The sequence below is a fragment of the Nostoc flagelliforme FACHB-838 genome (genome assembly GCF_014698065.1).
GTDB lineage: Bacteria > Cyanobacteriota > Cyanobacteriia > Cyanobacteriales > Nostocaceae > Nostoc > Nostoc flagelliforme_B.
The window spans coordinates 1-47747 of record NZ_JACJSI010000053.1 but is presented as its reverse complement, the minus strand read 5'-3'; the positions used below and the strand labels follow the sequence as shown (position 1 = coordinate 47747).

The window sequence follows — 47747 nt, the reverse complement described above, 5'->3', positions numbered from 1 at the left end:
GCTCTAAACTATCAGTAACTATCTCAAAGCTTTATGATTACGTTTTCACGAAGATATCAAAGCTTGCTCTCAAAGCTTTGAACAGTCTGGCTTTGGAGTTTTCGGACAAGTCTTATGCAGGCTGAAAAAACAGTTTATGTCAGCTAGAGATAACTTTCACAATGTGGCGCATTAGGTTTTTGTCCCACTGCTTGGCAATGTCGCACAATATACAGGGTTTTCTGCATCAAGTTTATGTATAGAAAACTCAACATGAGGCAGCAGATGAGAAAGTTAGTTTCCTCCTGCTACCTCTGCATTATTTTAACTACTCAACGCTTTTAAGAACCGTTGCAAACTCTTAAACACATTAGGCTTTTTCGCAGATGTCGCGTCTGTTGTTGTTTGCGGTTGCCCTTTTAAAAGGATGAGATCCAACTCATCACCCGATGGTTTGGTGGGTAATTCGGCAATTCTTTGATATTCGCCGTTGGTTTCCAGCCAAACTTCCCATTGTCCAGGATAGCAGCGATATAGGGCACTTTCATCATCTATAGGGCGGAGGTAATAGGCGGATTCAATGGTACTGATAAAGCGATCGCGGACTTTTCTCGCTGTATAACCAATGCCCACAGTTCCAGCATCTTCTAAGCGGGGATTTAAGAAGACTAAAGGGCGATCGCTTATTATTTCACATAACTTTTCCAACTGCGGTACTTCCACGCAAGTGGGCGCAATAAACAAGAAAATTTCATCCTCTGGCTGAATTTTTTCTTGTAAAGAAGCAGCCCTTCCCGTCCCGATATCCAAAATTTGAAATGGTGCATCAACCCAATTGCGGCGGGCTAAAGCCGCAGCACCCGCGTCAGCAAAGAAAATCTTCAAACGAGAATCATATTCTGTAAACAGTGGCAAAAATTGTTCCGCTACTGGCATAAACTTGAGTTCTGGGAACAAGAACTCAACTTGTATCCGAGTAAGACCATCTTTAAGGGCAGCTTGCACGGCTGTTCGAGATTGGGCGATCGCATCTTCAAGACTATTTGGAAGTTGACTCATAATCTGCATGGCGCTGTAGTGTCTACTCCTATTGTTTCAGTATTGGCTCTTAATTAGAACTTACGCAGAGGAGATTGCCCAACTGCTTGTTAAAGCAGGGCCATTCCATTCGGTCGAGTAAGGATTCTGTCAACACCATGAGTAAGAAAGTGTAGGCGATCGTCGCAACTAATTAAAAAATATTTTATACCAGTATCCAGTATAATATTTCAGGTTGTTTATAACTTTAGTTATATTTCTATTGGTTATCAATAGTGTTCAATTTGAGTATTTGCCTAATCAAATATGAATTATAAATCATCAAATCTCTCCATTGACCTCAGTCGCCAGTAGGATGAAACTTAGCACAACATTTTTTATACTTATAAATAAACCCTATACACAACTTAGGAACAGCGTATGCCTATTAACAAGCTTGAACTTTTTGACCCAAATTATCGAGAAACCCTTGGTGGAGACGACGTTAAAGCGCTAGATGTTTACACTGAGGGAAGAGATAAAGTTGGTTCAGTAGCCGATATTTTAGTTGATGACGATGGTCATTTCCGGTATTTAATTATTGATGTAAGGTTAGATTCTGTTGGCAAAAAAATATTACTACCAATTGGTCTTTCCCGGATCGATTATGCACAAAGACGCGTCTATGTTGATGGTTTAAGCAGACAGCAAATAGAAAACTTACCGGATCACAAAGAAGACGCGATCGTTGATAGTGATTATGAAGAAAGTGTACGTAGTGTATTTCGTTCTCCAACCAGCGGTGTAACTTATGACCGCGATACATATAATTACCAGACAGAACCAACTTTATACGGGTTAAACGATCAATCTCATCAAACTTTTAGACTCTATGAAGAACGATTAATTGCCAACAAAAACCGCATCAAAACTGGAGAAGTAACAGTTGGTAAGCACATTGAAACAGAAACTGCACACGTTACAGTACCTATTCAAAAAGAACGAGTTCTGATTGAGCGAGTTGTGCCTACAGAAGCAGGTAGAGTTGTAGATGCCAATGAACTTAAGTTTCAAGAAGGAGAAGTAGCACGCATAGAAGTGTACGAAGAAACGCCTGAGATACATAAAGAAGCCTTTGTGCGTGAAGAAGTCCGGATCAAGAAAGTAGTAGAACGTGACTCTGTAGAAACACAAGAAACTATCCGTCGAGAAGAATTAGATGTTGATACTACGGGTAATTTACATGTGCAAGAAAATGGTATCAGTGAACATGGAGCTATTTAATTAGCTGGCTCATAAATTTGTTTAGTAGATTTATCTGGAATAATTATGCAGGCAAAGTTAAATTGTATCTCTGCCTGTGTTTTTTTATCCGTAAAAGAATATTCCCAATTTATTAGACAAGTTGGAAATTGGAACATTCAAAAAATTCCCATATTAATAAAGCACATAGATATGCAAGATTTTGCGGTAATAAATAATCGATAATGAATCTGGCAATTCCATGCACAAAAACTAAACATACTTCTATGAAAAAAGCTAAACAATTGGGAGCATACCAAAAGTGTAAAAACATAGGCTGTTATTATGCTCACAATAACAATCTATTATCTTGATAATTTGCAGAATTGGGATGCTCCTAAATCCTTATAATTTTGTGTCTTTAGTCAATCATGTTGATAAATATTAATGAAAATATCTATAACTTTCGATATTTAACTCTGTAAATAATTCATTCGGCAGAAGGAGGTATAAAAGTCAATAAATGTCTAGTTTAGTTATTAAGAGATGAAAAAAATATTTGAGGTTACAACATAATGGTTCTTTACAAACTACAAGATTTCGAACCTAACTATCATGAAAGTTTTGATGGTCATGACATTAAAGGGCTTGGTGTCTATACCCAAGGAACTGACGAGAAGATTGGTACTGTCAGCGATATTTTAGTGGACGAAGAAGGCCATTTCCGCTATTTAGTCATTGACTTAGGCTTCTGGATTTTTGGTAAGAAAGTATTATTACCACTTGGTCGTGCCCGTATCGACTACAGCGTTGACCGGGTATACACAGTTGGCTTGACTAGAGAACAAGCTGAAGATTTACCTGAGTTCAGTGAACGGCAAGCTCTTGATTATGACTATGAAGAACGGGTGCGTGGAGTATATCGTCAACCCACAGGGAACACCCTTCCTGTAGAAGCATCAACACCAGTAGAAGCAACAATCCCTGTAGATACAAATTATCAAGGAGCGACAGCTACCCCAACTTACAATCGTGATAGCTACAATTACGAACATGAGCCTTCTTTATACGGGTTGAATGAGCAAGATCATCAAACTCTGAGATTGTATGAAGAACGGCTGATTGCTAGTAAACGACGCCAAAAAACTGGAGAAGTAGCAATTGGCAAGCATGTTGAGACTGATACAGCACGGGTTGCAGTACCAGTGGAAAGAGAACGAGTTGTAATTGAGCGTGTAACTCCAGCAGATGCAGGTACTACCGTTTCTGGGCGCGAAGCAGATTTCCGTGAAGGCGAAGTTGCTCGTATCGAAATCCACGAAGAAACTGCTGATGTTCGCAAAGAAGCTTTTTTGCGTGAAGAAGTTAGAGTTAGAAAAGTAGTCGATCAAGAAACAGTTGAAACTCAAGAAACCGTGCGTCGTGAAGAGTTAGATGTGAATTCTGGTAATCTTCCCATTGAAGAACGCTAACTAAATATAGTCATTAGTTGCTGGCTAATGACTAATAATTAATTCGATACAGTACAGGTAAGGTTGTTGAATAAGCTTTACCTGTGTTCCTAATAGCTGATACCACTTTAGATTGACGATTGCGAATATTCCTCTCGATATGGGTCATGTAAATATCTTGTTCGCAAAGATTTTCTAAATGGGATTCAGATGATTAATACATTTAATTTAGCTAATTAGAAAACAGTTCGTAAACTTTGCAAATAAATAGCCAACCTATGGCAAAAAATATTGTACAAACAAACAGTAACTCTAGCACTACCTCCTCGCTGGCAGATTTAAGACAGAAGGTGAACAATTTTTCTGTATTCGATCAGCAAGGTCAGCTAGTAGGAGTAGTTCATGATTTAATTGTCGATGCTAATCGTCGCCTAAATTTAGTTATATCTAACCAGGCAAATCAACAAACTGGAGAACATGGGCAGCAGTTAGCTGATAAACGCCCCTCTTTGTTTCGATTGCAAAGCCAGAGAATAAAAAAAATCGACAAACCGACTAAATCTGTTTTCATAGACTTAAAAAAATCAGAAATCGAGTATATGCCTGAATATTTAGAAGCAGAAACACCAGGCGATAACTACGACGGTCTACGCCTACGCGACTCAACTGAGCAACTAGCCAATAATCAAAGTATAAATAGCCCAGTTGAGCCAGTAGACTCAGAACAGGTTAGTGAAGAACAGATTATTCGTCTACTAGAAGAACGACTATTTGTTGAAAGCAGTAAGCGTAAAGTCGGTGAGGTAATTGTTCGCAAAGTAATCGAAACCCGGATGGTACAGGTTCCTGTCCATCGGGAAAAGTTGATTGTCGAGCAAATCAGCCCAGAACACAAACAACTCGCAGAAATTGATTTAGGGCAAGGAGAAATTGCTGGTCTTGACTTGACCGAAGTAGAAAGACTTGAATTTGCAGGATTTGACAGTAGTTTAACTGTAAGCGGCGAATTTAGCTCACCTAAAATTGCTAGTTTATTATTGAATGCGATCGCACAAGAGCGAGATCACGGATGCAAGCAAGTGCGTGTTACTGTCGCTGTTGAAGATGAGTCACAGCAGCAAAAATACCAGGAGTGGTTTGACCGCTGTTCTAAAGGTGAATTGCTAAAACCGGAAAAATAAGTTTCTAGCAGATAAATTAGTAGGGTGGGCATTGCACACCCTATTTTTTTGCTGATTTAAGAAAAAAAAGGTCAAATTTACCTTCCCTTGCAGGTAAATTAAATTAAAAATTAGAGATTCAGATCCCAACCAAATTTTAAAATAATTTTTTTCTCATCCCCAATCCCCATATCTCTAGCTGAAAATCGGCAATGCTAAACGCGACTCGGTGAATGTCTCTAAAGCAACTTAATTTACAATACTAAGCAGTTGCCGTTCTTTTGGCTACTTGCGATGAAACTTAGACTAAAGAGATTTTCACGGAAGCAACGACAGCATCTGATCCCACCGATTCAGATTAAAGTTCGAGATGGAAAATTTGAAATTATCGGTATGGGTGCATGGCATTCCTACTGGCGCGATCCTTATCATCTGCTGCTAACGATTCCCTGGCCTGGCTTTCTAATCCTGATTTGCACTTTCTATGTAACTATTAATGCTCTATTTGCAATAGCTTACTTAATGGGAGGAGATTGTATTGTCAATGCCCGACCTGGTTCTTTTTTAGATATGTTTTTCTTTAGCGTGCAAACTCTAGCATCCATCGGCTATGGGGCAATGTATCCTAAAACAACTTACGCCAATATTGTTGTCACCATTGAAGCAATGATTGGTTTGGTGGGAATTGCTGTGATGACGGGACTAGCGTTTGCTCGATTCTCTCGGCCTACAGCCCGTGTGCTATTTAGCCGTGTAGCAGTGATTACACCTCATAATGCGATGCCGACTCTCATATTTCGCACGGCTAACCAGCGTCGCAATATGATTCTGGAGGCGCAGATGCGAGTTTACTTAATGCGCGACGATGTAACCTTAGAAGGGCAGTTTATACGTCGGTTATACGATCTCAAACTGCTGAGGAACCAAACACCTAGCTTCACCTTAAGCTGGTCTGTGATGCATGTTATTGATGAGTTTAGTCCTCTATATGGGATGACAGCAGAATCGCTAACACAGACAAATACTATGCTGATCATCTCTTTGAGTGGGATTGATGAAACAGTTACACAGGTCGTCCATGCCCGTCATAGTTATGCTGCTAATGAGATTTTGTGGAACAATCAATTTGTCGATATCTTCCACCACACATCTGATGGACATCGCTACATTGATTACAACCGCTTCCACGATGTTTTACCTTTAGATGAAATGAGTTGAAGTGGCTGAAACTTACTCGGAAGTCTGATTGAGTTGTGGTTGTAATGGTTTAACCACAACCCGACCATTTTCAACAACAGTACAACTTTTAACCATGCTCTTGCTGTCGTTAACTGGCACATCCTGGCACTGGTTTTGGTGGGAGATATTCTGCTCCTGTTGTTGATTGAGGATGACAACACAAGAGGGGCAGGAGGTGAAAGACATATAAAATATTTTGATCTCTATATCTATTATCACTCTGCTGTTGCTGTTTGGCTGAAAAATTTGCTACCTCTGTATTTTGATAATTCAGGAGAATAATTAGGGTTGTACAGTTGTGCGCTCTTGGGGACTTGCAAAAAATAACTCATCCCAAATAATTTGTAGATTTATAAGGGCGCAAACGCCTTGCGCCCCTCCGTACCCTGTGGGACGCTTACGCGAACGCGGAGCGTCCCCCAAGGATGGGATATTTTTTAACTGGAAGTCCCTCAGCATCCTAAAATTTAATTCAACGGATCGCACCCTTTCCTTGCCAAACTTTTTTACGAGACGCTACGCGAACAGATCAAGCTTGTTGGGGAAGAATGTTAGCTCTGAGACTGGGGACTGGGGACTGGGAAAGAGTATTTTTCCCAATTTGGTTAGAGTTTGAATCCCCATCAAAATTGTCCAGTCCCGAATCCCCAATTCAATCCTAATTATTCTGTATATGCGAAACTATCGATGTAAGTACTTGCTTTCTTGTGCTTTGAGTCTGTGTAAACAGGAAAGCGGTAATAGATCCCGCCTCGCTTTCCTCTCTGTTGAAACTTGTTTGGCAGGATTAGACAGTGGGTTTTTCTTATGAAAAAATTTTTGAGATACCTGGGTTTAGGTGTGCTATCTACGTTTTTGACTGCTACTCCTGGATTAGGAGCTGAACGCATTAGCTTTTTTTACCCTCCCTTTGGCGAATTCTCTCTATCTGTGAACTCGCTAGAAACTTTTGCGAAAGAAGGCAAAATCGATGATGAACTTTCCTTTTATGCTAGCCGCGCTACTCCCCAGCAACTCGCTCAACTACGGGAGCTACTTCAGCAACGCTTCAATATCAGCCCTACGCTGGTATCTCAAGTTACCTACTCACCTATAGGCGAACAGGTAGTGCAACGGCTTGGAGAATTACTTCTCACTGAGGCTCGAAATAACGGCTTCTATGCCATACGTGCGTCTTTGATTTTGGCTGCTACTGATCAAGAGGGTTTAACTGTTGTGAATCTATTGCGGAAATTTCCCAGCAATACTATGCGGGTGAATTTCACAGGAGGGTTAAAAATAGTCGATGACTTGTCACAATTGCTCAAAAAAAAGGATGAAGTTTTTGCCTCTCTTCAAAAAGAAGCGATCGCTCAAGCAGCCATTTCAACTGTTGACTTCTCTCAACAAGCAGATTTGCGATCGCCAGGAAAATTCCGCTGGCAGAAAAAAACCTTTGAGCTAAATGACATTTCTCGTTCACGCCGTCTACCAGTAGATGTCTATTTACCTACAACTCAAAACTCAGAACTCACAACTCAGAACTCTCTAACCTTTCCTTTTCCCCTAATTGTAATTTCTCATGGTTTGGCCTCAGACCGCTCTACCTTTGTCTACCTGGCTGAACATTTAGCATCTTATGGTTTTGCTGTTGCTGTACTAGAACACCCTGGTAGTAATGCCGAACGCATTCAACAATATTTTGCAGGTTTGGCCGGGCCGCCAGATGCAACAGAATTTATCAACCGACCTTTAGATATCAAATATCTCCTCAATGAACTCCAGCGTTTAGAAAAATCTGATCCCACCCTCCAAGGAAAACTCAATTTTCAGCAAGTTGGGGCGATCGGTCAGTCTTTTGGTGGTTACACTGTTTTGGCTCTAGCAGGGGCCAATATTAACTTTAGCCAACTCAGGGAAGATTGTAATCCTAATAATTCATCCTTTAATTTGTCGCTGTTTTTGCAATGTCAAGCAACTGACTTAACCCCAAAGAATTACGAACTCAAAGACGATCGCATCAAGGTCATCATGGCGATTAATCCGATTAATAGCTCAATTTTGGGCGAAGGCGGAGTCAGTCAAATTAAAATTCCGGTAATGCTGGTAGCAGGTAGTCAAGATATTTTCGCCCCACCCGTATCTGAGCAAATTCGCCCCTTTACCTGGCTTTCTGATACCAATAAGTACTTGGCTTTAATTGAAAATGCCACCCACTTTTCAGCGATCGCTGAACCGACTTCTGAAAACGATATCTTACCTGTGCCACCTGCTTTGCTGGGCCCTGATCGTGCTGCTGTTTATTCTTATCTCAACGCGCTCAGCGTGGCTTTTTTAGAAACCCATCTCCTTAATCGCTCTGAATACCGCTTGTATTTGCAACCTTCTTATGCCACCTTCATCAGTAAAGAGCCGCTTAATCTCAGTCTTTTACAGTCATTGTCGGTAAATCAATTCAATCAAATTTGGAGTGGGTCAACTCCCCAAGCAAGCAAACCATCAAATCCTCAACCTACTCCTACACCCCGTTAGCTTGGGAAAACACAATAAATAATTTCCGCTTATATCTATTATTGTTTCAAGCAAGTCGATTTAACTGTGGAGTAATAATTACTAATTACGTAAATGCACGGAGTACGAGTTTAGGCAGAATCATCAATTAGGAATGATATTGACTTACAGTTCAGATCCCCCAATTCTCTAAAATTCGGGGATCTTATTGTTCACGAATGATTGAAGTTTACTCTAGACCAAGTAAGTCTCAAGCATTCCTTTAAGAAACTCAAAGCTAAAGCTAAACAAATTGCTATTTATCCTAAAGTTTTGCCAGATAATTCTAAACAATGCTCCCGCCCTTGTTGATTATTTTCAATCAATAAAAGCCATCCATCTCTATTTTTTTTAACAGTAAATATACTGATGTAATTTTATGGGTTTTTTTGGAACTCTAACTATTGCAACCATAAGCAAAAACTCTATATGTCTTTTTTGTTTCTAAGCTATGAATTAGATATAGCAATTTACCCAAACATGGCTTATTTGTCAGGAAATTGAGATATTTATACTTAGGGATTCATAAAAACTTATTTAATAAAATATTTGATATATATATGTTTGCCATTAAGAACTATTAAGAAATTCTGATTAAAGAATGTTGCAATAGCTTGATTTAATTGCTAACGTGTGTATGAAACGATGCTGATAAACGCTCGGATCTAGGAGAAATAAAATCTATGAGCTATACCCATTCAGCCAAGTATGTTAGGCTTTGACGGGTTAAAAACGAGAAATTTCTGCCTCGTATAGACAACTATGAGGGATTGCAGATTAACCAAGAAATATATCGTTGCCAAAGGCTTAGTTTGGGTTTGATTTCAGTTGCAATTGATTATTTGTCTTACCTTGTGCCGACAAGCGAGTGGCTCTTGATTGTGTGTATCGGCAATAACGAAGAGTTTGGTAGGACTTAAATTTTGGAGGATAAAACCAATGGAGATTCAAGGTAAAGTAGCACTAGTTACAGGGGCTTCGCGTGGGATTGGACGAGCGATCGCTCTTGAACTAGCGCAACAAGGCATCAAGCGGCTGATATTGGTAGCACGCGATCGCCAAAAGTTAGTCGAAGTAGCAAAGGAAATTGAGACGATGGGCACAGAAGCTGCAATCGTCGCCTTAGATTTGACTCAAACAATTGAAGTAAATATCGCTGTTGCCCAACTATGGCGCAATTACGGGCAGATTCACCTGCTGGTTAATTGTGCGGGAGTCGCATACCAAAGTTCGTTTTTGCAATCCAAAATGCCTCAAGTTCAAGAAGAACTCTCTGTAAACTTGTTAGGGATGTACAACCTTACTAGTCTGATTGCTCGACGCATGGCTAGCCAAAGACAAGGAGCAATTGTCAATGTATCGAGTCTGATGGGGAAGGTGGCTGCACCGACGATGGCGACTTACTCAGCAACTAAGTTTGCCATCTTAGGATTTACCCAAGCCTTACGCCAAGAATTAGCTGAACACAATATCCGCGTCATCGCATTACTGCCATCTCTGACAGACACAGACATGGTGCGCGACTTAAAATTATTTCGCTGGGTGATCCCTATGACTCCCCAGCAAGTGGCTAAAGCACTCGTCACCGGAATGCAAAATGATTCATCAGAAATTTTAGTCGGATGGCAAAGTCATTTAGCCGTGTTGTGTCAACGCCTTGCCCCTTGGCTGTTAGAGCTAATTTTACGAATAGCAACACCGCCAGCACCAAGCAGACAACGGCTGATTGAAAAACTTATCCCTTCGCGTAGCGTCTCGTAGAGAAGGGGAAATACCGAGGGCGATCGCTAACTCAACACTCAGCATTCCCGAACAAACTTGTCCGAAATCTTCAGTCTTTGGGGATTTCCAGAAATTACATTATTCAATTTTGGGAGCGAAGATGATCGTTAAATTCTTCCTCCCCTACCTCCCCTACTTCCCCTGCTCACCAAAGCGATGGGATTATTTTTTTCGTTGGAAGTTTCTTGGCTTTACCCTTGTGCAACAAAGTAAGGCTCACAGTGCCAAGAAATGCTAATAAGCTGAAAGTAGAAGTAGATTCAGGAACAGATTTGGGATTCTCAATTTTGATAACTTGTCCAAGTCCAGGGCGATCGCCTCGGTTTGTCACGTAAATAGCACCATCAGCACCAATAGTCAAAGCAGTCGGAGACTCTAATCCATTACCACTAAGAATAGTTGTGCGAGTCCCATCGCTTGCTATTTTAATTACAGAACCATCTAGATTACCTTTCCAAAGTGACTGATTAGCGTACTGCAAAGCATATAAATTACCCTCTGCATCAAAATCTAAGTCAGTAAGTTGGGTAAAGCCATCTGTATAAACTGTTGGTTGACCATCAGCACCAATTCGATAGATTTTTGCTTCACCTTCTGGAAAAGGAAAACCAGTTAATTCGCTAATATAATAAGCGCCATCTGAACCTTTGGTGATATTTGTTGGTACTGCTTGGATTTCAAATGGCGATGATGATGCGCCAGAGGGAAAAATTGGATTAGTTAATGTCTGCCGGGGAATTGTGGCGATCGCCTTTAAATTACTTCCATCAGTACCTACACTGAGTAACTCATTAGCACCAGCATCAACTGCAACAATATTATTTCCATCTATAAGAAGAGAGAAGGGATTGCTAATTAGATCGCCTTGGTCGGGATTATTTGCAAGTTCATAATTAGCTAAATCAGCAACACTAGTCCAGGAATTTGTATTGAAATTAGCAGTGATAATTTTTCCTAAGTCAGTGTTACCTAACGTGGCGCGAAATGTGGGATTTGAACCATACCCAATTGCAATATAAGGCTTGCCAGTAGCATCAAATTTAATATCTTGAGGCCCAGAAGTATCAGTACCATCTGGTAATGCTAAAGAAGGAAGTCCTGTAAGTATACGTTCTTGCGTACCATTTTTAATTTTGGTGACTGCACCAGTTGTGCCATAACATAAAGATTGGTTTGCAACGCTCGGTGAAGGAACACAAGCTCCACCGCCGCCTATTCCTGCTTCTGTGACGTAAAGACTCCCATCATTACGGAAAGTTAGACCTCGTGGACTATTAAGACCATCGGCAATTACTGAAAATGATGCCGCCTCTGCTGTTTTCATTCCCGAAAAAGCAGCAATAGAAACACTCAAAAATGTAATTCCAAATTGTTTTAGTTTCATGAGACTCCTCCTAAAATTAAATTTGCCTAAAGCATAGAATGGGAAATTTTAACTTGATAAAAAATAATATTTAATGTTTATAGTTTCTGTGGATTTTAGAGCTTATTAAAAAAAGGGAAACAGATTCAAATCTAGAAATTCAGATTTCATCTGAATTTCTGAATTTTGAGTTGTATCATACCATTTCCGAAAATCTTTGCAACATAATGAATCGGCTATAGGGGCGTACAGATGTACGCCTCTAGCAACAAAATTAAATAGAATTACTGTATATTTTCTAATAATTTTATACAAGTGTGATATCTAAACTGTTGAACTACACAGATATTACAGGACTACAAGACGGTCGCACTTTACATCAATACATAAAGTTGCAGATCAGAAATTGCTGGGCGATCGCATAATTAGACATACCTTGTTTCGGAGCAATCAGAAATGCTTTCCTTCCCCACAACTCTTAGTAATTTGCCCGAAATCATTGATGGCCTGCCGAATATATCTGGTTGGGAAACAGAGGTTCTCTCTGTAGTTAACCACGATCAGCCAGTATTTTTACCAACAACAAACATCCGCTTAGAAGATGTAAATGCTGTGTTTGCGATCGCCTTACACATGCACCAACCAACTATACCTGCTGGAAATGGCGGTACACTCATCAGCAATCTGCAATATATGTTTGAACATCCTCATGAAGGGGATAATCACAATGCAGATCCTTTTGCTCATTGTTACAGCCGCATGGGAGACTTGATCCCCGAACTCGTCAATCAAGGTTGCAATCCGCGTGTAATGTTGGATTACTCTGGTAATCTCCTTTGGGGACTGCGGCAAATGGGACGCGGTGATGTTCTCGATAATCTTAAACGCATCACTTGCGATCGCACCTACCAACCTTATGTAGAATGGCTCGGTACAATGTGGGGGCATGCAGTTATTCCTTCCACACCTATAGCAGATATTAAATTGCATATCATTGCATGGCAACATCACTTTGCCGCAATTTTTGGCTGGGAAGCACTAGCGCGAGTCAAAGGATTTTCGCCCCCAGAAATGCACCTACCAAATCACCCTGATGCTCTCTATGAATTTGTGAAAGCGCTAAAAGAATGTGGATATCGCTGGCTACTGGTTCAAGAACATTCTGTAGAAACTCTTACTGGTCAATCTCTCACTCATAAACATTTACCACATCGTTTGGTTGCCCGCAATTCTCAAGGTGAAACAATTAGTATTACAGCCTTAATTAAAACCCAAGGTTCGGATACTAAATTAGTTGCTCAGATGCAGCCTTATTATGAAGCAAAAACCTTATCCAAACAACAAATTGACAGTGTTTTTGTACCACCCATAGTTAGTCAAATTGGCGATGGTGAAAATGGCGGCGTGATGATGAATGAATTTCCTAGCGCTTTTAAACAAGCTTGGTGGGATATGGTAAATAATGGCGGAGGAAAATCAGGTGTAGTTGGGATCTGTGGGACAGAATATTTAGAATTAATCGAAGCAGCAGGATGCAAACCTGAAGACTATCCAACTTGTCAGCCAGTGGGACAGCATAAAATTTGGGAGCGAGTTTCACCAGATAATTGTCAACCGGAAGCTGTAGAAAATACGATTCAAGAATTAAAGCAAATAGACTCTAATTTTCATCTGGATGGAGCCTCCTGGACAAATCATATCAGTTGGGTAAAAGGATATGAAAATGTTTTGTCTCCTATGTATCAATTAAGTAGTTTATTTCATCAAAAAACTGATCCATTACTGCAAACTGACTCAGCAGAACCGCTTACTAGGCAATCTCAATACCGTAACGTTCTTCTACATAACCTTTTGCTGCAAACTAGTTGTTTTCGTTATTGGGGACAAGGGGCTTGGACTGATTATGCGCGGGAAATTTACCAACGTGGCGAAAATTTATTGCAGATAAATTGAGTTAAAGATTGGGGATTGGAAAGATATAAAAGTTAGAGCAATTGAGATTTAGTTCAAGTAAGTAGGAAGTCTAAGTGTAGGTTGCTAGGTACTGATATCCGAACTGGATATCCAAAAATCCAGCCCTTGCAGCCTAAGAAGCTGGGATTCCTAAATTGATTCAAAAACAGATTTTCAATCCCTTTTTTACAACCAAACCTGTTGGTAAGGGAACAGGAATGGGAATGGCTATCAGCTATCAAATCATTTGCGAAAAACATAATGGCAGGCTAGAATTTTTCTCGACACCTGGAAAAGGAATGGAGTTTGTGGTTCAAATCCCTATCCAATAGCAAATTTGTCCAGTAATCTAAGCAGTATTATGATGAGTATTCTAATAATTCGTAATTCGTAATTTAGAGTCAATCAAACTAAAGGTAACAATATTTCAAATTTTGTACCTATGCCAGTCTGTGAATGAAAATTTAATTTACCACCATGTCTGCCTGTAATAATTCGATAGCTTACCGCTAGACTAGTATTTTTACCATTCTTTGTTTCATTAGAAAAAGACTCTATAATTTGCTGTTGTAATTCTTCAGACATTCCAGAGCCATTGTCAGCAATGCGAATTAAAATCCAGCGAGAATCTGGTGCATCTGGATTGCTTGCTTCTTGCGAAATAACTTCTGTGGTAATCTCAATTCGAGGCTTTTGAATAGTTTTTGTCTCTTCTAAATGCAACTGTTGCCGTACTGCTTCATTGAGTAAAGTATCCACAACTTCGCTTAAAATATTCATCAAAACTTGGTTTAGCTGTCCCATAAAACAATATACTGGAGGTAGCTGACCGTAATATTTGACGATTTCAATTTCTCCTTGAAGACGGCTATTAATTAATAAAATAATACTATCTATACAGGCGTGTAAATCTACAGGCTTAGGATAAAGTTCATCAATATGACAAAAGTTTTGCAAACTAGTTACAAGTTTCTTTAATCTCTCCGCTCCCGTGCGAATACTAGCAAGCGATCGCGATAAATCTTGTTCTAAAAAATCAAATTCAATTTCTTCTTTAATTTGATTAATTGCCTGCGAAACTGATGGTAACTCCTGCTCATAAGCCGCGATCAGCTTGAGTAAATCTTGGCTGTAGTTGGAAACATAAATTATGTTACCCCAAATAAAACCCACTGGGTCTAAAATCTCGTGCGCTACGCCGTCTACCAAGCGCCCCAGATTTGCCATTTTATCATTTTGAATCATTTGGGCTTGACTGCGTTCATACCGAATCAGATTGTCGATTCCCCGAATTTGCCAAGAAATAATATTCAATTCTTGGACATCTAACAATCTATAAGCACCAGATTCTATTTGTACTACAATTGGTTCTGCTAACAATTCTGGCGATCGCTTTAAGCTAAGTTGCATCACCGTCAAAATCGCTGTTGTATCAGCAACCAGCAAAATCGGTGTCCGTGCATAGCTGTAAAGAACGGCTAATGGTTGCTGAACAAATAACTCTTGTCCGAATGGGCGAATCAAAAATTCCAGCAGTCGCCGCCGTGAAATCATGCCAATGAACTGTCCCTGTTCTACCAAAATTACTCCTGGTAGTAGGGGATATTTTTCCAAAAAACTAGCCACTTCCATAGCGGTGTGGTTGATTTCCACCGAGAAGTTGTACATTGGTAGTTCTTGGAGAGTTGAATCTAAATCAAGATCGCGATCGCTACCAAGAGACAAAAATGGCGGTGAGATTTCGCAACTAAATTCTTCTGGCACTAGACACCTTGATTTTTTCAAACACAGGTAAACAATAAGTTAATATTTTACATTCTGCCACCCTCAAAATTCGGTTTTTTAGGTATTTAATAAGACTAGTGGTCTGTTAAAGTAAAAATTCTTTGGCGTGCAATTTATAATTTGGTTGGAGAATATTTAGAGAGCGATCGCAAGCTAAACTAAAAATAACCTTTACAAAGAGTGCAAAGGTAGCGTTATGACCTCTGTAACCAATTCACCCAATGCCCTCGCTCCTTTCCCCTTCCCGGATCATACTCAACTTCCTGAGTCTAATGGTACGTTCGTGAAAAATTGGCAAGAGCATCCCCAAAGCATCCTACTAACTGACTCTATTACACCCATCCTCAAGCAATTAAATCCTAAAGGGGAATATTGTATAGGGCAGGACTTAGGGATTTACTGGCGGTTGACTGATCCCCCCGAAAAAGGCGCAGAAGCACCAGATTGGTTTTATGTACCGAATGTACCATTTTTGCTCAATGGGCAAACGCGACGTTCTTATGTGTTGTGGCGAGAGTTTATTGCCCCGTTGATTGTCTTAGAATTTGTCTCTGGGGACGGTAGTGAAGAACGAGATAAAACTCCATTGAAGGGTAAATTTTGGATTTATGAGCAGGTGATTCGTCCTCCTTTCTACGGCATTTATGAAACGAGTAAAGCCAGCCTAGAAGTTTATCATCTGATTGAAGGACAGTATCAAGTTTTACCAGCAAATGAACGAGGACATTATCCTATAGTTCCTTTGGGTGTTGAATTAGGCTTATGGCAGGGAAAATATCAGAATGTGGAATTATCCTGGCTGCGTTGGTGGGATTTACAAGGTAATTTGTTGTTGAATGGCAATGAAAGAGCAGAACAGGAAAGTCAAAGAGCTGATCGCCTAGCTGCTCAATTGCGATCGCTTGGCGTTGAACCAGAAGCCTAATATTTTGTTACGAATTACGAATTAAAAAGAGCTGGTGTAAAAGAGTCATCTGTGGCTTAATTTGTTTAGACATAAATTTTACTGCTACCAGGGTAATCACGATGACAAATAGACCTCCTTCCGAACCGGAGTCATCCCAAAAAACTGCCCTTGGCTTTGATGAATTTATAGCCATTCTGGTTGCCTTCACCACTATCGGAGCGATTCTTTTTTGGTCATTGTCCCGCAGAGATTCTAGCTGGAACTTAAACGGGTTGCTCTTGCCTTCCTCCACTCCATCTCCTAGTGTTCAACCAAATCAAGTATTGCCTTCTCCTACTGCTAAGGTAGAACCTTATCCAGTGCCCAACAAGGTTTTACCCTATTCTTCACCTGAGGCTGTTGTTGAACCCAAGACACCTTCATTTCTAACTAACAGCGCAACTCCTTACCGCGCAATGTTGCCATCTGTTCTGGTAATCCCGACTCAATCCCCACAAGCACAAACACCTGTATCCTCTTCAACAGGAGTTGAGCCATCAATTAAATCATCAGCGTTGCCTTTAGTTACTCCAGCAAAACAAAAATCAATTATTCCGCCGCCAATTGCATTTAACGATGTGCCGAATAACTTTTGGAGTCGGCGTTTTATAGACGTTCTTTCTTCCCGTGGGATTCTTAAAGGGTTTCCTGATTATTCTTTTAGACCAAATCAGTCTGTAAACCGCGCCGAATTTGCTGCCATACTGGAAAAAGCTTTTGACCAAGAACCGTCTAAGACTGCGATCACATTTCAAGATGTGCCAACAAAATTTTGGGCAACTCCAGCAATTGACCAAGCCATCAGTGCCGGATTTCTCAAAGGCTACCCAAAAAAAACCTTCAAACCACAAGAAAATATTTCACGAGTGCAAGTTTTAGTTGCTCTTGTCAGTGGGTTGAATTTGAAAGCACCCACTTCTCCAAATCAGGTTATCAGTGTCTATAAAGATGCTAAAGATATTCCACCTTATGCCGTCGGCAAAATAGCTGCTGCTACAACTAATGGACTAGTAGTTAACTATCCAAATCCCCAAGTTCTTGCTCCCAACAAAGTAGCTAGTCGGGCAGAAGTGGCGGCGATGATCCATCAAGCTTTAGTAAAACGGGGCAAATTGGAGGCAATTACATCTCCAAATATAGTGCGTAGACCCAGCCTGCCGCAGGCATCGCCCAAAATGTCTCCAGAACTTTCCCAGACTCCAAAAGCGAAGCCAAAGGGTAAATTGCCCACAGGTGGTTCGCCTCAATAATAATCTCATATCATGTCCGGTTAAAGACTTATCATTAAGACTGCAAGGGGGCAGGGGGCAGGGAGCAGGGGGAGAAAGGATTTTCAGGTTTTTGCACAGATGCGAAAATTATAACTAATCAGCCGGACATGATATAATTCCCAAAATTATTTAGAGTCAAAATTTTACATAGAAAAGGCTCAAGCATTCCTGCCTGAGCCTTTTCTAGATTCAATTAAGTTACTTTCGTCTACTTAACTTAGCTTCTTATAGCTTAATAACGGTTACGGTTGTAGCCACCGCCACCACCGCCACCACGATTACCACCGAAAGAACCACCGCCACCTCTGTCTTCTCTGGGCTTGGCTTTATTTACCTTGAGGTCGCGACCAAGCCATTCAGCACCATCAAGAGCTTCAATTGCTTTTGCTTCTTCATCTTCTGAACTCATTTCCACGAAAGCAAAACCGCGTAAACGACCTGTTTCACGATCAGTAGGTAGTTGAACACGCTTTACAGCACCATATTCTGCAAATACAGCACTCAGCGCATCTTGTGTAACATCATAGGAGAGGTTACCAACGTAAATTGACATTAAATGTCTCCAAAATCATAAGTTTGTAGAGATTTAGATTTCGGAGAGAAGTCTGTAATACCAAAAGGGAAAAGCCTGTCAATACTAAAAACAAACACTGTCGCCGAATTAATTCTCATTTCACTTTCCATGATGACATAGCAACTAAGTTTTGGGTAAAAGTTTGAGAAAATGTTATAAAAAGTTATATAAAAAGTTAATAGGTACGTGTTGGCTAGTCCTAAAAGGGGTGAGGCTATAGCGAACTGCACCCACGAGATAAACTAATCCACTCTCTTTTCTAAATATTGACCAATCATCAACTGCTCACCAGCACGGGAGATAATGGTTTGTCTAGTGCGGTATTTGCTACCAATTAGTTTTAACTCTTCCTCAAAAACGGAACCGTTGTATTCAGTTCGCAAACACAGCGTTTTTGGGTTGGAGAAATAATAGTGGGCGGTGACTGGTTTAGATATAGCAAAACCGCGATCGCGATACAAAATATTTCCTAAAGCCCCAAATATCGTTGAACCTTGCGACTCTTTCCTTGCCTTTAACACATCCATACTTTCCCATGTAACTGCTGCACCACAGATCAGACTACCTGTATCAGGCAAATCTTGCATTTGAGCTAGGTTTTGCAATTCATTACAGCCCTGATTGAGAAAATTGATCGTAACTATACTCTCCATCTCCTTGGTTTCTCCCTCAGGTAGGGTGTAGTAGCGCCGTTGCGATCGCCACTTACCCTCTGATTCCTGGAAAAATTCGGAAATCTGGGCTTCGTCAGCGGTTTGTGCAATTTTTAGCAATGATGTCACTTGTAACTTTCCTGACTAATATATTGGCTCTAAATATATATCGCTCTTTTCTTTGCTGTATATGCGATGTCTACGACGGGCTACGCCTACGCTTGCTTAAAACATCACAGCGTTAAAAAAGCAATTTATGTTTACTATTCTTAATATATTGGATCAAGCGTAAAAATTACTAGGCATTTTGCTAACTACATTAAATCTGGCATGTAAGCCTAAGTATAATTATTTAAATACTGCCAATTTTAGGAGAAAGAGCGGAAAATTCCCGTATCTTCAGTCAACGCAAGTCTTCTACCAAGGGCAGATTCCAAGAAATTTAAAAATATTTATACTGAGTTAAGAATTGCATCAGCGGCTAAAAATCTGCCCTTATTAATGTAATGAGTTAAAGTGGTGAGAATTTTTCGGTATAAAAAGTAATTTTTGATACAAAATTCTGCAAGAAGATAGCTAATTGAATCTCGCCGCTTTCCATTAGTCATAATGTCTCAAAATTACTTGGTAATGCACGGCTGTTTAACACCAAAAACTCCCCAAATAAAAGAAAAATAAATGATTTTGGATAGAAATAAGCCGCACAAGCAGGCGAAAATCTCACCTTTCGCAGCCGCTAACCAGGTAATTGATACCCAGTTAGATTCAGTTGTGAAGACTGATATGGCTGTTGCAGAAACAAAAAGTAGCTTTGACACAAAAGTGTCTTCCCCTTTTGCATCCATATTATTGATTCCCTGTTTGCTGGGCATAGGACTGCTGAGTGCGAGTTGTGGAGCGCTGCCAAAGGAATCGGCTGATGCACAATCTCAGAGTCCTGGTAGTGGACAACGTGGTGGCGGTGCAACGGCTGTAGATGTAGCGATCGCTCGAACTGACTCGCTGCAAACACAACCAGAATACACAGGTAATACAACACCCTTCCGAATTGTATCAGTGCGATCGCAGGTAGAAGCTCGGTTGTTGGCTTTAAACCTTGATGTAGGCGATACAGTAAAGCAAGGGCAAAACGTCGGGCAGTTAGATGCTGCCATACTTTCGACCGAATTAAAGCAAGCAGAAGCAGAACTAGCAGCCCTCAAATCAGAAGTAGCTAGGGCAACAAATCAGGTAAGCAATGCCCGTGCAGATGTTGAACGGGCGCGGCTAGAAGTGGTACAAGCTCAGGCAGACTCAGAACGGCAGCAGAAGTTATTTAAAGCCGGAGCGATCGCAGAACAAACTGCCCAGCAAGCACGTACCCAGGCACAAACAGCTGCCCAGGCATTGCGGGCAGCTCAAGAGCAAGTGCGTACAGAACAGCAAGCCGTCGCCGCCGCTCAAGGTAGAGTACTTGCCCAACAAGCATTGGTTGCTCAAACCAAAGAGCGCAGATCTTATGCTCAACTGACATCCCCCATCACTGGCGTAGTCACAGAAAAGGTGACAGAACCTGGAAACCTTCTGCAAGCAGGTAACGAAGTCTTAAAAATTGGCGACTTTAACCGTGTGAAAGTTGTCGTGCAAGTTTCCGAATTAGAACTAGCACAAATTCAGGTTGGACAGTCTGTACAAGTTCGCTTAGATGCTTTCCCTAAGGAAACATTAATTGGCAGAGTTACTCGCATTTCTCCAGCTGCCGATGCTACAGCTCGCTTAATACCTGTAGAAGTAGTGATTCCCAACACTCAAGGGAAAATTGGTAGTGGGCTGCTGGCGCGAGTCAACTTTGAAACCCAGGCTCAACAGCGCGTAGTAGTGCCGCAAACAGCGATTCAAAAACAAGCAGGGGCAGCAAAGGCAGTAAGGAAAGAGCAAGAAAATCCATCAGGGACGCTATTTGTGGTGAAAGACACAGATGGCAAGACAAAAGTGGCAGCGCGTGCAGTCAGCTTAGGAAAAAAGGCTGATGGCAAAGTAGAAATTTTATCTGGCTTGCAAGCAGGAGAGCGTTATGTTGTTCGCAGTGGTCAACCCCTAAAAAATGGTGACGCTGTACGTTTATCAATTCTTTCCGAAACAGCAGAGTCAGTTCCTAAGGGGAATTAAAAATTCAAAATGTCTTTTGATTTTCATTTTGCCTTTTTAATTGGAGTACAGCGATAATAATGCAACAAGTAAAAAACGGTGGCGGATTTAGTATCAGTGCCATATCAATCCGCCAACACATCGGCACACTCATGCTGACGTTGGCAGTAATAGTGTTAGGTGTCTTCTTTGTACTCAAGCTACCAGTGGATTTACTACCATCAATCACCTATCCTCGGATTGGTGTGCGAATACAAGCACCTGGAATCTCCCCAGAAGTAGCAGTTGATGAAGTAACCAAGCCGCTAGAAGAAGCCTTCGCGGCTACTGAAGGTGTGATCCAAATTTTCTCCCAAACTCGTGAGGGACAGGTAAATTTGGATCTTTACTTTCAAACGGGAGGCAATATTGACCAAGCCTTAAACGATGCTACAGCTGCCTTTAACAGGGCTAGAAGTACATTACCAGACACCATCGAAGAACCGCGATTATTTAAAGTTGATCCTTCCCAGCTACCCGTTTACGAATTGGCATTAACTTCGCCCTCCTTAGAAGGTATGGCTTTACGTGTTTTTGCTGAAGAGGAACTAGTCCGCGAACTAAGTGTTGTACCTGGAGTTGCAGGGGTAGATGTATCGGGAGGAGTTCAAGAAGAAGTTAGGGTCAATATAGATTTAGATCGGTTGCAAGCTGTAGGTGTAGGTTTGACCGATGTGCTAGATCAGCTTAGAGATCGCAACATAGATATTTCTGGCGGTCGGATTTTGGGGCAGAATTCTGAGCCATTAACCCGTACCGTAGGGCGCTTCCAAAATGCCAATGAAATCAGCAATCTTTCCTTTGAAGTCTCTTCCCCTACTCCCTCATCTTCCTCATCTCCCGATTCTGCCGCTACTTCCACCACTCCCAAACGCCGCATCTATTTGCGGGACTTTGCCGAAGTTATTGATGGTTCGGAACAACAACGGATTTACGTCTTACTCAACGGGGAACCAGCGATAAAAGTCAGTGTCCAAAAACAGCCGGATGCTAACACCATCAACGTTGTCGAGGGTGTGAAAAAACGCTTAGAAGAACTCCGACAATCTGGTGTAATTCCTGAAGGGACAGTTATTACGCCTACCTTGGATGAGTCGCGGTTTATTAGCAATTCTATCTCGAATGTCGCCACTTCCGGGTTGATAGGTACTGCACTAGCAGCGATCGCAGTTCTCCTATTTCTCGGTTCTCTGCGGCAAACTTTCATCATTGTTCTGGCTATCCCCTTAGCAACCCTAGCTGCCATCATCTTGATGGGACTATTTGGCTTATCTCTCAACGTTTTTAGTTTGGGTGGTCTGGCACTGGGTGTAGGTATTGTGGTAGATAACTCCATCGTCATGTTGGAGAACATTGCCGAGGGTGCTGGGATGACTCCCGGTAAAGATAATAAAACCCGCTTGAATTCGCGGCAACTAATTTCTCAAGCAGAAAAAAGTAGCCAAGAAGTAGAGTCAGCCTTAATTGCTTCCACTAGTACAAACTTGGTGGCGGTGTTGCCATTTTTGCTCATCGGTGGTTTTATCGCCCTACTATTCAATGAGTTAATCCTTACCATCACCTTTTCAGTAGCGGCTTCAATTTTAATTGCCGTCACCGTTGTGCCGATGTTCGCTTCTCGGTTGTTAGCATGGAAGTTTTCTAGCGGTTTGAGCAATTTTTGGCTGTTGCGGCAGTTTAATAGCCGCTTTGATGCTGCTACCAGAGGATACGGAAGTTTTTTAGGTGGGATATTACGCTGGCGGTTGGTTACAGTAGCGATCGCTATTATCCTTTTTGGTGGCGGTAGTTTGTGGATGGCTCCGCAAATTCCCCAAGAAATTCTCCCCCGCATCAACACCGGACAAGCTAACTTAAACGCTCAGTTTCCTCCCGGTACACCCCTAGAAACTAACCGAAAAGTCATGGCTGCGGTAGATGATATTCTCCGCAATCAACCAGAAACAGAATATGTTTTCTCTACATCTGGTGGTTCTCTGTTTGGTTCTAATACCAATGCCAATCCCCTGCGAAGTACCGCCAATATTACCCTGAAACCGGGGACTAATGTGCAATCTTATACAGAACGACTTACCCAGGAGTTAAACAAATTAAATTTAGCAGGAATTCGCTTGCGCCTTTCCCCTGGTCAAGTACGGGGTTTGATTCTCAGTAACTCTCCTCTTCGTGGTGCCGATGTTGACGTCATGCTCCAGGGAAATGACGTAAATTCTTTAGAAGAAGCTGGTCGTCAGGTACTAGCAGCCTTGGAAGAACAAGTCACCCTTGCGAGGTTTCGTCCCGATGCAGACGATCGCCAACCAGAAATTCAGATTATTCCTGACTGGGAAAGGGTTTCAGCTTTGGGGTTAACTACTACAGATATTGGACAAACAATTCAAACTGCGATCGAAGGTAGTGTACCAACTCAGTTGCAACGCGGCAACCGTTTAGTCGATGTTCGGGTACAGTTGAATGAAAAATCAGTGCAAGCAGCTTCTCAATTGCAGAGGTTGCCTTTATTCGTGGAGAACAATCGCCAAGTCCGCTTGAGCGATGTTGCCAAAATTGCTGAAGCTCAAGCTCCAGGAGAAATTCAGCGAATTAACCAACGCCAGGTTTTCTTAATTGCTGGCAACTTGACTGAGGGAGCTAGCCTCAGTGGCGCTCTAGAACAGGTAAGTACGGTACTAGATAGTCTAGATTTACCAGAAGGTGTTAGCCGCTTACCCAGTTCAGCCGCGGAATCTAATCAGCAACTACAAAGTTCGCTGCAACTATTAGGTGGATTAGCTGCTTTTCTAGTCTTTGTGGTTATGGCGGTGCAATACAATTCCCTGATTGACCCGTTAGTAATTATGTTTACAATTCCCTTGGCTCTAGCTGGGGGGATTTTCGGACTTTACATTACTAAAACTGCCATTGGGGCGACAGTGATTGTCGGTGCGGTTTTGCTGGTGGGTATTGTGGTCAATAACGCCATCATTATGGTGGAATTGGCCAATCAAATCCGGGAACGGGAAAAAGTTGACCGAAAAACTGCGATTTTGAAAGCTGCTCCTCAACGCCTACGACCAGTGTTAATGACAACTATTACCACTGTTTTAGGTATGTTCCCCCTAGCGTTAGGAATTGGGGAAGGCTCAGAATTCCTGCAACCATTAGGCGTAGTAGTGTTTTCAGGTTTGTCTTTGGCAACACTGCTAACGCTGTTTATCATCCCGTGTTTTTATACTCTGTTACACGATTTGCTGGGTGGAAAATGGGCGAAGCCAGTGTTAATCCGGTTGCGTGGATTTACGAAAAAACTTACAAACTAATGAGCATTTAAATTGCACATAGGGCAGGCAATACCGATGATTGCCAATATATAAAAAGTGAGGAGTTATGAATTTGAAAATTTTAACTCCTCACTCCTCACTTTTAACTCCTCAGTTTTGTAAGTGTTAGCTAGCTAACAGAGTTTTTTCTAGAGAAGTCCAACGGAAAGAGCGATCGCCACCCCTCTCAATAACTACTTTTACTCGTGGTTCTAGCTGAGGCAAATTCGTTAAATACTCAAGTTCCTCATTAGAAAGAATATGCCCTTCAATAATCCACAAGACCAGCCCCTTTGACTTTGGTGGTAGCTGTTCTAGATGAGAATTGAGAATTGGCGGCAAATAGTACACATAACCTACTGCTGCACCGCTACCAGTGCTTTTTTTCCCAAGATGAGGAGGTCTAACTCCATGAATTCTTGTGAGATACGCAGCTACGTCACCTAGTCCTTTAGCAGTAATGTGGAGGGTAGTATAACCAGCTGCGCGTAGTCGCCGCTGATATCGACCTTCATAACCCCCTTCCAGAGGTACATACACTCCAAGAGCGCCAAATTTTTCCAGATCGCGGATTAAACCGTTGCCAGTGGTAATTAGTGCCATAGATTTTCGTCTTATCCCACTTAGATATCTCTATTATTTACCCTGAACCGATAGATTCAAAGCATTTTTTTGGGCATCGGGAAGAGGCAGAGGCGAATGAAGAAGTAGGAAAGCAGGGGGAAAAGGGAAACTTTGTCCACTGCAAAGCGCACCCTGCCCCAATTCCTCTTTTCCACCCCCCTTGCGCCCTGCCTCCTGCTCCCTGCTCCACTGCTTCTTCCCCACTTCCCAAAAATAACTCTCTAAATTACTGGACAAACATAAATAAATAATTTATATTATTAGATTGTGACCAAACACGCAAATTAGGTTGACATTTTAGTGTCATTATGAGCTAGTGTTAGCATCAAAAACTGATGACTTAAATCCAAATTGGATAATCTAACTCAGATTGATCATAGACTGGTAAACTAAGAAAGCTTTCAGGTCAACATTGGAGCTTATGGACGAACAAGCAAAGCGAAATCCTAAACTCCAGGGTCAATTTACTCCTATGCCTCTGAAAAAGCAGGCAAAATCTTAAACAATAGTTTAAGGTATTTAAGGAAGTAAAAACTGAGCAGCAATGTTGGTTTCATGGCATTACGTCAGTCTCAGTTAAGGGATACTGGGCGGTAAAAACCGCTTAAGTCCAACTGCAACACGGCAGTAGCCAATCTCCGGGAAGCCGTCTTATGGGCGTGTAAAAATCGGAAAACCCGCCGACAGCGCTGCCTCCAGAAAGTGCCAGAGCAATTGCTTGGACGAAAGCATTGCTGCACACAGCTTAAAGCTGTAGCGCCTTGCATTGATTCCAGAAGTTACTCCTTCCCAATGGGAAGGGACTTGTGGCTGTTCTGGTGATCTAGTGAGTGAAGCTAAACAGATTCACCAAGCAGTACGGACACGGTTTGTTGTGTCCGAAAGCATTTGGAGCGGTTTATTGAAGCCATTCCAAATTTCGCAGGCTAATCCAGCCTAAACTGATGCGTACAAAGCGTGTCCTCTAGAGTCCAATTCCAAGGTCAGCAAGTAGAAAGGAGAACCAGTTACTGTGTCTGTAGGTATTCTCGGCACCAAGCTGGGCATGACCCAAATATTTGACGAAGCAGGAGTAGCCATTCCTGTGACTGTCATTCAAGCAGGGCCATGCACCGTTACACAAGTTAAAACGAAACAAACCGACGGTTACTTTGCGATTCAAGTTGGTTATCACGAAGTAAAACCCAAGGCACTAAACAGACCACTACTGGGCCATTTGGCTAAATCATCTGCCCCAGCATTGCGTCACTTAAATGAATATCACACTGATAGCTCTAGTGATTATGCTTTAGGTCAACAGATTAAAGCAGATATTTTTAGCGCAGGTCAAATTGTCGATGTCGTCGGCACAAGCATCGGTCGCGGCTTTGCAGGGAATCAGAAGCGCAACAACTTTGCTCGTGGGCCCATGTCTCACGGTTCCAAAAACCACAGAGCGCCGGGTTCTATTGGTGCTGGTACAACACCAGGTCGTGTCTATCCAGGTAAGCGGATGGCAGGGCGTTTAGGCGGTAAACGTATCACAATCCGCAAACTGACCATAGTGCGAGTTGATGCAGAACGCAACATATTGCTAATCAAGGGAGCTATTCCTGGTAAACCAGGCGCTCTAGTAAGTGTTGTACCTGCAAAAGTAGTGGGATAGTCAAAAGTCATTAGTCAGTAGTCATTAGTCAGTAGTCATTGGCTAAAGACAAATGGCAAAAGACCAATGACAAATGACGCCACATGCTTCATCTGGGCAGACCCCAAGACCGCAGTGGCTCACAAAGGACAAAGGACAGATAACAAAGATGGTTGAAAGCGTAGTTAAAAATTGGCAAGGAGAACAGGTCGGCGAGACGACCTTCGAGTTGCGCGTTGCCAAGGAAGAAACAGCGTCTCATATCGTGCACCGCGCCTTAGTACGACAATTGACCAATGCTCGTCAAGGAAATGCCAGTACAAAAACTCGTGCTGAAGTCAGAGGTGGCGGACGTAAACCTTGGAGACAAAAAGGTACTGGTCGCGCTCGTGCAGGGTCTATTCGTTCACCACTCTGGCGTGGTGGTGGTGTGATATTTGGGCCAAAGCCCAGAGACTTCAACCTCAAGTTGAACCGTAAAGAGCGACGTTTAGCACTGCGGACAGCATTTGTAAGTCGCATTGACGATTTAATTGTGGTAGAAGAATTTAGCACTGAGCTATCTCGCCCCAAGACCAAAGAATTAGTGGCAGCGCTTGCCCGTTGGGGAGTAGTACCAGAAAGCAAGGCACTGTTAATTTTGTCTGAGATTGCGGATACAGATAACGTTTATTTGTCAGCCCGCAATATTGAAAATTTAAAACTAATTGCAGCCGACCAGCTAAATGTTTTTGATTTACTGCACGCTGACAAAATTGTAGTTACGGCATCAGCCCTAGAAAAAATTCAGGAGGTCTACAGTGCCTAGCTTTGACCCCCGCGACCTAGCCGACTTAGTACGTCGCCCAATAGTCACCGAAAAGGCGACTATCTTGATGGAGCAGAATAAGTACACCTTTGAAGTCATTCCGAAGGCATCTAAACCAGAAATCAAGGCTGCGATCGAAGACTTGTTTCAGGTCAAGGTTGTAAAAGTCAACACTATCCAACCACCGCGTAAAAAACGGCGTGTTGGTAAATTTATTGGTTATAAACCCCAATATAAGCGAGCCATTGTTACCGTCGCACCTGGGGATGAAGACAAGATTAGACAAGTTCTATTCCCAGAAGTCTAACAAAGTTAGGAGTTAGGAGTTAGGAGTTAGGAGTTACTACACTCAAAACTCAGCGCTCAAAATTTCAAACTCAGCATGGGCTAAACGCCCCGCTATCGCTAACAGCATTCAGCATTTAAAAATATGGGTACTCGTTCTTATCGCCCTTATACCCCCAGCACTCGCCAAGTTACAATCTCTGACTTTGCGGAAATTACCAGAACCGAGCCAGAGAAATCCTTAACAACCTCAAAGCATCGCGCCAAAGGTCGGAACAATCACGGACGGATTACTAGTCGTCGCCGGGGTGGCGGACACAAACAACTTTACCGGATCATCGATTTTAAAAGGGATAAACATAATATTCCTGCTAAAGTCGCAGCCATTGAATACGATCCGAACCGCAATGCCCGAATTGCCCTTTTGTATTATCAAGATGGCGAAAAACGGTATATCCTTCACCCCAACGGGTTGAAAGTGGGAACAATAATTATTTCTGGGCCAGAAGCTCCCTTTGAAGATGGTAATGCGTTACCACTCTCAAGGATTCCCTTGGGTACTAGTGTTCACAACGTAGAATTCACTCCTGGTAAAGGTGGTCAAATTGTACGTGCGGCTGGTGCTAGCGCTCAGGTTGTGGCAAAAGAAGGTAATTATGTAACTCTCAAGTTGCCTTCAGGAGAAGTCCGCTTGATTCGCCGCGAATGCTACGCCACCATTGGGCAAGTAGGCAACACCGATGCCAGAAACCTGAGTGCAGGTAAAGCAGGGCGAAATCGGTGGAAAGGTCGCCGTCCTAAGGTTAGAGGTAGCGTTATGAACCCAGTGGATCACCCACATGGTGGTGGTGAAGGTAGGGCACCTATCGGTAGATCAGGTCCTGTTACACCTTGGGGTAAACCCACATTGGGTGCGAAGACACGCAATCGCAAAAAACTTAGCAGCAAGTTAATTGTACGTCGTCGCCGTAAGTCTTCTAAACGCGGTCGCGGTGGTCGTGAATCTTAAAGAGTTAGAAGTTATGAGTTATGAGTTATGAGTTGAATCTAACTTACTCACTCCTAACTCCTCACTCCTCACTTTTAAATCCTAAATCCTAAATCCAAAATTGAACTATGGGTCGTTCTCTAAAAAAAGGTCCTTTCGTTGCGGATCATCTTCTAAAGAAAATTGAAAAGCTCAACGACAATAACAGAAAAGAAGTTATTAAAACTTGGTCACGAGCTTCGACAATTTTGCCCCTAATGGTAGGTCATACCATAGCTGTTCATAACGGACGCCAACACGTTCCAGTTTTTGTAAATGAACAAATGGTGGGACATAAGTTGGGTGAGTTTGCCCCGACACGTACCTACAGGGGTCATGGAAAAAGCGACAAAAAAGCAGGTAGGTAGTCATTAGTCATGAGTCATTAGTCATGAGCTGAAAGACAAATGACGAATGACCCTTTGGGTTCGCCAGTTACTCATGGGGGAAACCCCCAAGACCGCACTGGCTCACAAATGACAAATGACAAAATTGGAGAAAATTATGGCTACTAGTACTACTGAAGTAAAGGCGATCGCTCGTTTTATCCGCATCTCGGCCTACAAAGTGCGTCGGGTACTCGATCAAATCCGCGGGCGATCTTACCGAGAAGCGTTAATCATCCTGGAATTCATGCCCTATCGCGCCACTGAACCCATATTGAAGGTTCTCAGAAGCGCTGCTGCCAATGCCGAACACAACGCTGGGTTAGATCGGACTCAACTAGTGATTACTCAAGCTTATGCCGATCAAGGGCCGCCGTTAAAGCGATTCCAGCCAAGAGCGCAAGGTCGAGCTTACCAAATTCGCAAGCCGACGTGTCATATTACTGTGGCTGTTGCAGCCGCCCCAGAAAAATAAGCACGTTTACACGAAAAAATTGCGTAAAGTAAGAAATTTTAGAGGAAGCATTCGTGGGACAGAAGATTCATCCAGTTGGTTTTCGCCTGGGTATTACACATGAACATCAATCCCGTTGGTTTGCTGTTCCTGATCGCTATCCAGAACTTCTCCAAGAAGATCACAAACTCCGTCAATACATAGAACAAAAGCTGGGTAGACAGGCTCAAAACAACGCCGGAATTTCCGAAGTGCGGATTGAGCGCAAAGCTGACCAAATCGACTTAGAAGTACGCACAGCTAGACCTGGGGTAGTAGTGGGTCGTGGTGGACAAGGTATCGAATCCTTACGTACCGGACTCCAAGGATTGTTGGGTAGTAATCGTCAAATTCGGATTAACGTAGTTGAAGTTCAACGGGTTGATGCTGATGCCTACCTAATTGCCGAATACATTGCTCAACAATTGGAACGTCGGGTTTCCTTCCGGCGGGTAGTGCGGCAATCGATTCAACGTGCCCAACGCGCTGGTGTTCAAGGTATTAAAATCCAAGTTAGCGGTCGCCTCAACGGTGCAGAAATTGCCCGGACAGAGTGGACTCGTGAAGGTAGAGTACCTTTACATACCTTACGGGCTGACATTGACTACTCTTATTGCACAGCAAAAACTGTTTACGGCATTTTGGGTATCAAAGTATGGGTATTTAAAGGAGAAATTATTCCTGGACAGGAAGAAACTCCGCCACCACCCGCAAGCCGCGATCGCGAACGTGATCCCCGCGATCGCGACCGGGAACCTCGTCGTCGTCAACAACAACGTCGTCGCCAGCAATTTGAAGACCGCTCAAATGAAGGATAAATCGTCATTAGTGATTAGTCATTAGTAAATGGCAGATGGCAAATGACAAATGACAAATGACAAATGACAAATGACAAACCATGTTAAGCCCTAGAAGAACTAAATTCCGCAAACAACAGCGGGGACGGATGGAAGGACTAGCCAGCCGTGGTAGTACCCTCAACTTCGGTGATTTTGCACTCCAAGCACAAGAACCTGCTTGGATTACCTCGCGTCAAATCGAGGCTTCCCGTCGGGCAATGACTCGTTATATTCGTCGGGGTGGACAAATCTGGATTCGGATTTTCCCTGATAAACCAGTAACCATGCGTCCTGCTGAAACCCGGATGGGTTCCGGTAAAGGTAATCCAGAGTTTTGGGTAGCTGTAGTCAAGCCAGGACGAATTTTGTTTGAAATCGGTGGGGTTTCTGAGGAAATCGCCCGTGAAGCTATGCGTTTAGCTTCATTTAAACTGCCCATTAAAACTAAGTTTATTGTGCGCTCTCAACCACAGGAGCAGGAGTAGCTTATGCCTCTTCCCAAGATTTCAGAAGCTAGAGAATTAAGCGACGAGAAGCTCTCTGATGAAATTGTCGCGATCAAAAGACAACTATTTCAGTTGCGCTTGCAAAAAGCCACCAGACAACTAGAAAAGCCCCATCAGTTCCGACAATTGCGCCACCGCCTAGCCCAATTGCTGACGCTAGAAACAGAACGCAAACGGGCAGCAAGTCAATCGGCTAAAGAACAAAAGTAGGAGATTATGGCAGTTAAAGAACGAGTTGGCTTGGTAGTGAGCGATAAAATGCAAAAAACTGTGGTAGTAGCCATAGAAAACCGCGCTCCTCACCCCAAGTACGGCAAGATTGTGGTTAACACCCAACGATATAAAGTTCACGACGAAGAAAATCAGTGTAAAGTAGGCGATCGCGTTCGCATTCAGGAAACTAGACCCCTGAGTAAAACCAAGCGCTGGAAAATCACAGAAGTCCTGAACGTCAAGCCTACTTAAACCTCATCGTTGTTAAAAATTAACAACATTACAAGGGAGAATAATTGTGATTCAACCCCAGACTTACCTGAATGTCGCAGATAATAGCGGTGCCCGCAAACTAATGTGCATCCGCATCTTGGGCGGAGGCAATCGCCGTTATGGTTTTATCGGCGATAAAATTATCGCCGTTGTTAAAGATGCTACACCCAACATGGCTGTTAAAAAGTCTGATGTTGTAGAAGCAGTAATTGTCCGTACTCGTAAAGCTGTATCTCGTGACAGCGGTATGAGCATTCGCTTTGATGATAACGCCGCCGTGATCATCAACAAAGACGGTAATCCCAGAGGCACACGGGTTTTTGGCCCAGTTGCACGGGAACTGCGCGATAAAAACTTCACCAAAATTGTTTCTCTGGCTCCGGAGGTGCTTTAATGGCAACCAAACAGGGTACGCCCAAAGTATTCCACAAAATGCACGTCAAAACTGGCGACACCGTACAAGTGATTGCTGGCAAAGACAAAGGAAAAGTTGGTGAAATTATCCAGGCACTTCCTCAACTGAGTAAAGTCATCGTCAAAGGTGTCAACATCAAGACCAAGCACGTCAAACCCCAGCAAGAAGGAGAATCAGGGCGAATTATTACCCAAGAATTCCCAATTCATAGCTCCAACGTGATGCTTTATTCCACCAAGCAAAACGTTGCCAGTCGTGTTTGTTATACCTTTACTTCAGAAGGCAAAAAAGTCAGAAAACTTAAGAAAACTGGCGAGATTCTAGATAAATAGTCATTAGTCATTGGTCATTAGTCATTAGTTATTAGTAAAAAGACAAATAACAAAAGACAAAGGACAAATAACAAAGGACAATAAAAGTTCCCTGACCAAGCCCAGGGATATCAGGACAAAAAACTATGGCGACAACAAGACTCAAAACCTTATATCAAGAGACGATCGTCCCCAAACTGATTAATCAGTTTCAATATACCAACGTTCATCAAGTACCGAAGTTAGTAAAGGTTACGATTAACCGAGGTTTGGGTGAAGCAGCTCAAAATGCGAAGTCACTAGAGGCATCCATCAACGAGATTGCCGTGGTAACTGGTCAAAAACCAGTAGTGACACGGGCGAAAAAGGCGATCGCTGGCTTTAAGATTCGTCAAGGGATGCCTGTGGGGATCATGGTTACTCTCAGAGCAGAACGGATGTATGCCTTTTTCGACAGACTAGTTAGCCTGTCACTACCCAGAATTCGAGATTTTCGCGGCGTAAGCCCTAAAAGCTTTGACGGACGCGGTAACTACACTCTGGGTGTAAGAGAACAGCTAATTTTTCCAGAAGTCGAATACGACAGCATCGATCAAGTGCGTGGGATGGATATTTCCATCATCACCACAGCAAAAAACGACGAAGAGGGACGCGCCTTACTTAAAGAATTAGGAATGCCCTTTCGCGATCAATAAGTTCATCTATAGAGGGAACGATGGCGGCTAACGACACAATTGCAGATATGCTGACGCGCATCCGCAATGCCAACCTGGCGCGGCATCAAACTACACAAGTGCCAGCGACAAAATTGACCCGGAGCATTGCCAAGGTGCTACGGGAGGAAGGCTTTATTGCTGAAATCGAAGAAGCAGAAGAAGGGGTAAAACGCAATCTGGTGATTTCCCTGAAATACAAGGGTAAAAACCGTCAGCCTCTGATCACCGCCTTAAAGCGGGTCAGTAAGCCTGGCTTGCGTGTTTATTCAAATCGAAAAGAATTACCAAGGGTACTAGGCGGCATCGGCATTGCCATTATTTCTACATCCAGTGGTATTATGACTGACCGCGAAGCGCGGCGTCAGAACTTGGGTGGCGAAGTGCTTTGTTACGTTTGGTAGTCATTGGTCATTAGTCATTTGTCATTAGTCATTAAAGACAAAGGACAAAAGGCAAAGGACAAATAACAAAGGACAAAAAGTCATGTCTCGTATCGGTAAACGTCCAATTACTATTCCCGCCAAAGTTCAAGTGGCGATCAATGGTACGAATATTGTGGTGAAAGGACCGAAAGGAGAACTTTCTCGCACTCTCACACCTAACGTCTCAGTTTCCCAAGAGGGAGAAATATTACAGGTAAATCGTCGGGATGAAACTCGAACTTCAAAGCAGCTGCACGGCTTAAGCCGCACTTTAGTTGCCAACATGGTCGAAGGAGTTTCCCAAGGTTTTCAGCGCCGTTTAGAAATTCAAGGTGTTGGTTACCGGGCACAACTTCAAGGGCGTAACCTACTTTTAAACATGGGTTACAGCCATCCGGTGCAAATTGAACCACCAGATGGAATTCAGTTTGCAGTTGAAGGTACCACTAACGTCATTGTCAGTGGCTATGACAAAGAAATCGTCGGTAACACAGCCGCCAAAATTCGTGCCGTTCGTCCACCAGAACCTTACAAAGGTAAAGGCATTCGCTATGCCGGTGAAGTGGTCAGACGGAAAGCTGGTAAGACTGGTAAGGGTGGTAAGAAGTAGAAATGAAACTTACTCGTAGAGAATCAAAAAACCGTCGTCATCGACGCGTTCGTGGCAAAGTCATTGGCTCCCCAGAACGTCCGCGTTTAGCGGTGTTTCGTTCTAATGAGCATATTTATGCCCAGATAATTGATGATACTCAGCATCAAACCATCGTGGCAGCATCGACTGTAGAACCAGAGTTGAAATCTAGTTTAGCGTCATGTGCAAACCGCGACGCATCGGTGCAAGTTGGTAAGTTGATCGCAGTGCGATCGCTAGAAAAAGGTATCACCAAAGTAGTCTTTGATCGCGGTGGTAACTTATATCATGGTCGTGTCAAAGCATTAGCTGATGCAGCACGCGAAGCTGGTTTAGATTTCTAAAGTCATTGGTCATTAGTCATTAGTTATTGGACAAATGACAAAGGACAAATGACAAATGACAACTGACAAATGACGTTCACCAGAGCATAAATTATGGCAACAGAGCGTAAAAGTAGAACAAAGCGTGCCAAAAAAGAAGAAACCACTTGGCAAGAGCGGGTTATCCAAATCCGACGCGTGAGTAAAGTGGTTAAAGGTGGTAAAAAACTCAGCTTCCGAGCGATCGTTGTCGTTGGTAACGAACGCGGTCAGGTTGGAGTTGGAGTAGGCAAAGCTTCAGATGTAATCGGTGCCGTTAAAAAAGGCGTAGCTGACGGCAAAAAACACCTCATTGATATCCCAATCACTAAATCCAACTCCATTCCCCATCCTATTGATGGTGTCGGTGGCGGGGCAAAAGTGATTATGCGTCCAGCCGCACCTGGTACTGGGGTAATTGCCGGTGGCGCTGTGCGAACTGTGTTGGAATTAGCAGGAGTTCGTAACGTTTTAGCCAAGCAACTAGGCTCTAACAATCCGCTTAATAATGCTAGAGCCGCAGTTAATGCCTTATCCACACTGCGTACCCTTGCTGAAGTCGCCGAAGATCGCGGTATTCCTATTCAAAATCTCTACATCTAATTTAGTCATTAGTCATTGGTCATGAGTCATTAGTGAATAACAAAGGACAAATGACAAATGACAAACGCCCCTTCGGGTGACGCTCGTTCCTCGCTAACGCTGCGCTAATGCCAGTTACTCATGGGGGAGACCCCCAAGACCGCACTGGCTCACAAATGACAAACGACAAATGAGAACTTGATAACTTATGAGACTCCATGATGTTAAGCCGCAAAAAGGCTCAAAGAAACGCAAGAAGCGTGTAGCTAGAGGTATTTCTGCCGGTCAAGGCGCTAGTGCCGGTCTAGGTATGCGGGGTCAAAAATCTCGTTCTGGTAGTGGTACCCGACCAGGTTTTGAAGGTGGTCAACAGCCATTGTACCGCCGCTTACCTAAACTGAAGGGCTTTCCGATTGTTAATCAGAGGATTTACACTACGATTAATGTAGAGAAGCTAGCCTCCCTTCCCGCTAATACGGAAGTAACTTTGACCTCATTGAAAGCCGCAGGTATCCTGACTGCTGTTAAGGGGCCACTGAAAGTTTTAGGTAACGGGGAATTGAGCATTCCGCTCAAGGTACAAGCGGCAGCTTTTACAGTTTCAGCTCGTAGCAAAATTGAGGCAGCTGGTGGTAGTTGTGAAGTCTTATGAGTGAGCCGGAACAGCGCACTTAAATGCAAGCCAACTCGCTGCCAGTGCTTGGTTCACTATAAAGGTAGCACTCTATGATCAGTCGAGATAAAGCCCCAACGGCTCAAGAAACTTTTATGCAGATGGCGCAGGCAGCCGGGCTAAGAGGTAGGCTGCTTGTCACCGTTGGTATCTTAATTTTAGTTCGCCTGGGTATTTTCTTACCCGTGCCAGGGATTGATAGACCGAGATTTGCTGAAGCCATATCGGGCAGTAATTCCATATTCGGCTTATTGGATATATTTTCCGGGCGAGGACTTTCCACTTTGGGAGTCTTTGCTTTAGGAATTTTGCCCTTCATTAATGCGTCTATTATCATCCAATTGCTCACTGCGGCAATTCCATCTTTAGAAAATTTACAGAAAAATGAAGGTGAAGCAGGTCGGCGAAAAATATCGCAAATTACCCGCTATGTCACTGTAGTTTGGGCAATTCTTCAAAGTACAGCTTTTTCGGCATTATTCCTCCAGCAATTCGCCTTGAAGCCAGGGCCCCTGTTTGTCGCTGAAACTGCGATCGCTCTGACTGCTGGTTCTATGTTCGTGATGTGGGCATCAGAACTAATTACAGAACGAGGCATTGGTAACGGCGCATCATTGTTGATTTTTGTCAACATTGTTGCTTCATTACCAAAAGCTTTAGGCGATACCATCGACTTGGTACAAGTAGGTGGTCGGGAAACAGTAGGTCGGGTGATCGTACTGATCTTAGTTTTCCTAGCAACAATTGTTGGTATTGTGATTGTTCAAGAAGGAATGCGCCGTATCCCAATTATTTCAGCTCGTCGCCAAGTAGGTCGGAGAGTTTTAGCAGAGCAGCGCAGCTATCTGCCCCTGCGGCTAAATCAAGGCGGCGTAATGCCAATTATTTTTGCTGCTGCCATCCTCAGTTTGCCACTGCTGATCGCCAATTTTACTAAAAATGCCGATTTGGCGAATATAGTTAACACTTATTTGAGTCCAAGTGGTTCTAGCTCCTGGGTCTATGCCTTGGTATACATGGTTTCCATCATTTTCTTCAGCTACTTTTATTCTTCGTTGATTCTCAATCCAGTAGATGTAGCGCAGAACTTGAAGAAAATGGGTTCTAGTATTCCTGGAATTCGTCCCGGTAAGGCAACTAGCGAATATATAGAACGCGTATCCAACCGACTCACTTTTTTGGGTGCGATCTTTTTGGGCTTTGTTGCGATTATCCCCACTGCCGTAGAAAGTGCTTTGAATGTGAAAACTTTCCAGGGGATAGGTGCTACCTCTTTGTTAATTCTAGTTGGTGTGGCAATTGAGACAGCCAAACAAGTCCAAACTTATGTCATCTCTCAGCGCTATGAAGGAATGGTGAAATAATAGTGACGCGATTAATCTTCTTGGGGCCACCTGGAGCGGGTAAAGGAACACAAGCTCAAACTTTGGCTGAACACTTGAATATTCCCCATATTTCTACTGGTGAAATATTAAGACAAGCCATGAAAGAGCAGACTCCTTTAGGAATCAAAGCTCAAAGCTATGTTGATAGCGGCGAGTTAGTACCCGATCAGCTAGTGGAAGACTTGGTACAGGAGCGCCTCGATCAGCCCGATGCCAAAAATGGTTGGATTCTTGATGGATTTCCCCGAAAAGTGACCCAAGCAGCTTTTTTGGAGAAGTTACTCGAAGCAATACATCAAGGTGGCGAAAGGGTAGTCAATTTAGATGCACCAGATGAAATTGTCATCGCACGTTTGCTTGCTAGAGGACGAAAAGATGATACCGAAGAGGTGATTCGTCGTCGTTTAGAAGTGTACCGCGCTGAAACTGCACCTTTAATTGATTATTATGGCGATCGCAAAAAACTCCTAACGGTCAATGGCAATCAGTCCCAAGAAGATGTCACTGGTGAACTACAAAAGGTAATCGCTTCCTGAAAAAGAGGGGAAGTAGGGAGTAGATAATTCCCCACTCTCCCCTCACCGCTCCCAAGAAGAAGATCAATTTTAGCTAAGATATATTAATAAACTGTTGATATATTTCTTAAAATGTGTTTCTTTGCAGATGAAGCGCTGCAACTGAACACGAAATTGTTGAGTTGAGGAAAAAACAAATTGTCTAAGCAAGATTTGATTGAAATGGAAGGCACGGTTACAGAGTCCTTGCCCAATGCGATGTTTCGCGTTGACTTGGACAATGGCTTTAACGTGCTAGCTCACATTTCCGGCAAGATTCGCCGAAATTATATCAAGATTTTGCCCGGCGATCGCGTCAAGGTGGAGTTAACTCCCTACGACTTGACCAAAGGCAGAATTACCTATCGACTACGAAAGAAGTAAGTATATGTAGAGAATTTTACCATAAAACCATTTTTTTGACTGTTTATGAGTCATTTAACTGGATTAATTCCCCTAGAAATGCTATAATTTTATATTTGGAGTCAAAAAATAAAAGGCATGAAAGTTAGAGCCTCAGTCAAGAAAATTTGCGAAAAATGTAACGTGATCAAACGTCGTGGTCGCGTTATGGTGATTTGCGTGAACCCCAAGCACAAACAACGTCAAGGATAACGCTCTTATCAACAGAGTGAGTTGTAACACGCATATCATCATTAAAACGAAAAGACGCGATTAATCACGTTTTTCCAACCAACAGTAATTGCGACAACAATAGGGAGAGTTCATTGTGGCACGTATTGCCGGAGTAGACCTTCCACGCGATAAGCGCGTCGAGATCGGTCTAACTTACATCTACGGAATTGGATTATCACGCGCTCAAGAAATTATAGCGGCAACTGGTGTGAACCCAGACACCCGCGTTAAGGACTTAAGTGATGCCGATGTAACAGCCCTACGAGGGGAAATAGAAACCAACTATCAAGTTGAAGGCGACTTGCGGCGCTTGGAGTCTTTGAACATCAAGCGCTTAGTTGACATTGGTACCTACAGAGGTCGCCGTCATCGTATGGGCTTACCAGTCAGAGGCCAAAGAACTCGCACTAATGCCAGAACCCGTAGAGGCAGAAGGCAGACAGTGGCCGGGAAGAAGAAGGCTCCAGGGAAATAATTTTGCAACGCTTGTTAATCCGAGCAAGTTTTACCTTAAATCAACTAAACAAGTATGGCGAGACAACCAACTAAAAAAACCGGGAGCAAGAAGCAGAAACGGAATGTACCCAGTGGAATGGCCTACATCCAGTCTACTTTCAACAATAGCATTGTCACCATTACCGATCAAAATGGAGATGTCATCTCCTGGGCTAGCGCTGGTTCTAGCGGTTTTAAGGGAGCAAAAAAGGGAACTCCCTTTGCAGCGCAAACCGCTGCTGAAAGTGCAGCCCGTCGAGCTATCGATCAAGGAATGCGCCAAATTGAAGTAATGGTCAGTGGCCCAGGAGCAGGTAGAGAAACCGCTATCCGGGCGCTTCAGGGAGCAGGACTAGAAATTACGCTGATTCGGGATATTACCCCAATTCCTCACAATGGTTGTCGTCCACCCAAGCGCCGTCGAGTTTAAATACCAAAACTTGGGCAGTGAGGACGAAAAGTTACAGCCAGCAATGACCGCTTGAGCGTCTAACGTTCAAACTGTCATTGAGTTAAAGCTTGGGCGACCAGAAGCGTGTCAGATTTTCCCGCTGGGAAAGCTGTTAAACTTCAGGCTACCCAAAATATTATTAGCGCCTGCAAGCTGAATGGGAGTGTCAAACTATACCGTAATTTTATACTAATAGTTTGATAGACCTAATAATCTACAGGACATAAATTCAATTCTGGAGGCAATTGATTTGTCTGCTAGCAGCACCTTAGAAAAAGGGAGGCTCATCCGTGGCGCAGTTTCAAATTGAATGTGTAGAGTCGAATACCGAAGAAAGTCGGAACCATTACAGTAAATTTGTATTGGAACCTCTAGAACGCGGTCAAGGAACAACTGTTGGCAACGCACTGCGGCGGGTTTTACTGTCCAACCTAGAAGGTACAGCAGTTACAGCAGTGCGGATTGCGGGCGTTTCACATGAGTTCGCCACAGTTCCGGGCGTGCGGGAAGATGTGCTGGAAATCCTCATGAGAATGAAGGAAGTTATCCTAAAAAACTATTCCTCGCAGCCCCAAATTGGTAGATTACTCGTTAGCGGGCCAGCAACAATCACTGCGGCGCATTTTGATTTGCCCAGTGAAGTAGAAGTCATCGATCAGACTCAGTATGTAGCCACCATCGCTGAGGGTGGAAAGCTGGAAATGGAATTTCGGATCGAGAAAGGTAAAGGCTATCGCACTGTAGAGCGCGGACGTGAGGAAGCCACATCGTTGGACTTTCTGCAAATCGACTCAATCTTTATGCCAGTGCGAAAAGTCAACTACAGTGTTGAAGAATCTCGCGGGGAAGGCTTGATTCCAAAAGACCGACTACTGTTGGAAGTTTGGACAAATGGCAGTATTTCTCCTCAAGAAGCACTATCTTCGGCCGCTGCAATCTTGGTAGATTTATTCAACCCGTTGAAAGACATCTCCCTAGAACCAACAGACACAGGTTCCGATATTCCAGACGATCCAACTGCCCAGATACCCATCGAAGAGTTGCAACTTTCTGTGCGGGCATATAACTGTCTCAAACGGGCACAAGTTAACTCTGTGGCAGATTTGTTGGATTATACCCAAGAAGACCTCTTAGAAATTAAGAACTTTGGTCAGAAGTCAGCAGAAGAAGTCGTGGAAGCTTTGCAGCGACGCTTGGGCATCACACTGCCAATGGAAAGAGGCTCTAAACACCCTTAAGAAAAACCTTCATAATTCATAGTGCATAATTATGCGTCACCGTTGTCGCGTCAAAAAACTCAGTAAACCAGCCGATCAACGCCGTGCTTTACTGCGATCGCTCGCCACCGAGTTGATCCGTCATGGTAAGATCACCACCACTTTAATTAGAGCGAAAGTTCTACGAAGTGAAGTGGAAAAAATGATTACTTTAGCTAAAAATGGCTCCTTGGCAGCACGCCGGGAAGCTCTTGGCTATATCTTCGATAAACAACTGGTTCACGCTCTATTTGAGCAAGCTCCAACTCGATATGGCGATCGCCAGGGCGGTTATACCCGTATCCTGCATACCGTACCCCGTCGGGGCGATAATGCAAAAATGGCAATAATTGAATTGGTTTAAGTCATTGAGTCATTGGTTATTGGTCATTAGTCATTGGTCATTAGTGAATAACACAGGACAACTGACATAGACGCCCTTTGGCGGCTTCCCGTAGGGTAGGACAAATGACGAAGGACAAATGACAAAAGACGAAATCTGTATGTTAGAAAGCCACCAGCCTACACAAACTCATCGAGTAGCCTTGGTAATCCAATACCTGGGCACTCATTTTCATGGCTGGCAACGGCAAAAAAAACAACGGACTGTCCAAGAAGAGATAGAAATAGCGATCGCTACTAATCTTGGGTATCATGTAACACTACATGGTGCCGGACGAACCGATTCTGGAGTTCATGCTGCTGCTCAAGTAGCCCATTTTGAAGCAACAGGTTTAATTCCGCCTCACAAGTGGGCAACAATCCTAAATGGCTATCTGCCGCCAGATATATTAATCAGGGCTTCAACTAGTGTAGATAACCGTTGGCACGCTCGCTTTAGTGCAGCTTATCGACGGTATCGCTACACAATATATACTGAAGATCGGCTTAACTTGTTTGTAAGACCCTTCAGTTGGCATTATTATTATGCACCCCTGGATGAATCTTTAATTCAAGCTGCCTTGAAACCTCTTTTAGGAAAGCATCACTTAGCTGCTTTTCACCGTGCAGGCTCAAAGCGATCGCATTCCTGGGTAGAGGTGCAAGCAGCAGAGTGTCGTCGCAGTGGGCCATTTATCCATATTGAAATACAGGCAGATGGATTTTTGTATGGCATGGTACGGCTGTTGGTAGGGATGCTGGTAGAAGTAGGTTCTGGACAACGAACACTTTCTAGCTTCACCGAACTCTGGAAAGAAGAACGCCGAGAAGAAGTGAAATATGCCGCACCGCCTCAAGGCTTGTGCTTGTTGCGAGTCGGCTATCCCGATTTTCCCTTTCCGAAAGAGATTTGGTACGACACCTTGCCAAAGTTCGTCACTAGTCAAGAGTCATTAGTCATTGGTTCTTAGTCATTGGTCATTAGTCATTGGTCATTAGTGAATAACAAACGACAACTGACAAGGGACAAGAGACAAAGGACAAAAGACAAATGACAAATGACAAATTAAAAATGACAAAGGACAAATGACAAATGACAACAGTTAAAACATACCTTCCTTCTCAAGCAACCCTTGAGCGTGAGTGGTACATAGTAGATGCCACCGATAAACGCCTCGGTCGCCTCGCTAGTGAAATTGCCCAGGTATTGAGAGGCAAAAAGAAACCCGAATATACACCTCATCTAGATACAGGTGATTTCGTAATCGTCATCAATGCCGAGAAAGTAGCAGTTACAGGCAAAAAGCGCACTCAAAAGCTTTACCGCCGCCATTCTGGTCGCCCCGGTGGGATGAAAACCGAAACTTTCGCTAAACTGCAAGACCGTATACCAGAGCGGATTTTAGAACAAGCTGTTAAAGGTATGCTACCTAAAAATAGCCTCGGTAAGCAGTTGTTCACCAAGCTGAAAGTTTACGCTGGGCCTACGCATCCCCATGATGCTCAAAAACCTAAAGAACTAAAAGTTAGTACAATTCCTGGAGAAGAAAATTAATGGTAGTAGCAGATGCTAATAGCGGTCGCGCCGTATACTGGGGTACTGGCCGTCGTAAGAACGCAGTAGCACGGGTACGCTTGGTTCCAGGCACCGGTCAACTGATTGTGAACGGTAAAGATGGAAATTTGTATTTCCAATTTAACCCCAACTACCTGGGAGTAATTAAAGCACCCCTGGAAACTCTGGGATTAGAAAACGAATATGACATTTTGGTAAAAGCAGAAGGCGGCGGCTTGACCGGACAGGCTGATTCTGTCCGTTTGGGTGTTGCTCGTGCTTTGTGTCAACTAGACCCAGACAACCGCCCACCTTTGAAAACCGAAGGTTACTTGACTCGTGATCCGAGAGCAAAAGAGCGGAAGAAATATGGTTTACATAAAGCTCGGAAAGCACCTCAGTACTCTAAGCGATAAGCGATTGGGAACTGGGTATTGGGTACTGGATATTGGAGATTAGGTATTGAGAATTGAGTCTTGGGAAAAGTCCGTTGTTTCCATCTTTCCCAGCCCCCAGTCCCTAGTCCCCAGTCCCCAATCTCTAGCTCCAATTGAAACCTGAAAGTTATAATTGATATAGATTCATCACAAAAAGAACAATGGCTAAAGCTGATATTCACCCCAAGTGGTATCCAGATGCTAAAGTTTACTGCAACGGTCAAGTTGTTATGACCATTGGCTCTACCAAGCCAGAATTGCATGTAGATGTTTGGTCTGGAAATCACCCATTTTACACCGGCACTCAGAAGATTATTGACACTGAAGGTCGAGTAGAGCGCTTCCTCCGCAAGTACGGTATGAGTAGCACTCAAACATCTGGCGACGAACAAGACAAAAACTAGCGGGTTGGCTCTGCTGTTAACGACGGCCCTGCATCAGCTGGGTCGATTTTCATTTATATGCTCGAGCCAATTTGTTATTTTTTTAAGGAGCGATCGCAATCGTCATGGCTGAATCATACTTACTGGACAAACTAAAATCCGTTGAACAAACTTTTAATGAATTAACACGTCGTCTTGGCGACCCCGATACCGCTAGCAATCCTGATGAGTATCAAGAAATTGCTAAGTCTCGTTCTTCTTTGGAAGAGGTAGTTAATACTTATGAAATTTGGAAAACAGCCCAAGAAGACTTGATCGGAGCGCGTGAGGTTTATAAAGAATCTGCGAGTGATCCAGAGTTGCAAGAAATGGCATCACTGGAAGTAAAAGAACTTGAAGAAAAAATAGAACATTTAGAGTCTCGCTTGAAAGTCTTACTGCTACCACGCGACCCCAATGATGAAAAGAATATCATGTTGGAAATTCGCGCTGGTACTGGTGGCGATGAAGCAAGCATTTGGGCTGGCGATTTGATGCAGATGTACACCCGCTATGCTCAGACTCAAGGTTGGAAAGTTTCTCTAGTGAGCGAATCTCGTGGAGAAATGGGTGGCTGGAAAGAAGTCATTCTGGAAATTAAAGGTAATGATGTTTACAGCCAGCTAAAGTTTGAAGCTGGTGTGCATCGTGTGCAGCGCGTGCCGGCAACTGAATCTGGGGGACGGGTTCATACTTCCACAGCTACCGTGGCGATTATGCCAGAGGTGGATGATGTGGAAATTCACATTGACCCGAAAGATATTGAAATGACTACAGCCCGTTCTGGTGGTGCTGGTGGACAAAACGTCAACAAGGTGGAAACAGCCGTTGACTTGATGCACAAACCGACGGGAATACGCATTTTCTGTACAGAAGAACGCAGCCAGTTGCAAAACAAAGAACGGGCGATGCAAATTCTGCGGGCGAAGTTGTATGACATCAAGTTAGGCGAACAACAAGCGGCTGTTACTTCCATGCGGCGATCGCAGGTTGGTACAGGATCGCGATCGGAAAAAATTCGCACCTATAATTATAAAGATAACCGCGCTACCGATCATCGGTTAGGTCAGAATTATTCCCTTACCCCTGTTTTGGATGGTGATTTAGAGACACTTATCCAATCTTGTATATCTCTAGACCAACAAGAACGTCTCGCAGAGTTAGCGACTTCTGCCGCTAACTAATTTTTGCTCTTAAATATACTGTAAAATCACTTGTTGTTCTGTTGTTTTTAACAGACACAGGTGGTTTTCTAATGTCGTGTCGAGTGCATCTTCTATTTCACTGGGATAATGGTAATAGGCAAATTCATACTTCATAACGTAGTTTAGCTTCGCCCATTCTCTCAGGGTTTGACAGGTATAAATTAATTTCTCTACTTCCTTTTGCCAACGCGCAAAAATCCGATAGCTAAAAAAGCTGCTGCATATATTGCCTTTTACATCCCAATAGGAAATACACACTTGATGCTTTAGAAGGTGGATTTTTTTGATTTGCTTAACATCGTAGCCTTTAACTTTTAAAGCTTCTTTGGTTTCTGCGTCAGAAATGTTCCACTGCTCTGGTTTAATTTTATTAGTGGCTATAAAGTTTTTACCTTTGCGGCGATATTGGTTAATTTTGCGTGGCTTGCGAAACATGATGCACCTTCGATATTATTTCTTCGCAGCAAAGTCTAGCTACTAGCACAAGCGCCGTAGCAAACTAAGTTTTTTGGGTTGGTTAAAGATAGATGGGTTATTCTACTAGCTTGATGCCTGTAGTTGCCAATTTACAACCAGAGATATAGTTTAGTACTAAAACACAAGGCTGTCAATATAAAAGTAAACTTGTATTATTGAAAGTAAACTTGTAAATAAAGTTGGCTAGCTATATAAGCAGTGAAGATCGAAAGCAAACAAAAACTGATTGAAATCATTAAACTAGCTCGCGGTTCAATGAGTCAGCGAGCATTTGGTAAGCTTTTGGGGGTATCTGCTACTGCTGTTCAGATGTGGGAAAAAGGTGTGAAGGTGCCAGATACAGAAAATTTGGCTCGAATCGCATCGAAAGCAGGCTACACAATGGAAGAGTTAATTAGCTGCATTGATGGTAAGCCAATTCCAGAAACCTCAGATTTGAGTCTGATTCTTAGACAAATCAAGCACATGCCTTTGGCTCAAGTGGCTCAAATCGTCCAAGCTGCGGCAGATAGATTGGCTGCTGTGGCTGAAGCATCCGGGGATCAAGCGAAGGCAAGTTGAATATTAAAATAATTTGTAATTCGTAATTCGTAATGACGCTCGCGGACTCGCTACCGCTACGCTAACGTAATTAAGTTTTTTAAGGGCGAATTAGGGGACTTCCAAATAAAACAATATCCCAAAACTAACGCAAAAATTCTCTCTATCTCTTCTCCCTCTGTGTTCTCTGTGTCTCTGTGGTTCGTTTATTTGGCTCAAACTAGCTCGTGGTTTCTTGCTGTCAAGATTCAACTCTATGGACAAACCTTTTTTGTATGACCAAGATTTCTATGGCTGGACACAGCAGCAGGCTAAAGCGTTAGAACAGAGGCTAGTTATGGAACTAGACTGGCAACACCTGCAAGAAGAAGCCTTGTTAGATGGCTTTGAAGCGGGAATCGATTTGGCGCTACGAGAAACTAACTTACCATTACGAGCTTTTCCAGAGCATTGCCCGTATTTATTTGATAATGCGATGTCTACGACGGGCTACGCCTACGCAGACAATTTTCTGTGCGATACTCGTCAAGACTGGGAAGGATAATTACTACAATTTTTCTGCATTATTAAGTTTTTAATTTAATACAGAATCAACTATTGAGCCTTGTCAGTTCGCCACACATAAACGCTCAAAGCCACTGCTAGAATTAGTTATGCTCAGAAAAATTGATAAGAATATTTGGATCGCCGAGCAACCGTTAAAGTATTTTGGATTGAGTGTCGGTACAAGAATGACGGTAATTCGTTTCAATAATGGTGAATTAGCTGTTATCTCTCCGATCCAAGTTGATAACGAAACTACTGAACAACTCAATCAGCTTGGAAATGTTAAGTATATTATTGCCCCAAATCTTTTTCATTATCTGTTCTTATCTAACTTTAAGGCTCTCTATCCTCAAGCAAAGGTCTATGCTGTATCAGCATTGAAGGCTAAAAGACCTGAGATATCTATTGATCAAGCATTAGAGGATAATGGCGAAAATCTTTTAGGCGAACTTGAATGTTTATTATTTGAAGGGTTCAAAACCTTTCTTCCAAGTGGAGCATTACCTTTAAATGAGTATATTTTTTTTCATGCTGAAAGTCAAACTTTGGTTTTGACAGACACAGCTTTTTACTTTGATGAAACTTTCCCAATGACAACAAAATTAGTATCCAGAATAATGGGAGGGTACAAGAAACTTAGACCATCATTGTTAGAACAGTTGGCTACTCAAGAAAAGGAGAAGGTTAAACAATCAGTTCAAAAGGTACTGCGATGGGACTTTAGAAGAGTTATTGTGGCTCATGGCAGCATTGTAGAGCATGATGCGAAAAAGCAGTTTAAAGAAGGGTACGAGTGGTTTTTAGGGGAATCTCTTTAAAACCACGCACCACAGCAGCTTTGAGGGAAATAGTTTCAGCACAAGCGAGTTTTGATCCCTGATGAATAATACGTATTATTAACCATCAGATCAAATAGAACTACTGGCAGTTAAGGAATAAATGGTTTTAAAATAGTGCAATCTTAAAATATTTATGGGTGCAGCTATGTCGCTACGCAATGAGCCTTTAGATTGGCAACTTGAAACGAATAATCCTTATATACCAGTTTATCATTAAGGTAATTTGGTGGTATTTTTTAAACCAGAATATGCCAGTGAAATTATTAAGTTTTTAAATGAAGAAGTTTTAAAGAAAGCGCTAAAAATGGCTTGTACTGATTTAATTAAGAAAATTGGCGGCGATACCAGAAAAATCAATTTTTTAATGGAAAAATATATAAAAACTAGTGAGCGTCCAAAGCATGGAACTAGAGCGATCGCAGTCTTACTTCATGATAGGCAAAAAGAGCTTGATTTGAGTAACCATGAGTTTGCTAAATTCTGCGATACCTTTAAATTATCTCCCACTGAACTGAATAATATTTATGCTGGAGAAACATTTGATGATAGTTTATTAGCGCCCCTTTCACGTATATTAGGTATGGCGAAAGAGCAATTGCTGAAAGTGCGAGATGGTTCTGAAGAAACAAGTAACACATGAACGGCAAATCAAAGTTTTCAATTGATATAAAATTGTGAAAACAGACATTATCTTTTATCGGCTGTTTCAAGAATTTCTCTAAGAGGATGTCTGAAAAGTTTTGAGGAGGTGATTTTGGCTACGCAAGCTGTTTTAACATTAAACGAATCATTGCAATATAAATAAAAGCCTCTGTCGTTTCAGGTAAAATCTCATAGTCCTTACTGAGTCTGCGACACCAATTGAACCAACCAAAAGTTCTCTCAACTAGCCAACGCTTTGGCAGGACAACAAATCCTTTCTGTTCTTCAGAGCGTGTAACAACGCTCCAGAGCCAGCGATAAACATCC

General features: G+C 42.8%; 56 protein-coding genes. 47 read left to right on the top strand and 9 right to left on the bottom strand.

Features of this window, described 5'->3' with window-relative positions; genetic code table 11:
- Positions 1-303: 303 nt before the first annotated feature.
- Entirely contained in the window at positions 304-1038 is a 735-nt protein-coding gene (locus H6G97_RS22805; protein WP_190942927.1) for a DUF1995 family protein, read from the bottom strand.
- 399 nt (positions 1039-1437) lie between these two features.
- On the opposite strand from H6G97_RS22805, the gene H6G97_RS22800 reads away from it, so the two are divergent.
- From H6G97_RS22800 to H6G97_RS22785, 4 genes are all read left to right on the top strand, one after another.
- Positions 1438-2280, top strand: a complete 843-nt coding sequence (locus tag H6G97_RS22800; protein ID WP_190942926.1) for a DUF2382 domain-containing protein — start codon at positions 1438-1440, stop codon at positions 2278-2280.
- A 533-nt stretch (positions 2281-2813) separates the two neighbouring features.
- Entirely contained in the window at positions 2814-3710 is an 897-nt protein-coding gene (locus H6G97_RS22795) for a DUF2382 domain-containing protein (protein WP_190942925.1), read from the top strand.
- Between the two features lie 257 nt (positions 3711-3967).
- Positions 3968-4870: a DUF2382 domain-containing protein gene (locus H6G97_RS22790; protein WP_190942924.1), complete on the top strand. Its 903-nt coding sequence runs from the start codon at positions 3968-3970 to the stop codon at positions 4868-4870.
- Between the two features lie 273 nt (positions 4871-5143).
- Positions 5144-6067, top strand: a complete 924-nt coding sequence (locus tag H6G97_RS22785; protein WP_190942923.1) for an ion channel — start codon at positions 5144-5146, stop codon at positions 6065-6067.
- Positions 6068-6079: 12 nt separating this feature from the next.
- Here H6G97_RS22785 and H6G97_RS22780 read toward each other — a convergent pair whose 3' ends face one another.
- A complete protein-coding gene (locus tag H6G97_RS22780) occupies positions 6080-6274 on the bottom strand; it encodes a hypothetical protein (protein ID WP_190942922.1) in 195 nt (64 codons plus the stop codon).
- Positions 6275-6895: 621 nt separating this feature from the next.
- Between H6G97_RS22780 and H6G97_RS22775 the strand changes: the two genes are divergently transcribed.
- Both H6G97_RS22775 and H6G97_RS22770 read left to right on the top strand, forming a co-directional pair.
- A complete protein-coding gene (locus H6G97_RS22775) occupies positions 6896-8599 on the top strand; it encodes an alpha/beta hydrolase (RefSeq protein ID WP_190942921.1) in 1704 nt (567 codons plus the stop codon).
- 957 nt (positions 8600-9556) lie between these two features.
- The gene (locus H6G97_RS22770) at positions 9557-10378 is read left to right on the top strand and encodes an SDR family NAD(P)-dependent oxidoreductase (RefSeq protein ID WP_190942920.1); all 822 of its coding nucleotides are present in this window, start codon (positions 9557-9559) and stop codon (positions 10376-10378) included.
- A 166-nt stretch (positions 10379-10544) separates the two neighbouring features.
- On the opposite strand, the gene H6G97_RS22765 is transcribed toward H6G97_RS22770, so the two are convergent.
- The gene (locus H6G97_RS22765; protein WP_190942919.1) at positions 10545-11783 is read right to left on the bottom strand and encodes a ScyD/ScyE family protein; all 1239 of its coding nucleotides are present in this window, start codon (positions 11781-11783) and stop codon (positions 10545-10547) included.
- Positions 11784-12218: 435 nt separating this feature from the next.
- On the opposite strand from H6G97_RS22765, the gene H6G97_RS22760 reads away from it, so the two are divergent.
- Complete coding sequence (locus H6G97_RS22760) at positions 12219-13715, top strand: glycosyl hydrolase family 57 (RefSeq protein ID WP_190942918.1); 1497 nt, start codon at positions 12219-12221, stop codon at positions 13713-13715.
- A 155-nt stretch (positions 13716-13870) separates the two neighbouring features.
- Positions 13871-14047, top strand: coding sequence for an ATP-binding protein (locus H6G97_RS22755; protein ID WP_242055109.1), 177 nt, complete (start codon positions 13871-13873; stop codon positions 14045-14047).
- Between the two features lie 73 nt (positions 14048-14120).
- Here H6G97_RS22755 and H6G97_RS22750 read toward each other — a convergent pair whose 3' ends face one another.
- A complete protein-coding gene (locus H6G97_RS22750) occupies positions 14121-15479 on the bottom strand; it encodes an ATP-binding protein (RefSeq protein ID WP_190942917.1) in 1359 nt (452 codons plus the stop codon).
- Between the two features lie 217 nt (positions 15480-15696).
- On the opposite strand from H6G97_RS22750, the gene H6G97_RS22745 reads away from it, so the two are divergent.
- On the top strand, positions 15697-16425 hold the full coding sequence (locus H6G97_RS22745; RefSeq protein ID WP_190942916.1) for a Uma2 family endonuclease: 729 nt from the start codon (positions 15697-15699) through the stop codon (positions 16423-16425).
- Positions 16426-16526: 101 nt separating this feature from the next.
- Positions 16527-17696, top strand: coding sequence for an S-layer homology domain-containing protein (locus H6G97_RS22740; RefSeq protein ID WP_190942915.1), 1170 nt, complete (start codon positions 16527-16529; stop codon positions 17694-17696).
- Between the two features lie 253 nt (positions 17697-17949).
- Here the strand turns inward: H6G97_RS22740 and H6G97_RS22735 are convergent, their stop codons facing one another.
- On the bottom strand, positions 17950-18270 hold the full coding sequence (locus H6G97_RS22735) for an RNA recognition motif domain-containing protein (RefSeq protein ID WP_190942914.1): 321 nt from the start codon (positions 18268-18270) through the stop codon (positions 17950-17952).
- A 263-nt stretch (positions 18271-18533) separates the two neighbouring features.
- Positions 18534-19073 carry a phycobiliprotein lyase gene (locus H6G97_RS22730; protein WP_190942913.1) on the bottom strand — a complete coding sequence of 180 codons (540 nt, stop codon included), beginning with the start codon at positions 19071-19073 and terminating at the stop codon, positions 18534-18536.
- A 549-nt stretch (positions 19074-19622) separates the two neighbouring features.
- On the opposite strand from H6G97_RS22730, the gene H6G97_RS22725 reads away from it, so the two are divergent.
- Together H6G97_RS22725 and H6G97_RS22720 are read left to right on the top strand one after the other, a co-directional pair.
- Positions 19623-21092: an efflux RND transporter periplasmic adaptor subunit gene (locus tag H6G97_RS22725; protein ID WP_190942912.1), complete on the top strand. Its 1470-nt coding sequence runs from the start codon at positions 19623-19625 to the stop codon at positions 21090-21092.
- A gap of 59 nt (positions 21093-21151) precedes the next feature.
- On the top strand, positions 21152-24409 hold the full coding sequence (locus H6G97_RS22720) for an efflux RND transporter permease subunit (protein ID WP_190942911.1): 3258 nt from the start codon (positions 21152-21154) through the stop codon (positions 24407-24409).
- A 126-nt stretch (positions 24410-24535) separates the two neighbouring features.
- On the opposite strand, the gene ndhN is transcribed toward H6G97_RS22720, so the two are convergent.
- The gene (gene ndhN, locus H6G97_RS22715) at positions 24536-25012 is read right to left on the bottom strand and encodes an NAD(P)H-quinone oxidoreductase subunit N (protein WP_190942910.1); all 477 of its coding nucleotides are present in this window, start codon (positions 25010-25012) and stop codon (positions 24536-24538) included.
- A gap of 1033 nt (positions 25013-26045) precedes the next feature.
- On the opposite strand from ndhN, the gene rplC reads away from it, so the two are divergent.
- The 31 genes from rplC to prfA all read left to right on the top strand — a co-directional run bounded on the left by rplC (position 26046) and on the right by prfA (position 44355).
- Positions 26046-26678 carry a 50S ribosomal protein L3 gene (gene rplC, locus H6G97_RS22710; protein ID WP_190942909.1) on the top strand — a complete coding sequence of 211 codons (633 nt, stop codon included), beginning with the start codon at positions 26046-26048 and terminating at the stop codon, positions 26676-26678.
- Positions 26679-26826: 148 nt separating this feature from the next.
- A complete protein-coding gene (rplD, locus tag H6G97_RS22705) occupies positions 26827-27465 on the top strand; it encodes a 50S ribosomal protein L4 (RefSeq protein ID WP_069070797.1) in 639 nt (212 codons plus the stop codon).
- Positions 27458-27772, top strand: coding sequence for a 50S ribosomal protein L23 (locus tag H6G97_RS22700; protein ID WP_190942908.1), 315 nt, complete (start codon positions 27458-27460; stop codon positions 27770-27772). The genes rplD and H6G97_RS22700 overlap by 8 nt, the downstream gene beginning before the upstream one ends.
- Before the next feature lie 123 nt (positions 27773-27895).
- The gene (rplB, locus tag H6G97_RS22695) at positions 27896-28759 is read left to right on the top strand and encodes a 50S ribosomal protein L2 (RefSeq protein ID WP_190942907.1); all 864 of its coding nucleotides are present in this window, start codon (positions 27896-27898) and stop codon (positions 28757-28759) included.
- 107 nt (positions 28760-28866) lie between these two features.
- Positions 28867-29145, top strand: coding sequence for a 30S ribosomal protein S19 (gene rpsS / locus H6G97_RS22690; RefSeq protein ID WP_012410721.1), 279 nt, complete (start codon positions 28867-28869; stop codon positions 29143-29145).
- Positions 29146-29281: 136 nt separating this feature from the next.
- Complete coding sequence (gene rplV / locus H6G97_RS22685) at positions 29282-29638, top strand: 50S ribosomal protein L22 (protein WP_190942906.1); 357 nt, start codon at positions 29282-29284, stop codon at positions 29636-29638.
- A gap of 53 nt (positions 29639-29691) precedes the next feature.
- Positions 29692-30474 carry a 30S ribosomal protein S3 gene (gene rpsC, locus H6G97_RS22680; RefSeq protein WP_190942905.1) on the top strand — a complete coding sequence of 261 codons (783 nt, stop codon included), beginning with the start codon at positions 29692-29694 and terminating at the stop codon, positions 30472-30474.
- 80 nt (positions 30475-30554) lie between these two features.
- Positions 30555-30980: a 50S ribosomal protein L16 gene (gene rplP / locus H6G97_RS22675; protein ID WP_069070775.1), complete on the top strand. Its 426-nt coding sequence runs from the start codon at positions 30555-30557 to the stop codon at positions 30978-30980.
- A 3-nt stretch (positions 30981-30983) separates the two neighbouring features.
- Positions 30984-31211, top strand: a complete 228-nt coding sequence (gene rpmC / locus H6G97_RS22670; protein ID WP_190942904.1) for a 50S ribosomal protein L29 — start codon at positions 30984-30986, stop codon at positions 31209-31211.
- Between the two features lie 6 nt (positions 31212-31217).
- Entirely contained in the window at positions 31218-31466 is a 249-nt protein-coding gene (rpsQ, locus tag H6G97_RS22665; protein WP_094349093.1) for a 30S ribosomal protein S17, read from the top strand.
- 46 nt (positions 31467-31512) lie between these two features.
- On the top strand, positions 31513-31881 hold the full coding sequence (gene rplN, locus H6G97_RS22660; protein ID WP_069070772.1) for a 50S ribosomal protein L14: 369 nt from the start codon (positions 31513-31515) through the stop codon (positions 31879-31881).
- Entirely contained in the window at positions 31881-32234 is a 354-nt protein-coding gene (gene rplX / locus H6G97_RS22655) for a 50S ribosomal protein L24 (RefSeq protein ID WP_118167584.1), read from the top strand. The genes rplN and rplX overlap by 1 nt, the downstream gene beginning before the upstream one ends.
- Before the next feature lie 125 nt (positions 32235-32359).
- A complete protein-coding gene (gene rplE, locus H6G97_RS22650) occupies positions 32360-32908 on the top strand; it encodes a 50S ribosomal protein L5 (RefSeq protein WP_104906405.1) in 549 nt (182 codons plus the stop codon).
- 20 nt (positions 32909-32928) lie between these two features.
- The gene (gene rpsH, locus H6G97_RS22645) at positions 32929-33330 is read left to right on the top strand and encodes a 30S ribosomal protein S8 (RefSeq protein WP_094349096.1); all 402 of its coding nucleotides are present in this window, start codon (positions 32929-32931) and stop codon (positions 33328-33330) included.
- A gap of 82 nt (positions 33331-33412) precedes the next feature.
- Complete coding sequence (rplF, locus tag H6G97_RS22640) at positions 33413-33961, top strand: 50S ribosomal protein L6 (RefSeq protein ID WP_190942903.1); 549 nt, start codon at positions 33413-33415, stop codon at positions 33959-33961.
- 2 nt (positions 33962-33963) lie between these two features.
- Complete coding sequence (gene rplR, locus H6G97_RS22635; RefSeq protein WP_099101131.1) at positions 33964-34326, top strand: 50S ribosomal protein L18; 363 nt, start codon at positions 33964-33966, stop codon at positions 34324-34326.
- 93 nt (positions 34327-34419) lie between these two features.
- Complete coding sequence (rpsE, locus tag H6G97_RS22630) at positions 34420-34947, top strand: 30S ribosomal protein S5 (RefSeq protein WP_190891248.1); 528 nt, start codon at positions 34420-34422, stop codon at positions 34945-34947.
- 187 nt (positions 34948-35134) lie between these two features.
- A complete protein-coding gene (gene rplO / locus H6G97_RS22625; RefSeq protein ID WP_190942902.1) occupies positions 35135-35578 on the top strand; it encodes a 50S ribosomal protein L15 in 444 nt (147 codons plus the stop codon).
- Positions 35579-35652: 74 nt separating this feature from the next.
- A complete protein-coding gene (secY, locus tag H6G97_RS22620) occupies positions 35653-36963 on the top strand; it encodes a preprotein translocase subunit SecY (RefSeq protein WP_190942901.1) in 1311 nt (436 codons plus the stop codon).
- A 2-nt stretch (positions 36964-36965) separates the two neighbouring features.
- Entirely contained in the window at positions 36966-37520 is a 555-nt protein-coding gene (locus H6G97_RS22615) for an adenylate kinase (RefSeq protein WP_190942900.1), read from the top strand.
- 177 nt (positions 37521-37697) lie between these two features.
- On the top strand, positions 37698-37922 hold the full coding sequence (gene infA / locus H6G97_RS22610; protein ID WP_006276978.1) for a translation initiation factor IF-1: 225 nt from the start codon (positions 37698-37700) through the stop codon (positions 37920-37922).
- A 117-nt stretch (positions 37923-38039) separates the two neighbouring features.
- The gene (gene rpmJ, locus H6G97_RS22605) at positions 38040-38153 is read left to right on the top strand and encodes a 50S ribosomal protein L36 (RefSeq protein WP_015129703.1); all 114 of its coding nucleotides are present in this window, start codon (positions 38040-38042) and stop codon (positions 38151-38153) included.
- 115 nt (positions 38154-38268) lie between these two features.
- Positions 38269-38649 carry a 30S ribosomal protein S13 gene (rpsM, locus tag H6G97_RS22600; RefSeq protein WP_094328449.1) on the top strand — a complete coding sequence of 127 codons (381 nt, stop codon included), beginning with the start codon at positions 38269-38271 and terminating at the stop codon, positions 38647-38649.
- 54 nt (positions 38650-38703) lie between these two features.
- Positions 38704-39099: a 30S ribosomal protein S11 gene (gene rpsK, locus H6G97_RS22595; RefSeq protein WP_069070761.1), complete on the top strand. Its 396-nt coding sequence runs from the start codon at positions 38704-38706 to the stop codon at positions 39097-39099.
- 311 nt (positions 39100-39410) lie between these two features.
- Complete coding sequence (locus H6G97_RS22590; RefSeq protein ID WP_094349104.1) at positions 39411-40358, top strand: DNA-directed RNA polymerase subunit alpha; 948 nt, start codon at positions 39411-39413, stop codon at positions 40356-40358.
- 31 nt (positions 40359-40389) lie between these two features.
- Complete coding sequence (gene rplQ / locus H6G97_RS22585) at positions 40390-40740, top strand: 50S ribosomal protein L17 (protein ID WP_100901254.1); 351 nt, start codon at positions 40390-40392, stop codon at positions 40738-40740.
- A 139-nt stretch (positions 40741-40879) separates the two neighbouring features.
- Positions 40880-41728 carry a tRNA pseudouridine(38-40) synthase TruA gene (gene truA / locus H6G97_RS22580; protein WP_190942928.1) on the top strand — a complete coding sequence of 283 codons (849 nt, stop codon included), beginning with the start codon at positions 40880-40882 and terminating at the stop codon, positions 41726-41728.
- Between the two features lie 122 nt (positions 41729-41850).
- On the top strand, positions 41851-42312 hold the full coding sequence (rplM, locus tag H6G97_RS22575; RefSeq protein ID WP_012410699.1) for a 50S ribosomal protein L13: 462 nt from the start codon (positions 41851-41853) through the stop codon (positions 42310-42312).
- The gene (gene rpsI, locus H6G97_RS22570) at positions 42312-42728 is read left to right on the top strand and encodes a 30S ribosomal protein S9 (protein ID WP_190935522.1); all 417 of its coding nucleotides are present in this window, start codon (positions 42312-42314) and stop codon (positions 42726-42728) included. The genes rplM and rpsI overlap by 1 nt, the downstream gene beginning before the upstream one ends.
- A 182-nt stretch (positions 42729-42910) precedes the next feature.
- Entirely contained in the window at positions 42911-43153 is a 243-nt protein-coding gene (gene rpmE, locus H6G97_RS22565; protein WP_190942899.1) for a 50S ribosomal protein L31, read from the top strand.
- 104 nt (positions 43154-43257) lie between these two features.
- Positions 43258-44355 (top strand): peptide chain release factor 1, encoded by a 1098-nt coding sequence (gene prfA, locus H6G97_RS22560; RefSeq protein WP_012410696.1) that lies wholly within the window; start codon positions 43258-43260, stop codon positions 44353-44355.
- A gap of 9 nt (positions 44356-44364) precedes the next feature.
- Here the strand turns inward: prfA and H6G97_RS22555 are convergent, their stop codons facing one another.
- A complete protein-coding gene (locus H6G97_RS22555; RefSeq protein WP_190942898.1) occupies positions 44365-44811 on the bottom strand; it encodes a hypothetical protein in 447 nt (148 codons plus the stop codon).
- 240 nt (positions 44812-45051) lie between these two features.
- Between H6G97_RS22555 and H6G97_RS22550 the strand changes: the two genes are divergently transcribed.
- From H6G97_RS22550 to H6G97_RS22535, 4 genes are all read left to right on the top strand, one after another.
- Positions 45052-45414 carry a helix-turn-helix domain-containing protein gene (locus tag H6G97_RS22550; RefSeq protein ID WP_190942897.1) on the top strand — a complete coding sequence of 121 codons (363 nt, stop codon included), beginning with the start codon at positions 45052-45054 and terminating at the stop codon, positions 45412-45414.
- Positions 45415-45649: 235 nt separating this feature from the next.
- Positions 45650-45937 carry a DUF29 family protein gene (locus H6G97_RS22545; RefSeq protein WP_190942896.1) on the top strand — a complete coding sequence of 96 codons (288 nt, stop codon included), beginning with the start codon at positions 45650-45652 and terminating at the stop codon, positions 45935-45937.
- 109 nt (positions 45938-46046) lie between these two features.
- A complete protein-coding gene (locus H6G97_RS22540; RefSeq protein ID WP_190942895.1) occupies positions 46047-46757 on the top strand; it encodes a DUF4336 domain-containing protein in 711 nt (236 codons plus the stop codon).
- A 247-nt stretch (positions 46758-47004) separates the two neighbouring features.
- Entirely contained in the window at positions 47005-47418 is a 414-nt protein-coding gene (locus H6G97_RS22535) for a hypothetical protein (protein ID WP_242055107.1), read from the top strand.
- Between the two features lie 118 nt (positions 47419-47536).
- Here the strand turns inward: H6G97_RS22535 and H6G97_RS22530 are convergent.
- A partial coding sequence (locus H6G97_RS22530; RefSeq protein WP_190942894.1) for a transposase occupies positions 47537-47747 on the bottom strand: 211 nt, incomplete at its 5' end.

Excerpts from the sequence above, each read along its gene's own strand:
- H6G97_RS22735 (WP_190942914.1), bottom strand. The coding sequence starts at position 18,270 with ATGTCAATTTACGTTGGTAACCTCTCCTATGATGTTACACAAGATGCG.
- rpsH (WP_094349096.1), top strand. The coding sequence starts at position 32,929 with ATGGCGGCTAACGACACAATTGCAGATATGCTGACGCGCATCCGCAAT.
- rplE (WP_104906405.1), top strand. The coding sequence starts at position 32,360 with ATGGCGACAACAAGACTCAAAACCTTATATCAAGAGACGATCGTCCCC.
- rplP (WP_069070775.1), top strand. The coding sequence starts at position 30,555 with ATGTTAAGCCCTAGAAGAACTAAATTCCGCAAACAACAGCGGGGACGG.
- H6G97_RS22545 (WP_190942896.1), top strand. The coding sequence starts at position 45,650 with ATGGACAAACCTTTTTTGTATGACCAAGATTTCTATGGCTGGACACAG.
- H6G97_RS22790 (WP_190942924.1), top strand. The coding sequence starts at position 3,968 with ATGGCAAAAAATATTGTACAAACAAACAGTAACTCTAGCACTACCTCC.
- rplQ (WP_100901254.1), top strand. The coding sequence starts at position 40,390 with ATGCGTCACCGTTGTCGCGTCAAAAAACTCAGTAAACCAGCCGATCAA.
- rpmE (WP_190942899.1), top strand. The coding sequence starts at position 42,911 with ATGGCTAAAGCTGATATTCACCCCAAGTGGTATCCAGATGCTAAAGTT.
- H6G97_RS22805 (WP_190942927.1), bottom strand. The coding sequence starts at position 1,038 with ATGAGTCAACTTCCAAATAGTCTTGAAGATGCGATCGCCCAATCTCGA.
- rpsQ (WP_094349093.1), top strand. The coding sequence starts at position 31,218 with ATGGCAGTTAAAGAACGAGTTGGCTTGGTAGTGAGCGATAAAATGCAA.
- rpsE (WP_190891248.1), top strand. The coding sequence starts at position 34,420 with ATGGCAACAGAGCGTAAAAGTAGAACAAAGCGTGCCAAAAAAGAAGAA.
- H6G97_RS22725 (WP_190942912.1), top strand. The coding sequence starts at position 19,623 with ATGATTTTGGATAGAAATAAGCCGCACAAGCAGGCGAAAATCTCACCT.
- secY (WP_190942901.1), top strand. The coding sequence starts at position 35,653 with ATGATCAGTCGAGATAAAGCCCCAACGGCTCAAGAAACTTTTATGCAG.
- rplM (WP_012410699.1), top strand. The coding sequence starts at position 41,851 with ATGACAACAGTTAAAACATACCTTCCTTCTCAAGCAACCCTTGAGCGT.
- rpsS (WP_012410721.1), top strand. The coding sequence starts at position 28,867 with ATGGGTCGTTCTCTAAAAAAAGGTCCTTTCGTTGCGGATCATCTTCTA.
- rpsK (WP_069070761.1), top strand. The coding sequence starts at position 38,704 with ATGGCGAGACAACCAACTAAAAAAACCGGGAGCAAGAAGCAGAAACGG.
- rplO (WP_190942902.1), top strand. The coding sequence starts at position 35,135 with ATGAGACTCCATGATGTTAAGCCGCAAAAAGGCTCAAAGAAACGCAAG.
- H6G97_RS22720 (WP_190942911.1), top strand. The coding sequence starts at position 21,152 with ATGCAACAAGTAAAAAACGGTGGCGGATTTAGTATCAGTGCCATATCA.
- rplX (WP_118167584.1), top strand. The coding sequence starts at position 31,881 with ATGGCAACCAAACAGGGTACGCCCAAAGTATTCCACAAAATGCACGTC.
- H6G97_RS22745 (WP_190942916.1), top strand. The coding sequence starts at position 15,697 with ATGACCTCTGTAACCAATTCACCCAATGCCCTCGCTCCTTTCCCCTTC.
- rpmJ (WP_015129703.1), top strand. The coding sequence starts at position 38,040 with ATGAAAGTTAGAGCCTCAGTCAAGAAAATTTGCGAAAAATGTAACGTG.
- rplB (WP_190942907.1), top strand. The coding sequence starts at position 27,896 with ATGGGTACTCGTTCTTATCGCCCTTATACCCCCAGCACTCGCCAAGTT.
- H6G97_RS22795 (WP_190942925.1), top strand. The coding sequence starts at position 2,814 with ATGGTTCTTTACAAACTACAAGATTTCGAACCTAACTATCATGAAAGT.
- H6G97_RS22770 (WP_190942920.1), top strand. The coding sequence starts at position 9,557 with ATGGAGATTCAAGGTAAAGTAGCACTAGTTACAGGGGCTTCGCGTGGG.
- rpsI (WP_190935522.1), top strand. The coding sequence starts at position 42,312 with ATGGTAGTAGCAGATGCTAATAGCGGTCGCGCCGTATACTGGGGTACT.
- rplV (WP_190942906.1), top strand. The coding sequence starts at position 29,282 with ATGGCTACTAGTACTACTGAAGTAAAGGCGATCGCTCGTTTTATCCGC.
- H6G97_RS22740 (WP_190942915.1), top strand. The coding sequence starts at position 16,527 with ATGACAAATAGACCTCCTTCCGAACCGGAGTCATCCCAAAAAACTGCC.
- H6G97_RS22780 (WP_190942922.1), bottom strand. The coding sequence starts at position 6,274 with ATGTCTTTCACCTCCTGCCCCTCTTGTGTTGTCATCCTCAATCAACAA.
- H6G97_RS22555 (WP_190942898.1), bottom strand. The coding sequence starts at position 44,811 with ATGTTTCGCAAGCCACGCAAAATTAACCAATATCGCCGCAAAGGTAAA.
- H6G97_RS22775 (WP_190942921.1), top strand. The coding sequence starts at position 6,896 with ATGAAAAAATTTTTGAGATACCTGGGTTTAGGTGTGCTATCTACGTTT.
- H6G97_RS22760 (WP_190942918.1), top strand. The coding sequence starts at position 12,219 with ATGCTTTCCTTCCCCACAACTCTTAGTAATTTGCCCGAAATCATTGAT.
- H6G97_RS22765 (WP_190942919.1), bottom strand. The coding sequence starts at position 11,783 with ATGAAACTAAAACAATTTGGAATTACATTTTTGAGTGTTTCTATTGCT.
- rplD (WP_069070797.1), top strand. The coding sequence starts at position 26,827 with ATGGTTGAAAGCGTAGTTAAAAATTGGCAAGGAGAACAGGTCGGCGAG.
- H6G97_RS22800 (WP_190942926.1), top strand. The coding sequence starts at position 1,438 with ATGCCTATTAACAAGCTTGAACTTTTTGACCCAAATTATCGAGAAACC.
- truA (WP_190942928.1), top strand. The coding sequence starts at position 40,880 with ATGTTAGAAAGCCACCAGCCTACACAAACTCATCGAGTAGCCTTGGTA.
- ndhN (WP_190942910.1), bottom strand. The coding sequence starts at position 25,012 with ATGGCACTAATTACCACTGGCAACGGTTTAATCCGCGATCTGGAAAAA.
- H6G97_RS22785 (WP_190942923.1), top strand. The coding sequence starts at position 5,144 with ATGAAACTTAGACTAAAGAGATTTTCACGGAAGCAACGACAGCATCTG.
- H6G97_RS22540 (WP_190942895.1), top strand. The coding sequence starts at position 46,047 with ATGCTCAGAAAAATTGATAAGAATATTTGGATCGCCGAGCAACCGTTA.
- rplF (WP_190942903.1), top strand. The coding sequence starts at position 33,413 with ATGTCTCGTATCGGTAAACGTCCAATTACTATTCCCGCCAAAGTTCAA.
- prfA (WP_012410696.1), top strand. The coding sequence starts at position 43,258 with ATGGCTGAATCATACTTACTGGACAAACTAAAATCCGTTGAACAAACT.
- rpmC (WP_190942904.1), top strand. The coding sequence starts at position 30,984 with ATGCCTCTTCCCAAGATTTCAGAAGCTAGAGAATTAAGCGACGAGAAG.
- rplR (WP_099101131.1), top strand. The coding sequence starts at position 33,964 with ATGAAACTTACTCGTAGAGAATCAAAAAACCGTCGTCATCGACGCGTT.